The sequence below is a fragment of the Streptomyces sp. NPDC087420 genome (genome assembly GCF_044744165.1).
Lineage (GTDB): Bacteria > Actinomycetota > Actinomycetes > Streptomycetales > Streptomycetaceae > Streptomyces.
In genome coordinates this window covers 411,813-469,483 of the sequence record NZ_JBIUXU010000004.1, presented here as the reverse complement: position 1 = coordinate 469,483, position 57,671 = coordinate 411,813, and the positions used below count along the sequence as shown (strand labels likewise).

The window sequence follows — 57,671 nt, the reverse complement described above, 5'->3', positions numbered from 1 at the left end:
ACCGGCAAGAGCCAGACAATCACGAACATGATTGCCGGTCTGATGCACGCGGGCCGCAGCGTGCTGTTCGTCAGTGAGAAGGCGGCAGCCCTCGACGTCGTTCTCGACCGGCTGAAGTCGGTCGGACTCGACTCGTACGCCCTTGCCCTCCACAGTCACAACACCAGCCGCAAAGCGGTGGCGCAGGAGCTGGGTCGGGCTCTCGCGGAAGAGCCGCGCGCACCGCAACTGTCACAGCAGACCTTGGCCCAGGCGAGGGATCTGCGCCTCGCGCTCAGCGCCTACGCCGAGGCGATGAACGAGGTACGTGACCCGCTGGGACGGACCTTGCACGACGTGCTCGGCCGGGTCGGCCAACTGTCCGAGGCGCCGGTGGCCTATCTGAGCCACGGGGACACAACGCCCACGGGGGCAGGGGCGGCCTTTCGCGGCGAGACGCTCAGTGACGAGGACCTGCGCCTGATCGTAGAGGCGACGGAAGCCATCTCCGAGGCTTGGGAGGCGGTCGCCGATCCGTTGTTCCCTTGGCGTGGCCTGCGAGCTGGCCTGCCTCATCCACGTCCTGTGCTGGAGCAGGCGCAGGCGGCGCGGGACGCGCTGGCGACGGCGGTCGACCGGTATCAAGATCTCGCGCCCGGGGGAGTGCCTGTCACGGACCAGGGCGGAATCGACCGTCTGATCGCGCTTCTGGGGCTGCTCGACGTACGGAGTCCTGTGCCGGAAGCGTGGCTGACCACGGACGCCTTCGCCGACGAGGTGGACGACCGGGCCGAGGCCTTCCTGGCGGAACTGCGCAAGGTGCAGCGTACGAGCAGGGCCGTCCGCGCGACGGTGGGCGAGCGCTGGCAGGAGCTGTCCACCAGGCTGACGGCTGTACCGGGGGAAGCCGAGAAGGCGCTCTCGGCGATGGCTCCACGCGGTTTGGACCTCGCGCGACTCACGGAAGAGCGGGCGCGAGTGCTCGCCGGGGAGTTCGACGCGACGGCTGGTGTGCTGGAGCGGACCATGCAGAGCCTCACCGGCATCAGCCACCTCACGGGGCTCACGAATCCGAGCGGCCTCAAGGAAGCTCGTCATCTGTGTGACGTGCTCGCCGTAGCCGGTACCGAACACCGTCCTCTCGAGCAGTGGTTGGTCCCTGAAGGCTTCGCGCGGGCGGAAGAGGCGGCGGTCGAGGCCACCGCCGACGCACTGAGAAACTTCTTCGCGCGACGGGACCAGGTGGTCGCCGCCCAGGCTCTCGCCACGGACCACGCGGGCCCGGGGTGGGCCGAACTGCGTCGGGAAGTGAGTCCCGGGCGACCGCTCAACGAGCAGGCCCTCGGCGCGCTGGAACCGCCTGGCGCCGACATCGCGTCGCTGACCGGCCGCGGGGCCGCAGAGCTGGCCGAGCGGTTCGACCTGCTCGCCGACACGCTCGAGAGAGCCGCCCAGCACGCCGACACGGTGGCCAAGCGCCTCGGGTGTGACCGGCCGAAGGCGACATCCGAGGCGGAGGATTTGGCCGCGCTCCTGGAGCTGGCCACGGCCCCGGATCGCACGCTCGAAGCATGGCTCGATCCCCGGGCATTTCCCGGTGTCCAGGCAGCCGTCGCGGAGATCTCCGCTGCAGCTGAAGACCTGGCTGCGGCGGAGGAAGCGGCGCGCGACACGTTCCTGCCCCAAGTCGTCTCCACACCCGAACTGCCCGAGGTGGTCCGCCGGCTCACGCAGGGCCGCCAGGGACTCAGCGGCATGCTCTCCAGCGGTGTCCGGGCCGACCGGAAGGCCGTGGCCGGGTTGACGTACGGCGGCTCGTGGCGCGGGGAGCTCTACGACAAGCTTCCGGTCGCCGACGCCTGGTGGGCCGCGCACCGGAAGCTGCGGTCACTCGCCGAGACCCACGCCGAGTTGATCGGCCGGTATCGGGGCACGGCATTGCCCGACGTCACCGCACTGCGCCAGGCACTCGCGCATGCTGAAGCGGTCCACGCTCTCGCGCCGGAGACCGTAGCGGACCCCTACCGCCGGAGCCTGCTCACCACTCACCTGGCCGACGGCCGAGAGCCGCTACCCGCACTCGTCGAGCAGGGAACGATGCTGCGCGGCGATCTCGACACGTGGCGGAGGAATCTGGACAGCCCTGCGCTGGCGCCGCATGCGGCCGACCTGACCAAGCGGCCGCTCCACGACGCCGCCCGCTGGCTGCGCGCCCACCTCGCTCCTTTGCGACAGGCCGTCGCACTGTTGGACACCGTCGCCTCGGTCGGCCGGCGGGACGGTGGCCCCGGTTCCGAGCACACGCTCGCCTCGGCGCGCACAGCGGTCACGGCCGCGCACGCGGCACAGGAGGAGACCGCCGCGTTCGCCGCTCAGGCCGTACGCGACCGCAATCTTCTCGGCCCTTGGTACCGGGGCCTCGACACGCAGGCGGACGACCTGCACGACGCCGCGCCGCACGGGGTGACGGGCGACACGCCCATGGGGCAGCTCCTGCGCCGCGGCCTCGACCTGACACGACAGCAACCGGGTCCGTACGCCACCGAGCAACAGCGCGAGTTGCTGGGCCGGTACGCCCCGGCTGGAGATCCTCACTCCGAGGCCTTGCAGGCGGCGTTGGACTCCGCCCGGCTGATTGCCCTTCTGGCACCCGACACACTCGCGGAACCCATACGACGGACCAGCCTCGTCGAAGTACTGGCCGACGGCCGGTCCGAACCACGTGAACTCCTGGCGCAGACCGAGCAGATCCGCCACGACCTGGACCTGTGGCAGGAGTACACCGGACAGTCCCATGTCGCGGGCGTCGGCACAGCACTCGCCTCCCGCCCCCTTGAACGGGCGGCGAGTTGGCTTCGCGCACACGTGGAGCCCTTCGAGGACGCGGCCGACCTCATCCGTGCGACCGCCCGCGTCATGGACGAGGAAACGGGCCTCACCCTGTCACGGGCCAGGGAAGCGGTGTCCTCCGTCGTCTCCGCCCGTGCCGCCGCGTCCTCTTTCGCGGAGAACGACGCCACGTACCAAAGCCTTCTCGGTTCCCTCTACCAGGGCACCAAGACAGACCGCGATGCAGTTCTGGACGGCCTTGACTGGGCCCAGAAGGTCCGTCGAACCGCACATGGCGTTCACTCCGCGCCCCTGGCGCCAACGGCGGCCCGGCTGATGCTGGCCGCGCCGACCGATCCTTCCGTCGCGGCCCGAACCAGCGACTGGAGCCGTCAGCGCGAAGCGCTCGCCGCGCATTTCGATCCTGAACGGGCAGCAGAGCTGCGACACCAGCTCGCCGAATCCCTCACCGCCGCGCAGTCCATCCTCTCCCGCCTCGACCGCGACCCCTTCGGCCCGGAAGCATGGACGAGTTGCGCCGACGCACTGACCCTGCTGCGTCGCTACCACCTCGACGGGCTGCCGGAGCAGCTCGCTCGCCGCGAGGTTTCCGCCGACGGCTTTCCCGCCGCCATGGAACGCGCGGTGCTCACCGCTTGGGTCGAGCACCAGCTCGCGACCGACCACAGGCTGAAGCCAATGCGGGCCGTGGAACGTGACCAGTTGGTGGAGCGCTTCCGGAGGGCGGACCAGAACCTGGTGGCGGCGGCACACGCCGAGGTCATTGCCGCCTGCAACTCCCGCCGCCCTCGCAGGACATCGGTCGGCCAGGCCGCCGTGCTCCGCCGCGAGTCCGAGAAACAGCGCCGGCACATGCCCGTACGGCACCTGCTGCAGCAGACCCGCGACGTCGTACGGCTGGTCAAGCCCTGTTTCATGATGAGTCCACTGACGGTCAGCCAGTTCCTCCCACCCGACTTCGAGTTCGACGTCGTTGTCTTCGACGAGGCATCCCAGGTGCTGCCCCAGGACGCGGTGAACTCCGTCTACCGGGGCAAGGCACTCATCGTGGCGGGCGACCAGAAGCAGCTGCCGCCGACCTCGTTCTTCACCGCGACCGGCGACAGCGACGACGGGGACGAGTGGGACGAGGACGCCACCGACGGCTACGAGTCCATTCTCGACATGTGCAAAGCCAGCGGCGTGCTGCGTGGCCTCCCCCTGCGCTGGCACTACCGCAGCCGTCACGAGAACCTGATCGCTTTCAGCAACCACGAGTTCTACGACAACTCCATGGTCACGTTCCCGGGCGCCTTGGAACAGGGACCGGACATCGGCGTGGAGTTCATCAAGGCCGACGGCGTCTACGACCGAGGCGGAAGCAGCAACAACCCGCTCGAGGCCGCGAAGGTGGCCCAGCGTGTCATCCACCACTTCGACACCCGCCCCGAGCACACCCTCGGCGTGGTCGCGCTCTCCAAGGCGCAGGCGGAGGCGGTCGAGGAGGCCGTGCAGAAAGCGAGAGCAGCCCGCCCGGACCTTGACCACCACTTCACGGAGGGGCGTCTCGACGGGTTCTTCGTCAAGAACCTCGAAACCGTCCAGGGCGACGAGCGTGACGTCATCATCCTCTCCATCGGCTACGGTCCCGACCAGCGGGGCAAGCTGCTGTCGACCTTCGGGCCCATCAACAGGGAGGGCGGCTGGCGACGTCTCAACGTGGCCGTGACCCGAGCTCGGCGCCGCATGGAGGTCATCGCCTCCTTCCACGGAGGGGATCTCTCAGACAGCGCCAACAAGAGCGTGCAGCACCTCAAGCGGTACCTGCAGTACGCCCAGCACGGCCCCGGCGTCCTCCAGACGGAGGCCGCCGCAGATCCTGACGCGGCTCCGGAGAGCCCCTTCGAGGAGGAGGTCATCGACGTCCTGCGAGGCTGGGGATACGAGGTCCAGCCTCAGGTGGGGGTCGCTGGTTTCCGCATCGACATGGCGGTACGGCACCCGGGCGCGCCCGGCACGTACGCGCTGGGCATCGAGTGCGACGGCGCCATGTATCACTCCTCGAGGGCGGCTCGGGACCGCGACCGGCTCAGGGAGGCGGTTCTCCGCGACCTGGGTTGGCGGCTGCACCGAATCTGGGGCACGGACTGGTATCGGAACCGGCGAGACGCGATGGCGCGGCTGCGGGCCGCTGTGGAGGCGGTGTGCGCCGAAGATCCACATTCAGTACGAGTGGTGCCGCCCGTGGTGGCGGGTGGCGGCGACGGCAACCTCGGTGGCAGTACGGCAGAGATAGTGGACGGCCCGCCGAGCGCGGACGGCGGGGAGCCTGGGGAAGTGGTGGACGGCCTGGCAGTCCCGCGAGTGGAGTTTGTCACGGTCGACGTCGGCCCCGCGCCCTGGAGCCGTCCTTATCAGGAGGTCAACCCCGACCTGCTGGCAGAGGTACGCGACAGGTCGAGCAGCCGGCGAGGCATGGGGGGCGTGGAACTGCAGGATCCCGCTGCCCTCGACGTGGTGTCGGACGTGGCGCTGTGTGTGGTCGAGGTGGAAGGGCCCGTCGAGCGAGAGGTGATCTACACCCGGGTCCGTCTCGCGTGGGGCCTCGGACGAAGCGGCCCGGTGGTTCGTGACCGTATCGACCGAGCTCTTCGCCGCTTGCTCAAGCAGGGCAAGATCGTCCACGTCGGTACGGCCTATGACGGGCCCGGCCACGAGACGGAGTTCGCCCGCACGCCGACGGAGCGGTGCGCCCGACGAGTGGCGGAGGTCCCCGCGGCGGAGCGGCGGCTCGTACTCAGAAGCGTGGTCGACGAAGGACCGGGCGTGCATCGCGAGGATCTGCTGCGGGAGGCCGCTCGCTTCTTTGGCTGGACACGGCTCGGCCCCGATATCCGGGACGCGTTGACCGGTGACACCGACGCGTTGATCGCCGCAGGAGACTTGACAGAGTCGGAGAACGGCCTGATGCCCGCCGTGGATTCCTGATCCGTTGCGCTGGGCTCTCCCCGTGTTGTCGGAGGGCCGCAGAGTGGACCGGGCGAGGCCCCCGCCCGTCATCGGTGACCATCGGTACGACGGTGAGTACCGCCCGGTAGTCTCGGACACGTCATCAATGCGGCCCGACGGGCTTCCGCTCCACTCCGGTGGAGTCTCGAAGGACAGGCCCCCACCCGCACGAGTCTCTTCGTGCTGCCCGGGGGAAGTCCTTGTTGTTCCGCGCTTCCGCGACGACGGTCGCCGTCATGGCACTCGACGGTTCGTTGTTCCTGCACCTCACGGACCAGTTCGTCCACACGCACGGCTATGGGCCCGGGACGGCGGAGGTGCGGTCCTGGAAGCGCAGCATCCCTCTTCTGACCGCCGCGCTCACCGACGCCGGCCTGGGCGATGTCGAGGTCATGCTGGAGTACGCGCTACCGCTGAACAGCAAGCGTGCCGACGTCGTCCTCGCCGGACTGCACCCGGTCACGCGGGAGCCGTCCTACGTCGTCGTGGAGCTCAAGCAGTGGAGTCAGGCCGCTCCGCACGAGGACGACCCCACCCTGTGCGATGTCGACGCCTACGCACACCCGGTGCTCAATCCGGTCGAGCAGGTGCGGCGATACTGCGACTACCTGGTCAATTTCAACGGCGCGGTGGCCGGGCACGCCAAGCGGATTCACGGATTGGCTTTCCTGCACAACGCCACCGAGGCCGGGGTGGCGGGACTGCGGGAGATCGAGCGCGACGGGCAGGGGCTGCTCTTCACGGGGGAGCGCCGCGGTGCGTTCCTGGAGTATCTCCGGTCGAAGCTGAGCGACGAACATCCCGGTGCTCATGCGGCCGACGAACTGCTCGCGGGCGCCACCGTGCCGTCGAAGCAGTTGATCTCCGTGGCAGCCCAGGAAGTGAGGGAGCGACAGCAGTTCGTCCTCCTGGACGAGCAGCAGGTCGCCTACCGCATGGTGCTCAATGCGGTGGAGAGGGCGAAGGATGCCGACCACAAGGAAATTGTCATCGTCACCGGCGGCCCGGGTACCGGCAAGAGCGTGATCGCCCTCCAACTGCTCGGCGAGCTGTACCGGAGGGGTATTGCCGCGGTCCACGCGACCGGCTCGCAGTCGTTCACCAAGACGATGCGCAAGGTGGCCGGTTCCAGGAAGCGGGAAGTCCAGGATCTCTTCAAGTACTTCAACAGTTTCATGACCGCGGACAAGAACAGTCTGAAGGTTCTGATCTGTGACGAGGCACACCGTATCCGGGAAACCTCCGTCAACCGCTACACGCGCGCGGCACTGCGGAGCGCCAAGCCCCAGATCGATGAACTCATCGACGTCGCCAGCGTGCCGGTCTTCTTCCTCGACGAACACCAGGTGGTGCGTCCCGGTGAGATGGGCACCGTGGACGAGATCCGAGAAGCCGCGGCCAGACGGGATATCGAATGCCACGTCGTCCCTCTGGACAGCCAGTTCCGCTGCGGAGGCAGCGCCGCCTACCTGCGCTGGGTGGTCCGGCTTCTCGGGCTCGAGCCGGGTGGACCGGTCGTGTGGGAGCCTGACGACCGCATGCGCCTGCTCGTGGCCGACAGCCCCGAAGAGCTGGAAGCGTTCCTCGTCGCCCGCCGGGCCGAGGGGTACGGTGCCCGGATGTCCGCGGGCTATTGCTGGCGATGGTCCCCCGAGCCCAAGCCCGGCGAGCCGTTGGCTCTCGATGTCGTCATCGGGAGCTGGGCCCGGCCTTGGAACCTGCGGGGGGACCGGTCGGTCTCCGGCGCACCCCCGTCAGCGCTCTGGGCCACCGATCCCGCGGGCTTCGGGCAGATCGGCTGCGTCTACACCGCCCAGGGGTTCGAGTACGACTGGTCCGGCGTCATCGTCGGCCCGGACCTGGTCTGGCGGGGCAACCGCTGGATCACCGACCGCACCGCGTCCAAGGACCCGGTGTTCAACAAGTCCACTCCCGACAGCGACGTGGACCGTCTCATTCGGAATACGTACAAGGTGCTGCTGACGAGGGGCATGGTCGGCACGATCGTGTACTCGGCCGACGCGGAGACCCGCGAGAAGCTTCGGGAACTGGTACTCGGCCGACCGAAGTCACGGGCTTCCGCGGTCGAGGAGCCGCTTGTGGGGAGATGAGCCGGTGACGTCCGCCATGATGTCCGTGCTTCGAGCCGACCGATGCCTCACCCGTGTCAGGTGAGGCGAACACTTCATTTAGGATTCCAGACGTTATTGCGGCCCGACGGGCTTCCCTTTGTGGACACGCCCCCCATCCGCACGAGTCACTCGTGCCCTGGGGGATCCACCTCGTGTCCATGCTCCTGCTCAAACTCGCGGCGCGGGATCTGCTACACCTGAACTCAAGACGCCGTATGGTGCCCCACCTCGCCGCGAGGTGGAAGCACTTCCTCACCACGGACGCCTCGTTGACCGAACGTTCCGCCTGGGCGGAGAGCTTGGTACACCTCGCCGAGGATCTGGTCGCCGCCGGCCGAGGGAACGTCGAGATGGTCGTCGAGTGCGCGGCCACGCTCGACGAGAACGACCGCCCCGGGGACCCGCGGCTCATCGACGTCGTCCTTGTGGGCCAACATCCGGAAGAGAACGGGCTCTCCATTCAACTCGTCGAGTTGAAGCGATGGTCGACGGTGACCCGGGTGGAGCGGGCCACCGCAGAGCTGGTGCATGTCCCCGGTATGGGCGAGAAGAAGCATCCGGCGCTCCAACTGCACGAATATTACGAGGCGTTCACGAGCGACAGAGGTCCGCTGTACGGACTGGACTTCGAGTGTGGCGGCTTCGCCTATCTGCACAACGCCACCGACGCCTCGGTGCTCCCGCTGATCGGCGTGGACGCGCCGACCGGTTCCTACGCTCGCGTCTACACGAACGACCGCCGCGCCCAACTGCTGTCGGACCTGCGGAGCAGCTTCGCCGCCGACGGCGCCGACTCGGCGGCCGAGGTTCTGCTGCGGAGCATGGGTCTGCGCAACACCCCCCTGCTCGACGCGATGATCCGCTCCAGTGGCGAGGACACGGTCTTCACCCTGCGCGGCCGTCAGAAGAAGGTCGCGGACCAGATCCTCGACACGGCCGCCAAGGTGCTGCCCGATCCCCGTCAGCCCGCGCTCCTCCCCGACGAGCGACGGGTGGTGTTCCTGGTCACGGGGGGTGCCGGTACGGGCAAGAGTGCCATCGGCCTGCAGCTCAAGGCTGAACTGGAGGCGGAAGGCCGTACGGTCAAGTACGCGAGCGGCAGCAGGGCGTTCAACGGTGCCCTGCAGGAGCATGTCGGCTACGGCGACCGGGAGTTCAAGGAGTCTTTCACCTACTTCAGCAACTTCGTCACCCCGCCCGATCCACCACTGGACGTGCTGATCTGCGACGAGGCCCACCGTCTGCGCAACCGCTCCACCAACCGCTTCTGGAAGCCGGAGGACTGGGGCACCAAGCCTCAGGTGGACGAGCTTCTCGACGCCTCCCGGTTGACCGTGTTCTTTCTCGACGAGGGGCAGTCCGTACGCCCGCAGGAGGTCGGCACCACCGCTCTCGTGGAGGACGCGGCACGGCGCTACGACGCCAGCCTGGTCCGTTACCGCCTGCGCGAACAGTTCCGGTGCGGCGGCAGCGACGCCTACATCCGCTGGGTGAGGGGCGCGCTGGGGGTGTCCGGCACGGAGCCGGAGCTGTGGACCCCGGACGGACTGATGCACGTCGAGGTCGCGGACAGCCCGGAGGAACTCGAGCGGATCATCCATTCCGAAGCGCGGGCGGGCGCGTCCGCGCGCATGGTCGCCGGGTACTGCTGGCCCTGGACGAAGCCCCTGGGCAAGGAGAAGCGGCTCGAGCCGGACGTCCGGATCGGTGAGTGGCACCGGCCCTGGAACGCGGACAGTGAGTCTTTCTGCGAGAACAAGACCGTGCCGCCCTCCAAGATCTGGTCCGTACACAAGGACGGCCTCGGCCAGATCGGCTGTGTCTACACCGCGCAAGGTCTGGAGTGGGACTGGTGCGGCGTGATCATGGGCGAGGACATGGTGCGACGGGGCGACAGCTGGGTGTTCCGCCGGGGCAAGGAAAGGGTGGACGAGGAGACGGGCGTCAAGCGAGTGGGCCTTCCCGGGTCGTTCGATCCCAAGGTGAGGCCGAAGAGTGTGGACGACGAGGAGTTCGCCCGCCTTGTCCGCCATGCGTACCACGTGCTGATGACCCGGGCGAGCCGGGCGACCGTGCTCTATTCCACAGACGAGGAGACCCGGAATTACCTGAAGAGTCTCGTCGGCGGTGTCGAGATTCACGGGCTGCGCCCCACCTGGGAAAATCTGCCGGAGCAGGCACGACAACCGCATCTGCCCCGTCCGGGCCGAGGACGGCGTCGGCGCAGGAAGCGTCAGAGGAACGCGCCACCCGGAGAGATGCACCTCTTCTGAGGCGCTGGACCGCCAGGTGGAGTGGCGGGCAGGTGGAGCGGCGGGCTCCCGGGCCCGCCACCTGCCGGTCAGAAGACCAGGCGCGCTGCCGCGGTGAGAGCCGTCACCAGCAGACTGACGACGACCTGCACCGCGACGTCGACCAGAATCTGACGAATCCGGTCACGACGTGCAAGGTTGTACTCAACGGGGTTCATCGGTTTCCACTCCTGAGCGGTGAGCTGGGAATGGCAGGGATCGCCCTACCGGGCATCCGCAGTCACACCGCGCGAAACACACGGTGGAGACCATTCGTCGCTCAACGCCGGGAATCGGCACCTGGAACACCGCCGACGTACCCTCCGGGAAGGTGCGCAGCGGGTGACCACACTAGCGCAAGGGCCAGTTGGCAAAGATCAATTCCGGTGGTCGTGAGGCCCGCCCGGTGCAGGAGGCAGAGGCACCGGACAAGGACCGGCTTCAGGACACGACCAGCCACTAGGATCTGTGTCAGGGGATCGGGCTACGGGGAACGGTCGCCCTTGCGGGACACGAGGAGCGGGGAAGAGGCATGCGGGAAGGCCGGTGGGTCACGGTCACCGAGTCCGAGTTCGATCACGAACGCCGCGGCCTGGAGGCGATCCGGGAGAAGCTCCCGGACTCCGACCCATGGCGCGCCTGGTCGAACTTCACTTTCACCGCGAACACCGGCCACGTCCGTGAAGTAGACCTGCTGGTCGTCGCCCCCGGCGGCGTCTGCATGATCGAGCTGAAGGACTGGCACGGCTCGGTCACCTCTGAGAACGGCACTTGGGTGCAAACCACGCCCGGTGGCCGTCGTCGGACGCACGGCAATCCGCTGCACCTGGTCAACCGCAAGGCCAAGGAACTCGCCGGCCTGCTCGCGCTGTCCGGGGGCAGGCGGGTCTGGGTCGCGGAGGCCGTCTGCTTCACGGACAACAGCCTTCGGGTACGCCTGCCCGCCCACGACCAGAACGGCGTCCACACCGTCCACCAGCTGGTCGAGACGCTCAAGCAGCCCCCACGTGACGAGCGGCGCCGTATCACCGCGATCGGTTCGCGGGAGATCGAGGCGGCCCTCAAGACCATCGGCATCCGCAAGAGCGACGCGCAGTACAAAGTCGGTCCGTACGAGTTGGAGCGGAAGTCCTTCGACTCCGGTCCCACGTGGGCGGACTATCTCGCCCGTCACAGCGACCTCCCCGAGGCCGCCCGCGTCCGTATCTACCTGAGCGAGCGCGGCTCTGACGCCTCTCTGCGCCAGTCCGTCGAAAACGCCGCCCGGCGCGAAGCCGCGGTGCTGGGTCGTTTCAAGCACCCGGGTGTGGTCGAACTCAAGCAGTACTTCCCGTCCGGGCACGCGGCCGGCCCCGCCTTGATCTTCGATTACCACCCGGACACCCTGAAGCTGGACGAGTACCTGGTCCAGTACGGCGAGAAACTGGACATCCTCGGGCGGATGGCGCTGGTCCGCCAGCTTGCCGAGACCATGCGCTCCGCGCACTCCAGCCGCATCCACCACCGGGCGCTGGCAGCACGCTCCGTGCTGGTGGTCCCCCGCCCGCGCGGCCGGAAGGGCCGGGCTGTGGGGGAGGAAGCCGCTTGGCTCACCCCGCAACTCCATATCTCCGACTGGCAGATCGCCACTCAGCGCAGCGGCGACTCCTCCCAGGGCCAGGGCATGACCCGCTTCGCACCGACCGCGCTGTCCGCCCAGCACGTGGCGGATGACGCCGATGCCTACCTCGCCCCCGAACTCACCGCGCTCAATCCCGACCCGGTCCACCTCGACGTGTACGGTCTCGGCGTCCTCACCTACCTGCTGGTCACCGGAAAGGCCCCGGCGGCCAGCCAGGCCGAGCTGCTGGCCCGGCTGGAGGCGGGGGAGGGCCTGCGCCCCAGCTCCCTGGTGGACGGCCTGTCGGAGGACGTGGACGAACTGGTGCAGGCAGCCACCGCCTACCGGCCGGGTCAGCGACTCTCCAGCGTGGACGAGTTCCTGGAGCTGCTGGAGGTTGTCGAGGACTCCCTCACCGCTCCGGCCGCGGCAGCCACCACTACGGAGGGGCCGAACGACGAGGACGACCCGCTCGCAGCCGACAAGGATCCCCTGGAGGCCGTCGCCGGCGACACGTTCGCGGGCCGGTGGGAGATCCGCCGCCGCCTCGGCACCGGCTCGACCAGTCGCGCCTTCCTCGTCCGTGACCTTCAGGCCGAGGCCCGCAGGACCCGCCCGCTGGCCGTCCTGAAGGTCGCCCTCTCCGACAGCCGAAGCGAGATCCTCGCCCGCGAGGCCGAGGCCATGGGACGCCTGCGCCCTCACTCCGGCATCATCCGTCTCATCGAACCCGAGCCGTTGCACATCGGCGGCCGAACCGTTCTGGCACTGGAGTACGTCGGAGACGAGCGCGACGACAACGGACAGGGCACCGAGGGCGGCGGTCGCCCCCGCCGCCGCGAGGAGACCGTCGCCCGCCAACTGCGCGACAACGGCCGCCTCCAGGTCGATCAGCTGGAGGCGTACGGCGACTACCTCTTCGGAGCCGTCGACTTCCTGGAGGGCGAGGGCGTCTGGCACCGCGACATCAAGCCCGACAACATCGCTATCCGCATCCGCCCCAACCGCACTCGCGAACTCGTCCTCATCGACTTCTCCCTCGCCGGCTACCCGGCGAAGAGCACCAACGCGGGCACCGACGGCTACCTCGACCCCTTCGTCGACGTCATCACCCGAGGCTCGTACGACTCGCACGCCGAGCGGTACGCCGTCGCCGTCACCCTGCACCAGATGGCCTCCGGCGAGCTGCCCAAGTGGGGCGACGGCAGTGTCCTGCCACGTATGACCGACCCGAAGGAGTGGCCGTACCCGACCATCGCGGCCGAAGCTTTCGATCCGGCCGTCCGGGACGGTCTCGTCGCTTTCTTCCAGAAAGCCCTGCATCGCGACGCGGGCCGGCGGTTCCCCGAGCTGAAGCCGCTGCGGGACGCCTGGCGCAAGGTCTTCCTCGACGCCTCGCGGACCGTCCCGTCCAGCCACCGTTCCCGCCACCCGGCCGCCGCGACCACGGCCGAGGGGACGCTCGCCGAGGGTGCCGCCGCAGCGGTGATCGCCGCTGTTGAGCCGGAGACCACCGAGCAGCAACGCGACCGCCTGGCCGCCGAGGTCAATCGAGACACCCCGCTGACCGTCTCCGGCCTCACGCCCGCCGCCCAGTCCTTTCTGTACGGCCTGGGCATCACGACGGTCGGCGAACTGCTCGACTACAGCCGCCGCAAGCTTGTCAACGCCCCCGGCCTGGGAGCGAAGACCCGCAACGAGGTCCAGCAGCGTCAGCGAGAATGGGGCGAGCGGCTGCGCGAACTCCCCGTCTCGCCGCTCACGCCTCAGGGCCGCGCGGAGGCCAAGGAGGAGCTGGAGCAGCTCACCGCTGTCGAGTCAGCTCTCGTCGGTGAACTCGCCACGGGGGCCTCGGCGGGAGCGCTGTCCCCTCGCATGCTGCGCTCCGTCAGCCTGGACACGCTCGCCACCGTCTTTGTGCCCGCCGTCAACAACAACGGCTCCAACCGCAACAAGGCGGAGATGGTACGGCTGTTGCTGCGCCTGCCTGACGAGCACGGTGTGCTGCCCGACATCGGGGTCTGGCCGAAGCAGAAGGACGTCGCGGACGCCCTCGCGCTGAGCCACGGCCGTATCCCTCAGATGCTCAAGGACGAGCGCAAGCGCTGGAAGGCGGAGCCCGCAGTCCAGGCACTGCGCGAGGAGATTATTGATCTGCTGGTCGGTATGGGGCGCGTGGCTTCGGCGGTGGAGATCGCGGACGCCCTGGCGGTCCGGCGCGGCACGCATCTTGCGGGGCGCGAGCAGCGGCGGGCAATGGCGCTGGCCGCTGTACGGGCCGTGGTCGAGGTGGAACAACTGGCGCCGCAAGAGGCCGAGTTCCAGCACCAGCCGAACCGCAAGGCGACGGACGAGTCCCTGGGCGCCGGTCTGCTGGCCCTCGACGTACGGGAGAACGACGGCCCGGACACCCCGACCGCCCCCGGCCTGCTGGAGTACGCGACCCGTCTCGGCAAGACGGCCGACCGGCTCGCAAGGCTGGACACCCTGCCGACGGCAGCGACCGTTCTGGCCGAGCTGGGAGCCCTGACGGTGCCACCAGGCACTGTGGACTGGGACGAGCGGCGCATGGTGGAGCTGGCGGCTGCGGCATCCGTGAACGCCGCTGCCACCCCGCGTCTGGAGATCTACCCGCGGGACTTGCCCCTGGTCAGGGCGTTGCGCCTCACGCAGGCGGGGCTCACCCGCTGGATTCCGGGTATGCCGGAGGGGCAGCAGCCGGGCTTGACCGGCGAGGCCGTGCACGAGAGGGTCCGTGCGCGCTTCCCGGAGATGGTCGTTCCTGACGGGCGTGGCGGCACGCACCACGAACTGCCGACGGGCGGCCCACTCACCAAGGCGTTGCGCGAGGCCGGCTTCGAACTGTCGCTGAACATGCACGAACGCGAAGGCGTACTGCGCTACCTGCCGACGCGGGTGGACGACGTGTCGAGCTACCTCACGACAGGTGCGTGGCGACAGTCGACGCGGCTGGGTGTGGTGACGCGGTACGCCGACGACCCGCAGCTCGCGGGCGCGGTGCGCGCGGAGGAACGGCTCCTCGCGTCGGCCCGCCGGGATGGGTACCGGGTGCTGACCGTACGGCAGCAGCTGGTGCGGGACGCGGTGCGGGAACTGGGCGCCGGGCGCCTGGGCACGGATGCGGTCTCGGTGACCGAGCTGTTCCTGGAGGCCCTGCACGCGCAGGTCACGCCGGGCACCAAGCCCACCTGGGAGACCCTGCTGAAGGCGGACGTTGCCGAGCCGGGCTCGAAGGGGGCGGTGCGGTTCGCGGAGTACGCGCGGACGGCATGGGGCGCGGTGGAGCCCCGGATCGCAGAGCTGCTGGGTACTGGTGGCGCCGGCGGGGCAGGTCCTGTCGGCCCTGTCCTACTGACCGAGGCCGGGGTGTTCGCGCGCTACGACGCGATGGGCGTCCTGGACCGGCTGGCTTCGGTGGCCAGGCACGGCGGCCGGGGGCTGTGGCTCCTGGTCCCGCAGGCCGACCCCTCGCGCGAGCCCCGGCTCGGGCAGGTGGCCGTGCCGTACCAGGCCGGCCTGGGGGAGTGGATTCAGCTTCCGGACACGTGGGTGGGCAACGCCCATCGCGGGTCCGGCGAGGTTGCGGCGACTGCCGCTGCCGCTGTCGAGGGAGACACGAAGTGATCGACCGCAAGGCTCTGTTGAACGACCTGAAGCAGCAGGTCAAGGCGGTCGAGACCGACCTTGGTCGACAGGTGAAGGCGCTGGGGGATGTCGGCGCGCGCCTGAGGGCCGAGTACGACCAGGCGCGCAAACTCGGCCGTACGGCGGCGACGTGGACCTCGTGGCTGGACGAACGGGTCACGCAGGTCGCGGTGGCGTGGGTGCTGGGGACTGTGTTCGTACGGTTCTGCGAGGATAACCGGTTGATCCCGGAGCCGTATCTGGCGGGGGCGGACGGGGACCGGCGGGAGCTGGCGGAGGCGCGGTACGACGCGTACGTGGAGTCGGACGATGACCCGACGTACCGGGGGTGGCTGGAAAAGGCGTTCGAGGAACTGGGCCAGGGCCAGGCGGGCCGCCTTCTCTTCGACAAGCGGCACAACCCGCTGTATCAGGTCCCGATCTCGCATGACGGTGCGCGGGACTTGGTCGAGTTCTGGCGCGGGAGGGATGAGGCGGGCGTGCTCGTCCACGACTTCACCGACCCGCTGAACGAGGATGGTACGGAGGGCTGGGACACCAGGTTCCTTGGTGACCTGTACCAGGACCTGAGCGAGCTGGCGCGGAAGACGTATGCGCTGCTGCAGACGCCGGAGTTCGTGGAGGAGTTCATCCTCGACCGGACGATGAACCCGGCGGTGCGGGAGTTCGGGTACGAGGGCCTGAAGATGATCGACCCTACGTGCGGGTCGGGGCACTTTGTGCTGGGGGCGTTCCGGCGGTTGGTGCGGTTGTGGGGGGAGGGGCAGCCGGGGCGGGATGTTCATGAGCGGGTAGCGGCAGCGCTGAAGTCGGTGCACGGCGTGGACGTCAATCCGTTCGCGGTGGCTATTGCACGCTTCCGGTTGCTGGTTGCTGCGATGGCTGCGGGGGGTGTGAGGACGCTGGCGGAGGCGGCGAAGTACGAGTGGCCGCTACACCTGGCGGTTGGGGACTCGTTGATCAAGGCGCGTCGTATTCAGCAAGAGAACCTGTTCGGCGAGCTGGACACCGGTCTCGTGGACGAGTTGGCCGAGTTCAAGTACGCCACGGAAGACATCCACGAATACCAGGAAATTTTGCGGCCCGGTCGATATCACGTGGTGGTGGGGAACCCGCCGTACATCACGGTGAAGGATAAGACGCTCAATTCGCTTTACCGGGAACTTTATCCGGCGTGCGCCGGAAAGTATGCGCTATCGGTGCCGTTTGCCCAACGGTTCTTCGAGCTGGCCAAGCGGGGGGATGCTGAGGGGCGTGGCTACGGCATGGTCGGCCAGATCACCGCGAACTCATTTATGAAGCGGGAGTTCGGGACTCAGCTCATCGAAGGCTACTTCGGGCACGCCGTGGAGTTGACCGAGGTTATTGACACTTCGGGCGCCTACATTCCAGGGCACGGGACACCAACGGTCATTCTCGTGGGCAGGCAGCGAGGAGGCGATGGGCGATCGCCCCTCATTCGGACTGTTCGCAGTGTGCAGGGTGAGCCATCTGCGCCGGACGACCCCGCGAAGGGCGTGGTCTGGCAGGCAATCGTCGAGCAGATCGACAAGCCTGGCTCGGTGAGCCAGTGGGTGTCTGTGGGCGATCTTTCGCGTTACGAGTACTTTAGCTCGCAGCCGTGGATTCTTACTGACGGCGGCCTGGAGATGGTAGACAGAATCGCCGTTTCTGCATCCAAGACTTTGTCAGATTTCGTTTCCGTCATCGGCATGACGGTGCTGACTTTGGAAGACGATGCTTATCTGGCACCTTATTCGTTTATGTCACGCAAGAACTTGACGGAATGCTCGGTCACCTTCGTGACGGGTGATGAGGTGCGTGACTACTCCATCTCATCCCGGGATCTGGTTCTGATGCCTAGCTCATGGGACGGGAGTCGCCGCGAGCTCGGCGCTGAGGCGATGAATCATTTCTGGGTGTACCGGACCCGTCTGCGAAAGAGGCTCTATTTCGGCCGAGTGCCGGAAGACCGTGGGTTGCGCTGGTTCGACCTCGGCATGCTATTTGCTGAGCGGCATCGTTCGTCGCTCTCCATCACGTTTCCGGCGGTGGCCACTCATGCGCACTTCGTTCTTGATCGGGGCGGGAAAGCCTTCAACCGCCATGCGCCAGTGATCAAGTTGCGAGAGGGGGCGAGCGAGGAGGAATATCTGCGGTTGCTAGGGTTGCTCAACAGCTCTACGGCCTGTTTCTGGCTTCAGCAGGTGTCTCATAACAAGGGTGAGGGCGGCGGTGCTCGTGTCGACGCCGGATACTCAGCCATGGGGAGTGAGGCATGGAAGAACTCGTTCGAGTTCACTGGAACTAAGCTCCAGGAGTTTCCTCTCCCAGATAACTATCCCACGGTGCTCAGTGCCAACCTCGATGCCGCTGCCCAACAGCTCGCCGCCACTTCCCCTTTGGCGCTCGTCAAGGGAGAAATTCCCACTGCTTCCGTCCTCCGGGAGGCGAAGACTCGCTGGACGGCCCTCCGCGGCCGGATGATTGCCTTGCAGGAGGAGCTGGATTGGCAGGTCTATTATCTGTACTCCCTGAATGGCGAGGATCTTTGCGCCCCTGAGGAGTCCGTGCCCGAACTCTCCCTTGGGGAGCGGGCCTTCGAGATCGTGCTTGCTCGGTCTGTGGAACGCGGTGAGGTGCGGACAGAGTGGTTTGAGCGTCACGGCTCAACCCCGATCACGGAAATCCCGGCTCACTGGCCTGAGCCTTACAAGGAAGTCGTAGGCAGGCGGATTGCTGCCATGGAGAAGTCCCGGGCGATCCGGACGTTGGAGCGGCCGGAGAACAAGCGCCGCTGGAAGACGGAGGGGTGGGACGTGCTCCAGGAGAAGGCCCTGCGCTCCTGGTTGCTTGAACGGATGGAGAACCGGGACCACTGGTTCGACGAGAATGACCAGCCGACTGTTCTCACCCTTGCTCGTCTCACCGACGCACTCTCCCGTGACGAGGACTTCGTCTCCGTTGCCAAGCTCTACGCGCCCCGCGAGGAACTCGCGAAGGTCGTCGCCGAGCTGGTCACCAACGAGCATGTGCCATTCCTTTCCGCCCTGCGCTACAAGCCTGCCGGGCTGAAGAAGCGGGCCGACTGGGAAGAGGTGTGGGACCTTCAGCGCAAGGAGGACGCCGAGCCCGACGAGCCCGCCAAGCGGAAGATCCGGGACTCCATCCCAGTACCGCCGAAGTACACCTCGGCCGACTTCCTTCGTGTCTCCTACTGGAAGGCGCGCGGCAAGCTTGACGTGCCCAAGGAGCGGTTCATCTCCTACGGGCAGACCAACGCCGCCACCCCCGAGCTGTTCGGGTGGGCCGGCTGGGATCAGCGGGAGCAGGCGCAGGCCCTTGCCACTTACTTCACCAACACCGCTCTTTCCGCCGAGGAGATCACGCCGTTCCTCGCTGGCCTGCTCGAACTCCAGCCGTGGTTGTCCCAGTGGCACAACGAGTTCGACATGCTCTACAGCGGCTCCCCGGCGGACTTCTTCGCCGGTTACCGCCAGCAGAAACAGGGCGAGCACGGACTCACCGATGACGACCTCCGTGCCTGGCGTCCGGCAGCCGCGACCCGAGGTCGTCGCGCAGCAATGAAGCAGTAGCCAGGAGTAGATCCAGGTCTGTCGGTTCAGAGGCCACCCGGTTCGTGAGTGGGTGGCCCTGCGTCGGCACGCGCAGCTCTGCCCATACCGTCTTGCCTGGCGCGGCCCGGCGGGGGCTGACGCCCCAGTTGTCCGCGAGGGCGGCGACGAGGAGCAGGCCGCGGCCGGACTCGGATGTGGCCTCGGGGGCCGGGGGAGTGGACGGCGGTTGCTTCTCGGTACGGGTGTCCGTCACCTCGATGCGGAGGGTGTTCCCGGCCAGGGTGAGGTGGAGGTGGAAGTCCCTGCCAGGAACATGGCCGTGGCGCACGGCGTTTGCCGTGAGTTCGGCCGTGATGAGAGTGAGCGTCTCGTTCGGCGGGGTGGTGTACGGGTGGCCCCAGTCGTCCAACCGGTGCGAGACGAGTCGACGGGCGAGGCGGGCACCGCGTGGTGTCGAGGTGAAGCGCATGGTGAACTCGCATTCTGGCGCCGGGTGCTGTGGCATATGCCCGTTCGAGGGAGTTGTCGACTTCATGCGGTCAACAGTTCCGGACTGTGCGTAGCGTTGAACAGGAGTGACGTGCTGACGGGTGCGGGTTGTATGCGCGGGCGGTGCGGTTGTGTGCGGTGTCGGGCGTGACCGCCTTCAGAGCTGCGCGTTGGGCGGGCGGGGTCGGGTGGCTGTGATGGTTTTACGGGAGGCGCTGCGGCATGGACGACGAGGTTCAGCAGGCGGACGATGAGTTTGGGACGGGCATTCTTTGCCTGTTTGGGCGGCAGTTGAAGTTGTTACGGGAGCGCGCGGGGATGGACCGCGCGGGGCTCGGATCGTTGACCGGGTACTCGGCCTCGACGATCGCGGCGTTCGAGCAGGGGAGACGCATTCCGCCGCCGAAGTTCATCGACCGCGTCGATGAAGTGCTGGAGGCGGGTGGAGTGTTGAGTGCGAGCAAGGAGGAGGTGGCTCGGGCTCAGTACCCGGCGTTCTTCCGCGACGCGGCGCGGTTGGAGGCCAAGGCGGTGGCCCTGCATGTGTATGCGACCAAGGCAGTGCCAGGACTCTTGCAGACGGAAGGGTACGCGCGAGCAGTGTTCTCGATGTGGCGTCCCCTCCTGGACGGGGAGACCATCAACCAGCGGGTAGCGGCTCGCCTGGCACGCCAGGAAGTTTTCTCCCGGACTCAGTTGCCGACCATCAGCTTCGTCATTGAGGAGTTCGTTCTGCGGCGACCACTCGGTGGATGGGCGACGATGCAGGGCCAGTTGGAGGAGATTCTGTTGCACGGGCACCGGCGCAACGTGGAAATCCAGGTGATGCCGATCGAGCGCGACGAGCATGCTGGGTTGGAAGGCCCCTTCACCTTGATCGAGACGCACGAAGGGCAGAGGATCGCTTACGTGGAGTCGTACAAGGACAGCCGTCTCTACACGGAGCGGAGGCAGGTGCGGGAGATCGAAGAGCAGTACGGCATCCTTCGGGCCCAGGCCCTCACTCCGCGTGAGTCGCTGGCCCTCATCGAGAAGTTGCTTGGAGAGAGATGAACGCCCAACAGCGCATAGAGCTGGTACCTGAGTCGGCCTGGTTCAAGAGCAGTTACAGCACAGGCTCGGGTGGCGAATGCGTCGAGGTCGCGGTCCGCCCTGCCAGGGTCCAGGTCCGCGACTCGAAGGACAAAACCCGTACCGCACTGGCCGTACAACCCGTGGCGTGGACCACATTTGTCAAGTTTGCAGCGCTTTGACAGGAGCAGGCGTTTTCGTTCCGGTCGCAATGCTGCGACGGGCCGACGCCGCTCCGAGGCCGGAGCGGCGCCTGCGCCCGTAAGCCCTCGGGCCCGTCAGGGCACTCGGCGCCGGCGGTCGCAGCGACGGTCAGCCTCGTGACTCCTCGAACGTGGGCGACGTGTCGCCCGCCACCCCTGGCCACGACGTCGGCGCCGGGCCGAACGCGCGACGCCCGGCGCGTACCGCCAGAGCGGCGAGCGCGGCGTTGGCGCCGCCGCCGATCACCGCGCCGATCCCGAACGGTGCCACGCGGCCGAGCACGATGATTCCCTGCTTGGTCCCGTACTTCGTGATGAAGTTCTTCCCCAGGATCTTGTTGATCTGGCGCAACGTCTCGACCGGCACCTTGGCGACCACCTGGCGTCCCCAGTGCTGTCCCGTGCGCTCGGCGACCTTGGTGATGGTAGCGGAGCCGGACCCGCCGAGCATGATTCCCATCACGATCGTCCTGCGGCGCTCGACCTCGTCGATGGGGATCGCGTGGACTTCGGCGACCGAAAGCGCGAAGAGGGCGCTCAACTCAAGAGACGAGAGGGTCTCACCCGCCGACAGCGCCAGTGCGACTCCCGTGCCGACGCCGGGCGCGGCGGCCGTCGCTCCCACCGCGGCGCCTGTGCCGCTCAGGGCGCTGACGTACATCCGCTCCAGGTTGCGGATCACGTGTGCTGGTGTCGCCTCCGGGTTGCGCTGGCGGGCCCGGGCGATGTTCTTGCGTACCAACGGAGTCTGGAGGTCGATGGCTTTGTCCAGGAGGTCCAGGACTCGCTGTCCACGTCCGGATGCTTCCGGATCCGGTCCGTCGTGGGCATCTGTCGCCATGCCGTGGCCCCCCAGGTCGTCACGTGCCAACTGAAGGTGCCACTCAATCAGCCGAGCGGACCTCGCGTCAGCCGAACCAACGCAACTCGAGGAGGCATGTACGACGGATGCAGACGGTCTCCGCGCGATGCGGCAAGAACGGTCGTCCGGCGATCGTCGGCCCTCGAGCATCCCTAGGATTGGCACCTTGGTGGGTGTCGTCGCCTACCCCTATTTCCGGATTCACCCCTACGATCTGGACCGGCGGCGCAGGCGACGGATCGGACCGCCGCTCCAGGTCGCGACGTTCGGTCTCGACCTCGGCCGGGACGATCTCGGTGAGCTGCTCGGGAAGCGACACATTGCACTTCTGGGTTGTCATACCGTCGACCATGTCGAGCGGTGGATCGGCCGGCCGGCGAACGACAGACATCCCACATGATCGAGTACGAGCGGCGGCGGGAGCCGCCAGATGGAGAGCGTGACCGGTAATGGTCCAGCAGCAGCCCCTCCTCCGCGATGTCATCGACATCAAGGAGAACATCTCCACCTCGGACTTCGTCCTGTCCCTGGCCGAGGCGACGACACCCGAGGGCGCGCAGAACGCGCTCAAGAACTACGTCGTCACCGAGCGGCTGCTGGAGAACTTCGACGAGGCGCTGGCGCTGATCAAATCCTCGCTCGACGGGCATCGCTCCAAGGCGGCCTACCTGCACGGCTCGTTCGGTTCCGGTAAGTCCCATTTCATGGCGGTGCTGTACGCGCTGCTCAGCGGCGACCCGGCTGCTCGTGCCCGCACCGAGTTCGACCCCGTGCTGACCAAGCACGAGTGGCTGACCACGGACGGCAAGAAGTTCCTGCTCGTGCCGTACCACATGCTCGGCGCGAAGGCGCTGGAACAGCGGGTGCTCGGCGGGTACGTCACGCACGTCAAGAAGTTGCACCCGGACGCCCCGACCCCGCAGGTGTACCGGACTGACTCCCTCTTCGCCGACATCCGTGCCAACCGTGCCACCTACGGTGACGAGGCGGTCATCCGTGGCCTGGGCGGCGGCGACGGAGAGACGGACGAGTGGGGCGAGGGGTTCGCCTGGACCCCACAGCTCCTCGACACCGCCCTCGCCGCCGAGGAGAACCATGAAGGGGGCACACCCCTCGACCTCCTCAACCCCTCCACCCCGGTCGAACTGCGCGCCAAGCTGGTCAACGACGCCGGCACCAACCTTTTCCCCGGCTTCGCCAGGAACGCCGCCGAGAACGAGCACGGCTTCATCTCCCTGGACGCCGGCCTTTCCGTCATCGCCGAGCACGCCAAATCGCTCGGCTACGACGGACTGATCCTGTTCCTGGACGAGCTGATCCTCTGGCTCGCCACCCTCATCCACGAGCAGAAGTTCGTCGCCCGCGAGGCCAGCAAGATCACGAACTTCGTGGAGGGCGGGGACGCCCGGCGTGCCATCCCCGTCGTGTCGTTCATCGCCCGCCAGCGCGATCTGCGCGAACTGGTCGGCGAGGAGGTGTCCGGCGCGGCGGAAGCCTCCATCCAGGACACCTTGAACCTCGCCTCCGGCCGGTTCGACAAGATCACCCTGGAGGACCGCAACCTCCCGCAGATCGCTCACGCGCGCATCCTCAAACCGAAGGACGCCGAGGCGGAACGGCTCGTCGAGGCGGCCTTCGAGCAGACCAAGCGGGTCGGCACCCAGGTCTGGGACACGCTCCTCGGCTCGGAGAAGGGTACGACCGGAGCGGACGCGGAGTCGTTCCGGCTGACGTACCCGTTCTCGCCGGCGTTCATGGACACCCTTGTCCACATCTCGTCCGCGTTGCAGCGTTCCCGTACCGGTCTGAAGCTGATGGGCGAACTTCTCGCCGCCCATCGCAACGAGATCCGCCTCGGTCAGCTCGTCCCGGTCGGCGACCTCTACCCGGTGATCGCGAAGGGTGGCGACAAGCCGTTCACCGACAGCCTCAAGGTGGTCTTCGAGGCCGCCGACAAGCTGTACAAGACCAAGCTCCGGCCCTACCTCCTCAGCTCGTACGACATCACCGAGGACGACGTCGAGCAGTACGTCAACCGGCCCGAGGCCGTCACCGACCCGCAGCGTGCCAACCGCTGCCGCATGTTCATCGGCGACAACCGGCTCGTGTGCACCTTGCTGCTGTCCGCGCTCGCGCCCAGCGTGCCCTCCCTCGCGGAGCTGACCATCCGGCGGCTCGGCGCCCTCAACCACGGGTCGGTCCTCGCGCCCATCCCGGGGGCCGAGGTCGGCATCATCAAGAACAAAGTGGCGGAGTGGGCCGCCAGGTTTCCCGAGATCAAGGAGACCGGTACCGACGCCAACCCCGGCGTACGGCTGGAGCTGTCCGGCGTCGACGTGGACTCCGTCATCGCCAACGCCCAGGTCAACGACAACCCCGGCAACCGGGTCGCCCTCGCCCGGCGTCTGCTCTCGGAGGAACTCGGCGTCGAACAAGGACAGTTGAGCGATCAGCTCGGCTTCGTGTGGCGCGGTACCTCCCGCACCGCCGAGATCGTGTTCGGGAACGTCGTCGACGAGGACGAGCTGCCCGACCACGACTTGATGCCGCAAGAGGAGGGCCGCTGGCGTATCGCGATAGACCTTCCTTTCGACGAAGGCGAGTGGGGCCCGGTCGACGACGCCAACCGCATCCGGCGGCTGCGCGAGCGCCAGCAGGGCGAGCGGTCCCGTGTCGTCGCCTGGCTGCCCGCCCATCTGTCCGCACAGCGCTTCGCCGACTTCCGGCGTCTTGTTGTCATTGACAAGGCGCTCGCCGACGAGCACCGCTTCGACACCCAGTACGCGGGCCACCTCAACGCCGACAACCGCAGCCGCGCCAAGGGCCTTCTCGCCACCCAGCGCGAGGCGCTGCTCAAGCAGGTCAAGGGCGCTTTCAAACAGGCTTACGGGCTCGCCCAGAAGCAGACCGCCGATGTTGTGCCCGACTTCGACGACCACTTGGTCCCGCTGCCCGATGTTGACGGCCTCACCCTGTCGTTCGGGCAGAGCCTGTACGACGGCATCCGGCACGTTGCGGGCAAGCTGCTCGCCCACCAGTACCCGGCTCACCCCGACCTCGACCCCGATGCCACCGGCACCGCCGTCAAATCCGCCGACACCCGCAAGGTGTTCACCCACCTGCGTGCCGCCGCCGAAGCGCGGGACGGGCGGGTGGAGATCCCGGCTGCCGACCGTAAGCTGATGCAGCGGATCGCCGGGCCCCTGCGTCTCGGGCAGCAGAAAGAGGCGTACTTCGAACTGTCCCGCTACTGGGCCGACCACTTCCGCCAGCTCGCCAGCGCCCAGGGCGTCGCCGGGGATCTGTCCCTGATCACCCTGACCGACTGGACGGACAAGCCCGACCCTCGAGGCTTGCCCGACTTTCTCACCCGGCTCGTCGTTGCCGCGTTCGCCGAGATGGACGACCGGGTGTGGGTGCGCGGCGGCGCCGTACTCGATCCCGCGCCCGAACTGTCCGCGATCAAGGACCATGACGCGCTGCGCAGTCAGCCGCTTCCCGCTGAATCCGACTGGGACAGCGCGCGGCAGCGCTTCGAGACGATCTTCGGACAGAAGGCTCCTGGCCTGCGGCGCGGCCGGATGGTCAACCAGTTCGCCCGCCAGATCATCGAGGCCGCACGTGCCCACCGGGACTACGCGGCCGACCTGGTGCACCAGTTGGAGGCCCGCGCGTCCTTCCTCGGCCTGAACCAGACCGCCGACACGGGACGGCTCGCGCTCGCCCGCCGCTCCCTGCAACTGCTGGACGCGCTCACTGCGGAGGCAGGCAAGGGCGCGGCCGGAGCGAAGAAAACCGTGGAGGCACTCGCCTCCTTCGATCTCGGCGAGACCAGTGCGGACCGGTACGGTACCTCCATCAAGCAGGCCCGCGGCGTCGCGGAGGCGGTCGCGTCCGCGCCCTGGAGCACCCTCGAACTCGCCGCCGGGCTCGGCCCCGAGGGTGCGGCACTGCTCGACTCGCTGCGGAACGTGGCCCGCGACGACCAGCGCACCGCGGACCTGCGCGACGCCCTGACCCGTACCCAACGCGAGGTCGTCGCCCTGGTGAAGCGCAGCCAGGCCGCCACCATCTCGCCGCCCGCGCCCGCGCCCGTGGCTCCGCAGCCGACGGCCGACGACCTGTCCCTGAACACACCGACCAGCGACCCGCGCATCGCTTACACCCCGCCGGCGACACCCACGCCGATCGCCCCCGGAAGCGGCTCCGCGCGAACGGCTGGTGGCCGCCGTACGACCGTGGCACGCGCCGCCGCCGATCTCCAGGCCGAACTGTCCGAACTGGCCTCCCGCCATCCCGACGCGACGATCGAGATCACCTGGAAGGTCGTCGAATGACGGAGACCGTCGCAGTCGCCCCGGGCGCCGTACGGCTGAACACCGCGACCGTCACCCAGTACCTGTCCTCGCAGTCCTCCCTCGCCGCGTCACTGACCGGAGACGGCGGGGGCAGGCGCCGGGTCGTGCTGCTGCGGTCCGCGCCCCAGTGGGACGGACCCGCCGAACCCGCGTGGGACGAGGATCGGACGGCCGGCGTCGCGGTGGCTCCCTCACCGCTCGCCGTCCACGAACTCGTCCTGGATCACCTGGCGGGCCGACGCCCCGGCCCCGCCGTACTGGTAGTCCTCACCGATCGTGAGCAGAACGAACTCGACCCCGCGATCACGGCCCGCGTCCACAAGAAACACGTGGACATGGTCGACAGCTGGGACGTCGTGCGGGAGGCATTCGGCGCCCGGCAGATCGACCCGCGTCTGAAGAACGTCAACTGGGCCGCCGAAGCCCTGCTCGACGCCACCCCACCCGGTGGCTGGCCGCCTGTGCCCGGCGGCTGGCTGTCCAGGCAGTACGCTCTCGGCTCGCTTGCTCAGCGCCGCCTGCGGCTCGGCCGGTACGACACCGAGGCCGACATGCGACGCCCTGACGACGACCGGCTCGATGCGCAGACTCTGCTGCACTGGTCGACCCGGCCCGGCGCTCCCGAGCGGCTGCTGGGCCTGCGGGGACCGGAGCGTGCCGGGCTGATGGCCTTTCTCGGCGAGGAGGACCAGGCAGGTCTCGCCGGGCGCGCCCTGCTCGCTCTCGTGGACGCCGAGCGCGGCTCGGACGCCGCAGCCTTCGGCATCGTCTGTGCGGCTCTGTGGCAGCACGCTGAACTTGCCCCGGAGACTTATCAGTCCCGGGGCCGCGCCGAACGCTACTTCGGTGACCAGCCTCCAGCTGTCGGGGAACAGCTCGATGCTCTGGTAGGGACCTTGGGACGATTCGCCGAGGAGTACGTGAGCACGCTGCTCACGGCCGGACACCGGCGTGGTGGCGCCGACGCGGACCAGGCCCGTGAGGCGCGCCGTACCAGCGGAATCGTGCTCGACCGGGCCGCGGTGCTGGGCCGCCAGTTCGGCGCGGACGCGGCCGTCGCGGCGAGCCCCCTCCTGCGTGGCGGACTGGAAGCCCGGTTTACCGCCGTCGGCCGGGCCCTTGCGGCGGGCAACACGGCCGCGGTCGCGGAGGCCGTACGACGCCTCGCGGACCACGGGCTCGCCACTGATCCGGACGAGTCCGCACGCATCGAACGGGCCCGCATGGGGCAGCGCGTCGCTCTCTGGCTGGGCACCGACCCGTCCGTCGATGCCGACAACGTCGGCGAAGCCATACAACGGCACATCACCGAAACCGGCTGGGCCGACCTCGCGCTGGAGCACATCGAAGCCGGCGGCGACCCGGACCCCGTTCTCAAGGCCGCCTACGACACCCTGGGCAAGCGCGCCAGGGACCGACGGCGCCAGATCGACGCGTCCTTCGCGCGCTTGCTGGCCGGCTGGACACAGGACGGTGCCCCGGGCGGAATGCTCACCGTCGAGACATTTCTCGACCGCGTGGTCGGGCCCGTCGTCCGGCGCGGAGAGGAGCGGCGGGTGCTGCTGCTCGTGCTCGACGGCATGAGTGCGGCCATAGCCAGCGAACTCGGCGAAGAACTACGCCGCTCCTGGGCGGAGTTCGACCCGCTGGGTGTCGACAGGCCGTGTCGGCGGGCGATGGCCGCAGCCCTCCCTACGGTGACTGCCGTGTCCCGGACGTCGCTCTTCGCCGGCACCCTGATGAAGGGCACCCAGGCCGACGAGAAGAGGCTCTTCCCTGCACTGAAGCTGTGGAGCGGGGTACCGGCCGCCGTCTTCCACAAGGACGACCTGCGTACCGAGGAAGCGGGTGACACCTTCGGTCCGGCCCTCACCGAAGCGCTCACCGACGGCCGGACTCATGTCGCCGTCGTCCTCAACGCCATCGATGACCGCCTCGCCAAGGAACAGAAACTCGGTGACGGTACCTGGCGGGTCGATGACGTACCCGGCCTGCGTGACCTGCTCCGGGTCGCGGCGGCTCAGGGCATGGCGGTCATCGTCACCAGCGACCACGGCCACGTCGTCGACCGGCACGGGACGAGGGCCGACGCGGCCACCGAGCCCGCCTCCGCGCGGCACCGCTTGCCCGGTGGCGGCCCGATCGGCGAACGCGAGATCCTCCTTTCCGGGCCGCGCGTGGTCTGGCCCGAGCCCGGCGCGTCCATCGTCGCGCTCTGGGACGCGGACTCCCGCTACACCGCGCTCAAGGCCGGCTACCACGGCGGGGCCTCCCTCGCCGAGTTCACCATTCCGGTGCTCGCGTTCCTGCCGTTCGGGGCGGAACCGCCTCAAGGGTGGCGGGAGTTGGGAGACCAGCGGCCGTCCTGGTGGGTTCCGGAGGAGGCGGGGAGATCGGCATCGGACGAGCGTTCGGCTCAACCCGCCCGAGTGGCTCCGAAGAAGGGGACGGCAAAGCCCCGGAAGAAGCAAACAGAGCTCGCGGCGCTGCCCGACGCGCTCTTCGACGTGGCCCTGACCGCCGGAGGAGACGACGCCTTGCTCACGCCCGTCGTTGTTTCCCGGACCGAGGTGCTCGTGACGGCGCTGCTCGACTCGGAGACGTATCAGGCACAGCTCGAGGGTCTGGCGCGCAAACCGCAACAGGAACAGGTCCACAAGGCCCTCGCCGCCCTGCTCGACGCGGGTGGCACCCTGCCCGTGACCGCGCTCGCCCAGCGCGCGGGCATGCCCACCACGCGGGCTGACGGCTTCGCCGCGGTGCTCCGGCAGCTCCTCAACTACGACGGCGTACAGGTGCTGGAGACCTTGCCGGACGGGCGCACCCTACGGGTCCATGAGGCATTGCTGCGCGAGCAGTTCGCCCTCCGAGCGGGCTGACAGCGCTCGGGGTGCCTCTGACGTTCGCACCGAGGCACCCCGAGCTGCAACTGGTGGCGTGGTGCCCGCCCCGCCGCCTCAGGCCACGAACGCCCGCAGCAGCTTCGCGAACGTCGTCAGCTCGTCGAGCAGCTCCTGCGGAAGCGGCTTCTCGTCGAAGTGGGCGATCCGGTTGCGGATGTCCTTCACTCGCTTCAGGCGGCCGATGAACTGTTCCCTGGGCATGTTGGGCCACTTCAGGGCTTTCCAGTTGGCGTCGGCTGCCTCGGCCAGCGACGTCTTCGTCTGGTCGCCGTCAAGAAGCTTCAGGTAGTCACCGAACATGAGGTCGGAGACCTGGCCGGTACGGTGCTCGGGCTTCTTGTTCGTCTGGACCGCCTTGACCGTCTCCTCGTCCAGTGCCGCGCCCAGGCAGCGCCGTAGCAGGGACTCAATCTCCCCGACGATGAAGAAGGGCCGTGCCGCGCCCTCGAATCGGTCCGTGACGTCCGCGGCGGTCACGATGCCCGAGAGGCAGCCGTCGTCGCCGCGGACCAGGAGATACCCGTGTTCGCGCACGATCGACAGTGCCGAGAAGAACTCCTGGCGGGCGTCGGCGACCGGTAGGGAATCCTTCTCCATGGCGTTGTCCAGCGTCGGCTGCTTGCCCGCCTCGTACATCTTGGCGACGGATCCCCAGGTGACCACCCCGTGGATCTGTGCCAGGCCAGTGGTCACCGGGACCTGCGCGACGCCCTTCGTGCGCATCAGGAACGTGGTCTGCGGCAGGGGCGTGCCAGGACCGACGGATACCAGGCCGCGCCGCGCCGACGGGATGTCCCCGAGCAGCAGACGCTGCGGAAGGGCGGCAGAGGGCAGGGCCTCGTCCGTCTCGTCCTCCTCCGCGTTGGTAGGGGCGGCCTGCGCCGGGATGGACGCCACCGGCACCACGTCGACGTTGCTGCGCGGGCCGCAGACGGCGAAGTCCGGCAGCGTCGTCAGTCCGGCGTCTGTAAGCGCTTGTGAGATACGGTGCACCGTCCGGTGGTCGCGCACTCTGACCTGGAACAGGTCGAGGATGTCCTGCACGGGGACGGTCCTGCCCTTGAGCGCGGCGAGGTCCTGCCCGCCCGGTGTGGCCGTCATCGGGCGTCGCCCTCCGCGAGGTCACGGAGCATGGTCCTCTTGCCCATCGCGGAGTGCACGAGATCCTGCAACTGCTTGGAACGGTCGCTGTAGAACCGTTCGTAGTCGTTGTCGCGCAGCGCTTCCGGATCGATGAGGTGGGTGGTGAGTACGTCGTCGAACCACTCGGGGCGCATGTCGGAGGCCGCGACCATGGTGGACAGATAGGACGCGGGCGCCCCAGTCATGTCCATCGCCGCGCGGTAGGACAGCGGGGTCTTGTTCACGATGGAGTTCGTGGGCAGGCCCTCACTGTTGCCCCGCCGGAACCAGGTCTTGGGGAAGATCTGCCGGACGTTTACGCTGTACTCGTCCAGCCTGCCTGGTTTGAGCGGGCTGTCCGTGTAGTGCCAGTCCACCGCCCCCTGCTTGATCAAGAGGGCGTAGATGCCCTTGTAGGCGGCGCTGTTGCGGGTGGTGAGGCTGTCGAGGCGGTCGGCGAAGAAGAAGGCGTCCGTGACGGTGTCGGGCGCCCGGTCGTCCTGCGCGATCCATGGGACGAGTTGTTCGACGTCACGGGTGAACCGGGTCTCGGTGGAGCCGCCGTACATTTCGCCGAGGACCCCGCACCAGTACCACTGCTCGGTCTTCTCCTCCGCTCCCAGACCGTCCAGCGCCGTGTCGAGGATGGCGCGGACAGCCGCAAGCGGGACGAGCTGTGTTTTGTACGGCAGATCGCTCGGGCGGACGATGCACTGCCGTTCGAGGAAGTCGCCCACCCAGGCGAAGGCTTCGGCGAGGTTCGGCGCCAGGCGTACGAAGTCCTCCAGCGGGAGGTCCAGCAAGTCCCGCCGCTTGCACGACACCGTCGCTCCGGTGCCCGCCTGCTTCCGCTCCCAGGTGCGTACCAGGGCGATGGCCTGGAGGAAGTCGATGCTGCTCAGCCCGTTCTCGATGCCGCCGTCCAGACGGCCGAAGACCGGGTACTTGGCCGCCAGTCCGTGCTTGATTTCCCGCCACACCTGGGGGAGTTGGTAGTAGTCCCCGGTCTGGTCCACGTACTCGCGGTCCCCGGCGTAGGTCGCGGTGAGCAGTTCGAAGACGTTCAGGGGCACACCGCCGGTGTTGACCCGCTCGAACACGGCACAGACGGCGTCCATCGAGGTGGTGGCGGCCAACCGGATCATCGGTACCTGGAAGGCACGGACCTGTTGGAGGACCAACTCGTCGAACTGGCCCCACAGATTCCAGTTCCGGTCCTCGTCCGCCTTGATGTACGACATCATCCACTGGTTCACACGCTGGGCATCGAAGACGAGATGCAGAGGGAAGAGACCAGCCGCGCACTCGTCCTCCGTGGTGCTCAGATCCAGCACCACCGTGCGGTTGAAGTCGGTGCGGAGCACCTTGTCCGCCGGGACGGACAAGATGGCCTCATCCCGGTCCGCGGACGGGCCGACGGCCTTCGCGATGTCAACGTAGTACCACCGCTCGATGGGCTTGCCGCGGGCGTCCGCGGTCTCCACGGGGGCGTCCAGCCACAGGGCCTGGAAGAGGGACGTGAGGCGCTGCTGTCCGTCCAGCAGGAGGAGGTCCGCAGCGGGATCCCCGTCCGGGCGCGCTCCGGTGAGCGTCCGGGAGCGGAACCGGGTGGCGCCGCCGGTCTGCAGTGTCATCACCACACCGAGCGGGTAGTCCAGCGTCACTGTCGCGATGATCGCGCGGATCCGGTCGTCGTCCCACTTCCAGTTCCGCTGGAAATCGGGCAACTGCAAGGAGCCCGACGCCACATCCGCGAGTACGTCCTTCAGCTTCACATTGTCCAGTGCCGCCACGTTCGTCCTACTCCCACCCTCGCGTATGTACGGAGAGTGATTCCAGCAGCGTCTCCGGGTGACGTCAACCGATTCAACGAAGTGGGCGCCTCCCCAGGCTGCGACGGGAAGCGCGGGCCGACGGCTGTCTCCCGGTCTCGGTAGGGGCGTGTGCCCCGAAATGGAAGACTGGCTCTGTGAGCACCACCGGATCCCATCGCCCCGTACAGGTGAGCGCCGCCCGCCGCCGTACCGTCATCGACGCTCTGCGGCGCGGTGCCGTACCCGACAGCGGACTCGACCTGCTGGCCACCGGACTCGACCGGTTCGAAACGGCCCTGGACGCGGAACTGGACGCCGTGGCGTCCGGCGGCTCTGTGTTCAAGGCCGTGCGGGGTGAGTACGGGTCCGGCAAGACGTTCTTCACCCGCTGGCTGGGGGAACGGGCCAAGCGCCGCAACTTCGCCGTGGCCGAGATCCAGGTCTCGGAGAACGAGACCCCTCTGCACCGGCTCGAGACCGTCTACCGGCGGCTCACCGAGCGGCTGACCACCTCCAGCTTCCCGCCCAGCGCGCTGCGGCCCGTGGTCGACGCCTGGTTCTACGCCTTGGAAGAGGACGCTCTCGCGGCCGGCGCGACCGAGGAGGCGCTACCGGACGAGGTGGAGAGGCTGCTCGTCGCGCGGCTCGCCGAGGTCTCCCGGCACGCCCCGTCGTTCGCCGCCGCTCTGCGCGGCTACCGGGCCGCCCTCGCGGACGCCGACGAGGCGACCGCTGCGGCCGTCCTGGCGTGGCTGGGCGGCCAGCCGCACGTCGCGGCGTCCGCCCGCCGGGCCGCGGGGGTACGCGGCGACCTCGACCACTTCGGTGCGCTCGGGTTCCTGCAGGGGCTCCTCACCGTGCTGCGCGACTCCGGGCACACCGGGCTGTTCGTGGTCCTCGACGAGGTGGAAACGCTGCAGCGAGTCCGGTCGGACGCTCGTGACAAGGCACTCAACGCGCTGCGGCAGCTCATCGACGAGGTGCACTCGGGCCGCTTCCCCGGCCTTTACCTGGTCATCACGGGCACTCCGGCCTTCTACGAAGGCCAGCAGGGCGTGCAACGTCTCGCCCCCCTCGCTCAGCGGCTGGCCACCGACTTCACGACCGACCCGCGCTTCGACAACCCTCGTGCCGTGCAGATCAGGCTTCCCGGCTTCAACCAGGAGTCCTTGATCGGACTCGGCCTCACCATCCGTGATCTGTACGCCGATGCCGCGGAAGCGCCCGAACGTGTACGGAAGGTCGTCGACGACGCCTACGTCGCCGACCTCGCGGAGGCCGTCGGCGGGGCGTTGGGCGGGAAGGTCGGCGTCGCTCCCCGGCTGTTCCTGAAGAAACTCGTCGGGGACGTACTCGATCGCGTTGACCAGTTCGACGACTTCGACCCCCGGCAGCACTACCGGCTCACCGTCGCCGGCAGCGAACTCACCGATGTCGAGCGGAACCTGGCCGCCACGGTCTCCGGAGACACCGCGTCGGCCGATGACATCGACCTGGAGCTGTGATGGCGGACGCGTCGGACGCCAGTTTCCCCGCCTGGAAAGCACCGGGTGACGAGGAGGCCGATGTCCTGGACCGACTCGACCCCGTCGTCCTGCATCACATCGTCAACACCCTCGGATGGCCCGACCTGCGCCCCCTGCAACGGGCGGCGATCACTCCGCTCATGGGGGGGCAGGACACCGTACTGCTGGCTCCGACGGCTGGGGGCAAGACCGAGGCGGCCTGCTTCCCCCTGCTGTCGGCGATGACCGAGCAGAAGTGGACCGGCACATCTGTGCTGTACCTCTGCCCGCTCAAGGCACTCCTCAACAATCTGGTCGGCCGCGTCGACACGTACGCCCAGTGGCTGGGGCGCCGGGCCGCACTCTGGCACGGCGATACCAAGGAATCGAGTCGGCAGCGCATACGGGCCGAGGCGCCCGACATCCTGCTGACCACCCCCGAGTCGCTCGAAGCGATGCTGATCGGCGTCAAGACCGACCACGCCCGCCTGTTGGGAAACGTGAGGGCCGTCGTCGTCGACGAGGTGCACGCGTTCGCAGGGGACGACCGGGGATGGCACCTGCTCGCCGTGCTCGAACGGTTGGAGCGGGTCGCCGGACGGCCCATCCAGCGCGTGGGGCTTTCGGCGACCGTCGGCAATCCGACCGAGCTGCTGCACTGGCTGCAAGGCGCGGGCGTTGGCCGCCGCACGGGTCAGGTGGTCGGCCCCGGGGTAAGCCTGCCGGCCACCTACGTCAGCGGACACGGTGACCAAACGCGTCCTGAGCCGTTCAGCAGGCCTCCGGGTGAAGTGGAACTCGACTACGTCGGTTCCCTCGACAACGCGGCCAAACTCATCGCGGCGCTGCACAGGGGGGAGAAGCGGCTCGTCTTCTGCGACTCCCGCCGCCAGGTCGAGGAGTTGGGGGCCGCTCTCCGCGCGCGCGAGGTGACTGTCTTCCTGTCCCATGCCTCGCTCTCCGTCGATGAACGGTCGCGCTCCGAGCAGGCGTTTGCCGAGGCGCGCGACTGCGTCATCGTCTCCACGTCCACCCTCGAACTCGGCATTGACGTCGGTGATCTCGACCGCGTTGTTCAGATCGACTCGCCCACCACGGTCGCCTCATTCCTGCAACGCATTGGACGCACTGGGCGGCGGTCCGGCACGGTACGGAACTGCCTGTTCCTGACCACGCGCGAGGAGACCCTGCTCCAGGCGGCGGGCGTGCTGCTGATGTGGTCGCGGGGCTGGGTGGAACCTGTCGTCCCTCCGCCCGAGCCGCGCCACCTGGTAGCCCAGCAACTGCTTGCCGTCACCCTGCAACAGCGCAAGCTCGGGGACCAGTTGTGGGACCAGCAGTGGAACGGCCTCGCCCCCTTCGACAAGTCGGCCACCCCCATCCTGCGCTTTCTTACCGAGGAGGGCTTTCTCGAGAGCGACGGTGGAATGCTGTTCGTCGGCCCGGAGGCGGAACGCCGCTTTGGCAAACGGCACTTCATCGAGCTCACCGCCTCCTTCACCGCACCTCCGCAGTTCACCGTCCTGTCGGGACGCACGGAGATCGGCCGCGCCGACCCGAGCGTGCTCACGGAGGAACGCCCCGGTCCCAGGCGGTTGCTGCTCGGTGGACGCAGTTGGCAGGTCACGTACATCGACTGGCTGCGCAAACGCGTCTTCGTCGAGCCGGCCGACGGCGGCGGAATCGCCAAGTGGATGAACGGCGGCGTGGCCGGACTGTCGTATGCCCTGACGCGTGCCATGCGTGAGGTGCTGCTGGGCGCGACCCCGCCGGTCTCCCTCACCCGGCGTGCGGAGGCGTGCCTGCTCGAACAGCGTGAAACCGACGCGCCTGACACCGTCCACCCGGGTGGCACCTTGATCACGCGCGTCGGCTCCGACGTCCGTTGGTGGACCTGGGCCGGTTACCGCGCCAACGCCACCCTGGCCGCCACCCTCCAATCGGTCACCGACCCCTTGCAACGGCCCACCGACAGCTGGCTGCGCTTGCGCGAGGACCTCACCCCGGCCGCCTGGCGTGTGGCCCGCGAGAACGTCGGCGAGAACCTCGTCCTGCCCGACGTGGACCGCCGGGCCGTACGCGGGCTGAAGTTCTCCGCCGCACTTCCGGAACGCCTCGCCGTGGCCACGGTGGCGGCCCGATTGGCCGACTTCGAGAGTGCCCGCTCGGTGCTCGGTGAGTCGGCGCGCTTTCACTACGACGGCTGAATCGTAAAAACCGCCGAGGTCGCTTCAGACGGACACCAGGTGTTTGCGCCCACCCCAACTGTTCCGTCTGCATCGAACAGGCCGTCTGAATCCAGTTGTCCACGGATGCGGCCGGTCCGGCGGAAAATTCGAGCGGGGCACTTTCAATACCTGGTCGCCAACCACGTTGCAGTGCTGTGATGCCTCCTTGTCCCAGGGCGTGTCGGTCGAAATTGCCTACCGCGGTAGGCCGCAAGGGCGGAGACTCGTGTCGTGGCTGACATGGGGGTGTTCCGGGACGCGGTTCTCGTGTGGGCGGCGGGTGGTTCTGGGGAGCTTGCGCGGGAGTTGGCCGGGCGGGTGGGTGTTCGGGTTGTCGTTTTGCTGGAAGGGCCCAGCGACGCCGCCGCGGTGAGTGCGCTGGCCGCGCGGCGCGGGAGGGATCTGGCCGCCGAAGGCGTCTGTGTGCTGGCCATGGGTGGGGCGATGAGTGTGGGGCGGTTTGTTCAGCTTCTTGGGCCGCCCGGTCTCGGGCTGCGGCTCGTGGGGCTGTGTGACGAGGCGGAGTTCTCTTTCTATGCCCGTGGGCTGGAGCGGGCCGGTGCGGCGCGGGAAGGGTTTTTTGTCTGCGTGGCCGATCTGGAGGATGAATTGATCCGTGCCCTGGGTACGGACCGGGTGGCGGAACTGGTCGAGGCCGAGGGCGATCTGCGTGCCCTCCAGACCTTCCTGCGCCAGCCCGCGCAGCAGAGCCGTACCTCACAGCAGCAGTTGCGGCGCTTCCTCGGTACGAAGAAGGGGCGCAAGATTCACTACGGTCGGGTCCTTGTCGAGGCCCTGGAGGCCGACCATGTACCCGGCCCGCTCGATGACCTGCTCGCCGTCCTCCGACCGCCGGGCGGCCTTTGGCCCGGCTGAGCAGTTCATGCTCGCCGCCGCCCTCAATGGGCCCACGGTGGTGCGATCGTGCTGCCGTCCGCCAGCCTGGCCGTGAGGCCGGCGCGGGTGGTGACCCACATGTGGGCCGGGCGGTCCGTGGTGTTGGCGACCGCCACCTCGGAGCCGGCCGGGGCCACCGCCGCGTCGCCGGGATCGAGTTCGGCCGTTTCGCCGTCGATGGTGAGGCGGAGGCGGCCGGACAGGACGTAGAACGTCTCCTCCTCGCTGATCACGTGGGCCGGCGCCACCGTTCCCGCCGGGACCTCGCCGCGCCAGGCCGCGAGGTCGCGACTGCCCGTGCCGGGACGGACGTACGAAACGAACCGGGTGCCGTGGATCTCGTGCACGACGGCCTCGTCGCTACGGATGAAGGACATGCGGGTAGCCTCCTCATGGGCAAGCAGCTTGTCCATATAGACAAGCTGCTTGACGAGTTATAGTCAAGCCCATGGATGACGCCCTGGCCTTCTCCGCCCTCGTACTGGCCCTCTCCGGACAGCTCGTGCGAGACATCCACGCGCGCGTGTCCCAGCAGGGATTCGAGGATCTGCGGCCGGCGCACGGCTTCGCCTTCGTCCGCATCTCCTGGGGCGGCGCCACCACTGCCGACCTCGCCGAGCACCTCGGGGTGACCAAGCAGGCCGCCGCCCAGTCCGTCGAGGAACTGGTCCGCAAGGGGTACGTGGTGCGGCGCCCCCACCCCCACGACGCCCGCGCCCGCCTCCTGGAGCTGACCGAGACCGGCTGGGCCGCCACCCGCGCCGCCGATCAGGCCGCCCGGGACGCCGTCGCGCCCTGGCGGGAGGTGCTGGGCGAGGCGCGCTTCAGCGAGCTGGTCACCGACCTGGTCCGGATCGCCCCACCGGGACCGATCCGCCCCACCTGACCGCCCTCGCGGACCATCTGCCGTCCTCGTGCCGGACGTTGATCGGGTGGTGGAAGGCCGCCGAGACGTTCTCCGTCGTCACGACCTTCTCCACCGCGCCGGAGGCGACCACCCGCCCGTCGTCGATGAGCAGCGCGTGGGTGGTCGAGGTCGGCAGTTCTTCGAGGTGGTGCGTGACCAGGATCGACGCGAGGGCGGGATGGGTGGTGTCGAGCAGGTCGATCGTTTCGAGCAGCTGTTCGCGGGCCGCCACGTCCAGGCCCGTCGACGGTTCGTCCAGGAGGAGCAGGCGCGGGTCGCACACGAGGGCGCGGGCGATCAGGACCCGGCCGCGTTCCCCCTGCGACAGGGTCGGCCACTTCGCGTCCGTCTTTCCCGCCAGGCCCAGGGTGTCGATGAGGGAGTCGGCCGCGGCGAGGTCGCCGGGGCCCGGCTGCCACCTCGGCGGGCTCGCGATCGAGCCCGTGAGACCCGTCAGGACCACCTCGCGGACGGTCAGCGGCGACCGCAGCGGGTGGCGCGGGTTCACATGGCCGATCGCACGGCGGAGCGCCTGCAGCTCGACCCGGCCCAGCCGCCCGCCCAGGACGTGGACCGTTCCCGACGTCGGGTGCGTGACCGCGCCGCAGAAGCCGAGCACGGTGCTCTTTCCGGCGCCGTTCGGGCCGAGGAGCGCCCAGTGCTCCCCCTCCCGCACGGCGAAGCTGACGCCGTGCAGGATCTCCTTGCCCTCGCGACGGAACGTCACGTCGTCCAGCTCCACCACCGGGAGATGCCCGGGCCTCGCCGCCGTCACAGGAACGCCTCCTTCAGAGCCGTCAGATGCGAGCGGCTCGACTCCATGGCCGCCCCTGGGTCGCGGTCCACGACGGCTCGTACCAGCGCCTCGTGCACCGCGTGATCGGCCTCGCCGGAGACGAGGGGTCGCAGCCTGAGCATGTCGATCATCGCGGGGCGTACGCGCGGGACGAACCCGTCGAACAGTTCCGTGAGTACGTCGTTGTGGGCCGCCCGCACCACCGTGCGGTGGAAGGCCATGTCGGCATCGACATGGGCGTCGATGGTGCCGATGTTGTCGATGCTGTCGATGGTCCGTCCGTCCGTACGGCGTTCCCGCAGCGCCCGCCGTATCGCGCGCAGGTCGGCCGGGGTGCGCCGCACCGCGGCGAGCCCGGCGGCCTCGGCCTCGATCGCGATCCTGGCCTCGATCACCGACACGATCGACGCGTGCCGCAGGACGGTCTCGCGGTCCCCGGGCGCGTCGAGCGCGGTGACGAACACCCCGGCGCCCTGGCGGGAGTCGAGCACCCCCTTTCCGGACAGCTCGCGGATCGCCTCGCGCAGGGTCGAGCGCCCGACGCCGAGCTGGGCCGCGAGGGTCGTCTCGCCGGGCAGCCTGTGCCCGAGCGGCCACTCGCCCGCCTGGAGACGCTCCAGCAGGACATCGGCGACCTGGGCCGCCAGGGGGTGGCGGCGGATGGGTGACGGCATCGACAGCTCCTCCGCTTGTCTGAGGAGTTATACCATTCCGGTCCATCATTCCGGTCCCCTCGTACCCTCCGTACGACCGGAGCGATCCACGCCCTCCTGGGGGAATAATGGACCGCGTTCGATCGCCCCTCGGCGAGCCTTCCCCGAAGCGGGGTTGAGCCGTGAGCGGTGAGGCGGAGGCGGGGGAAGTGACGGGTGAACGAAAAGGGCGCGGATCACGTGTGTCCGGCAGGCGGTACGACTCCGCGCGGGCCGGGCCGAACCGGCCCCGGCGGCCCGCCGCGCGCGAGCGCTGACATGCCCTCAGGACCGGCTGGGCAGCGGGCTATGCTGCCGACTGGCCGAAGGCCCTGGCGCCTGCGCTGAACAGGGGCGACTCGGCTCCGAAGCGGAAACGGATCATGCGGGGGGACCTGGCCGGCCCGGTACGCGACGCCCCGCCCGGCGCCTCGGCGACGACCGGCACGCATCGATCTCAGCGGTTCATCCCATCGACCTCAGCGGTTCCACGATCTCTCTTCACGATCCCTCTTCACAACCCCTCTCTACGAACCATGGAAAGGAGTGACCTGTGCCACCTGAAATAGTTGGGCGCGAGGGTGCTCTTGCCGGACGACGCTTTCCGATCGGCGAACAGCCGGTCACCTTCGGGCGCAAGGGCGACAACAGCGTGGTCATCACGGGTGGCAGCGCCTCGCGCTTCCACGCCGAAGTGATCCGCGAGGCCGACGGCTACGTCCTGCACGACCGGGGGAGCAGCAACGGCACGCTGGTCAACGGGAAGCGCGTGACCTCCCAGGTGCTGCGGCCCGGCGACCTGATCAAGATCGGCGACGAGACGTTCTGTTTCGAGGTGGCCGACGCCATGGAGACGATCATGGATCTCTCCTTGATCGAGTCGCTCATCGCCTCCACGCCGGCCGTCGAACCGGGCCCCGTCCTCAAGGTCACGATCGCGGGAGGCGGCCCGGTCGGACTGAGCCTCGCCCTGCTGCTGGAGCACTTCCTCGGCCCCCAGGTGGCCATCACCGTGTACGACGGCCGCTGGGTCCAGGAGGACGCGCGGATCGTATGGAAGAACCAGGGCCAGGGGAACGTACGGCGGCAGCAGGTCGTCACGGTCCAGAGCCGCCAGTACCTGAATCTCCCCGAAGAGATCCAGGCCCGCCTTTTCACCCCCGAGGCGTATTCCGAGATGTGGCCCGCGGGCCCGGACTCGATTCGCGGATTCAATCCCCGGAACATCCGGATCGCGCACGTCGAGGACAAACTGCTCGAAATCGCGAACGAGAAATCCGAGCGCATCACCCTCGTCCCGGCCAAATTCGATCCGACCGAGCAGCACGACACCCTGGTCAAGGACCATGTGCTCGCGATCTGCGAGGGCGGCAGGTCCCGTACGCGTGAGCACTTCACGTCCAAGTTCGGCAACGCCGACAAATCGATCTATTCGCTGGACGGCCACCACGTACAGGATGTCGTGCTGGGCCTGCGGGTGAAGTCCGACCTGACGGACCCCATGACCGTCCTGCTGACCGTCGCCCAGAACCGCTTCCTCCTGAACGCCCTGCGCGGCGAGGGCTTCCTGAACATGCGGCTCACCGACGCGGAGGCCAAGGAAGTGGTCGGCATCGACCCCGTCCGGCACGTCTTCGAGGACTGCATCGCCTCGCGCCCCTGTGTGATGGGCCGCGACGAGGACGGCGACTTCCACTGCTCCACCCACGGCACGCTGTTCCTGCCCGCCCTGGTCAGGGGCTCGGCGCTGTGGAAGCGGGTGACGGAGGGGCTGGCGTTCTTCGGCATCTCCGAGGGGAACCTCAGCGCCGTCACCGCGTTCCGGCTGGACATGGTGCAGCGCCCGCGCTTCACCGCCCACCTGTACTCGGCGACGTCGACCACTCCGGGAACGTACGGATTCCTCCTCGGCGACGCGGCCAACGCGATCCACTTCTGGCCGGGGCGCGGGCTCAACAGCGGTCTGGCGTCGGCCATTTCGCTCGCGCGCTCACTCAAGGGCAGCTGGAAGGGGAGGCCCTTCCGTGACGCCGACTTCGTCCGCCACGAAGCGGCGATGTCGATGCTCCAGTACCGGCACAAGAGCCGTGCCTGGAAGGCGATGGTGACCACCGACGAGGACGGGATCACCTCCGCGATCAAGGACAAGATCGCGCAGAGCATCGCGGCGGCGGAAGCGGCGGACGACCTGGACAGGGAAGCCGACATCGACGCGCTGATGGACCAACTGCGCGCGATCCGCGACCGCTTGGCGCCGCGCATTCCCGGCATGCCCGACGACACGGTGCTGAAGGACCATCTGAGCACGATGAAGAGCGCGACGCTGCGGACCCTGCTGGAGAGCGGGGCCTGGGACACGATGATCGTCGGAGGCGAAGAGGTCGACATCGACATCTTCTACCGGGAGGACTCCCCGGTCGCGGCCAAGAAGACCCTGCCGTAGAGGACGGAAGTAAGGGACGGACGCACGTGGCCCGGTTCCCCCCGCCGGGCCCGGCGCGCGGCGCGGGCATTCCGCGCTCCCGCTTCCCCCTGAGCGGGCATCCTGCGCTCCCGCTTCCCCCTGACGGGCTCCGACGGCCCGTACGAGGGGGCCCGGGGCGGCGTGTCAGCCGTCTCAGGTGGTGGGGGAGGGCGCGGACCCGCGAGAATGGGGGGTACGGCATCGGCCCGCTCCCGCGGGCTGCCGTTCACGCCGGGCCGGGGTCTTTTCCGCCCCACGTTGCTTGAGCGATTTAGGAGTGATCATGGCTGGACAGTTCGAGGCGACCACGGAGATCGACCGCCCCATCGAGGAGGTCTTCGCGTTCCTTGCCGACGGAACGAACGACCCCAAGTTCAGCCCCCGGGTGCAGCAGATCGTGAAGTCCCCGGAGGGCGTCACCGGGGTCGACACCGTCTTCCTCAGCACGGTCAAGGACGCCGGGATGACGACGAAGCGGGAATTCCGCATCAGTGAGCTGGAAGCACCCACCCGGATCCGCTGGACCGAGACGTCCAAGAACTCCGTCACGGCCACCGAGGGCGGCTACGACCTGGAGTCCATCGACGGCGGCAGGACGCGGGTGCGGATCTACAACGTCCTGGAGGGCCACGGCATCGGCAAGCTCCTCGTCGGCGTCGCGCTGAGCGCGGCCCGCAAGGACGCGCCGGCCTTCGCGCAGCGGATCAAGGTGGCGGTCGAGGGGGCCTGACCGTGGCGGCGGCGCGTGGCGTCCGGCACGAGGCGTGCCGCGCCCCCGGACGCCTCGCGCCGCGGGCCCTCGGCTTCGTGTGTGCTCCAACTCGTACGCTTCCCGCATGGAAGCGACAGCGATACAGACCAGGCCGCTCGGACGCGGCGGGATCACCGTCAGCGCGCTCGGTTTCGGCTGCTGGGCCATCGGCGGCGAGTGGCAGGACGCCCAGGGCAACCCCCTCGGCTGGGGCAAGGTGGACGACAACGAGTCCGTCGCCGCGATCCACCGGGCGCTCGACCTCGGCATCACCTTCTTCGACACCGCGGACGTGTACGGCGCCGGGCACAGCGAGCGTGTCCTCGGCCGGGCGCTGGGGAGCCGGCGCGACGAGGTCGTGATCGCGACCAAGTGGGGCAACGTCTTCGACGAGTCCGCCAAGTCCGTGACCGGCAAGGACACTTCGCCCGCCTTCGCGCGCCGGTCGCTGACCGCGTCGCTGCGGCGGCTCGGCACCGATCACGTCGACCTGTTCCAACTGCACCTGTCGGACGCGCCGTTGGAGGAGGCGGCCGAACTGCGAGACGCCTGCGAGGAGTTCGTACGGGAAGGGCTGATCCGCGCGTACGCGTGGAGCACCGACGACCCTGAGCGCGCCGCGCTCTTCGCGGACGGGCCGCACTGCGCGGCCGTGCAGCACGCGTGCAATGTCCTCCTGGACGCGCCCGCGATGCTCGCCCTCTGCGAGGAGCGCGACCTCGCGAGCGTCAACCGCAGCCCCCTCGCGATGGGGCTGCTCACCGAGAAGTACCGCACTGGCGGCCGGGGCGCGGCCGGTGACATCCGCGCCGTGCCGCCGGCGTGGCTCCAGTGGTTCAGTGCGGGCGGGGTCCCGGTGCCGGAGTGGGCCGCGCGGGTGGAGGCCGTACGGGAGATCCTCACCAGCGAGGGCCGCACGCTCGCGCAGGGCGCGCTGGCCTGGCTCTGGGCGCGCAGCCCCCGCACCGTACCGATACCGGGCTTCCGGTCGGTCGCCCAGGCGGAGGAGAACGCGGGGGCGCTTGCGTATGGGCCGCTGGGGGAGGGGCAGTTGGCGGAGATCACGCGGCTCTTGGCGGTGTCGGCGGAGTAGGCGGAGTAGTCGCCGTGGGCGCCGTGGGCGGCTACCGCGCGCCTGTGCTCGTGTTTCCGGCCCCGGCCCCGGTCTCGTCGGGGATATGGGCGCCCGCGCCGCCCACCCGTACGCGCGCGTCGCCCGCCCGCAGTTCCACCGTCAGCACGCCGGGGCGGCCCATGTCGGCGCCCTGGTGCAGGGTGAGCGTCGCCGCGTCCGGTACGACGCCCAACTCCCGGGCGTACGCGCCGAACGCGGCGGCCGCGGCGCCCGTCGCCGGGTCCTCGACAACGCCGCCGACCGGGAACGGGTCCCTCACGTGGAACACGTCCGCCGACTCGCGCCAGACCAGCTGGAGGGTCGTCAGGTCCAGCCGCCGCATCAGCGTTTCGAGGCGGTCGAAGTCGTACGCCAGGTCCGCGAGGCGGGCGCGGGTCGCGGCGGCGAGCACGAGGTGGCGGGCGCCGGCGAACGCGATACGGGGCGGCAGGGCGGGGTCGAGGTCGGCCGCCGGCCAGTCGAGTGCGGCGAGGGCTTCCTTGACGTCGGCGTCCGACACGTCCGTGACGTGGGGCTCGACGCTGGTCAGGGTGGCGTGCAAGGTCCCGTCCGGGGTGCGGGTGACTGTGACCGGCACGGTGCCGGCGCGGGTCGCGAACACGAGGTCGCCGGGTTCGTTGCCGTCGGGGCCGGCGTGGTTGGGTCCGTTGCCGCCGGGTCCGATGCGGTCGGGTCCGATGCCGTCGGCGAGGGCCACGGCGGTGGCGACGGTGGCGTGGCCGCAGAAGGGGACTTCGGCGCGGGGGCTGAAGTAGCGGACGGTGTAGGTGCGTCCGGGCTCGCCGAGGCCGTCGGGCGGGGCGGTCAGGAACGCGGTTTCGCTGTAGCCGAGGTCTTGCGCGATGGCGAGCATGTCGCTGTCGGTGAGGTGGGTGGCGTCGAGGACGACACCGGCGGGGTTGCCTCCGGCGGGGTCGGTGGAGAAGGCGGTGTATCGGAGCGTGGTGGCGTTGTGGTCGGGCATGTCGCGTTAACGCGGGGGCGACGTTTGGGCATTCCGGGTGGTCTGGGTTGTGACCGGGTTGCGGTTCGTGTTGTCCTCAATCGCCGGACGGGCGGTCTGGGGCCGGTGGGCCGCGCGTTCTCGGTGACCGGGTTGCGGTTCGTGTTGTCCTCAATCGCCGGACGGGCTTGGTTGTGCCCGCTGCGGGCCGGGTTTTCGGGTGCGGGTTGTTGCCGGGGGCCGGGCAGGGGTCGTGTCCTGCACTGCATGTTTTACGTCGCGTTCAGCCGGTCGTCTTAGCAACGATCGCCACGCGACACAAAACACGCTTTACGTTCCGGACACGACCCCTGCCCGTCCCCCTTCCAGGCCCGCGTTACTACCTGGCCCGCTCCGGGGCGGGCGGGGTCGTTCACTTCACCCCCGGCGTGAGGGGGGTGGGGTCGGAGGAGGTGCGTGTGTCCGGACGTAGAGCGTGTTTTGTGTCGCATGGCGATCGTCAATCAATTGGACCGGTTGAACGCGACGTAAAACATGCAGTCCGGACATACGTGCCTCCGGAGGCCCCGCCCCCCGTCACCACGACAAACCAAGCCCGTCCGGCGATTGAGGACATCAGTAAGCCGCGCCAAACGCACCGGGGCGCAACCTCAACCCCGCCCAATCAACGGCATCGCCGTTGCCATCACCGTTGCGAACTGGACGTTCGCCGACAGAGGCAGCCCCGCCATGTACACCACCAGGTCCGCCACATCCGCCACGTCCATCACCGGCTCCACCGCCACCTCCCCGTTCGCCTGCGGGACGCCCCGCCGCATGCGTTCCGTCATGTCCGTCGCCGCGTTGCCGATGTCGATCTGACCGCACGCGATCCCGTACGCGCGGCCGTCCAGCGACAGCGACTTCGTCAGGCCCGTCACGCCGTGCTTCGTGGCGGTGTACGCGATCGAGTCCGGGCGGGGCGCGTGGGCCGAGACCGAGCCGTTGTTGATGATCCGGCCGCCCCGCGGATCCTGCGCCTTCATCTGGCGGAACGCCGCCTGCGCGCACAGGAAGCTGCCGGTCAGGTTCGTGTCCACGACCTTCCGCCACGCCGAGAACGGCAGCTCGTCCACGGGCAGGCCGCCGGGCCCGAACGTACCCGCGTTGTTGAAGAGCAGGTCCAGCCGCCCGTACCGTTCCCGCGCCGCCGCGAAGAGCGCGTCCACCTCCTCCGGGACGGTGACGTCCGTGGGGACGGCCAGCACGTCGCCGCCCCCCGCGCCGCCCCCCGCGCCGCCCCCCGCGCCGGCGACCGCGCCGGCGACGGCCTCCGCCGTCTCCGCCAGCCGCGAGGGCGTACGGCCCGCCAGCACCAGCGACCAGCCCGCACGGCCCAGCGCGACCGAGACCGTCCGTCCGATGCCCGAACCCGCGCCCGTCACTAGTGCGATCTTGTGCTTGGAGTTGATCTCCCGCATGGCGTTCATGGGCCCGCAGCGTAGTTGAGGTACAGATAGGCGAGGCACGGACCGTCGCCGGGGGAGCCGTCAGGGGAGGGGCACATGACCGCCGCACACCGCCACGCACCTGAACTCAGGGCCGCCGCGAAACGCCTCACGGCCCCGGCGCAGACCGGAAGCCTCCCTCGTCGCCGCCTCCTCACCGGCGCGAGCGCCGGCGCCGCCGCGCTCGCGTTCGCCGTCAACCTCCCCCTCGCCGGTGTCGCGGGCGCCGCCGAGCTGGACGCCAGGAAGGTCGCGGCGGACCCGTTCACCCTCGGGGTGGCCTCCGGCGACCCCCGCCCCGACGGCGTCCTGCTCTGGACGAGGCTCGCGCCCGACCCGTACGTGCCCGACAGCGGCCTGCCCCGCGAGCGCGTCGCCGTCGGCTGGGAGGTCGCCGGGGACGCCGGCTTCGCCAGGATCGTGGCGCGGGGCGAGGCGACCGCGCATCCCGAGTTCCACCACAGCGTGCACGTCGACGTGCGGGGCCTCGACCCGGACCGCGTGTACTGGTTCCGCTTCCGTACCGGTACGTGGATCAGTCCGGCGGGACGGACCCGTACCGCCCCCGCGCCCGGCGCGCTGGTGAGCCGCCTCCGGTTCGCCGCCGTCTCCTGCCAGGCGTACCACGACGGGTACTTCACCGCGTTCAGGCATCTCGCCGAGGAGGACCTGGACGTCGTCTTCCACCTGGGCGACTACCTGTACGAGTACGCCGTGTCGTCCGTCGGCGGCGCCCGCAACTACACCGACCGCACCCTGCCCGCCGTCTTCAACCGGGAAACGGTCACGCTGGACGACTACCGGCTGCGGTACGCGCTCTTCAAGTCGGACCCCGACCTGCTGGCCGCGCACGCCGCGCACCCGTTCGTCGTCACGTGGGACGACCACGAGACCGAGAACAACTACGCCGGTGACATCCCGGAGAACTCCGTGTCCCCGGAGGAGTTCCTGCTGCGCAGGGCCGCCGCCTACCGCGCGTACTGGGAGAACCAGCCGCTGGCCCCCCTCCTGGCGCCCACCGGCCCGGACATGCGGCTCTACCGGCGGCTCCAGTACGGCGGGCTCGCGCAGTTCGACGTCCTGGACACCCGGCAGTACCGCTCCGACCAGGCGTACGGCGACGGCTGGCAGGTGCCGGGCCCGAAGTCGGAGGACCCCTCGCGCACCCTGACCGGCGAGACCCAGGAGCGCTGGCTGCTGGACGGCTGGAAGAGTTCGACGGCGACCTGGAACGTCGTACCGCAGCAGATCACCTTCGCCCGGCGCCGTACCGCCCCGACCGCCGACTACAAACTGTCGATGGACTCCTGGGACGGCTACCCGGCGTCCAGGCAGCGGCTCATGGACGGGGCCGAGGCGGCCGGTCTCGCGAACCTCATGGTGCTGTCGGGGGACGTGCACACGGGGCACGCGTACGACATCAAGAAGGACTGGGACGACCCGGACTCCCGCACGCTGGGCACGGAGATCGTGGCGACGTCCGTCACCAGCGGGAGGAACGGGCGGGACCGGCCCGCCGACTGGGACACCTTCATGGCGGCCAATCCGCACATGAAGTTCTACAGCGGGCGGCGCGGCTATGTGACCGTCGAGCTGGGCCTCACGCGCGCCAGGGCGGACTTCCGTACGGTCGACGTCGTCACGGAGCCGGGGAGTCCGGTCAGGACGGCGGCGTCCTTCGTGACGGAGGCGGGCAGCCCGGGCCTGAGCCCGGCCTGACCCCAAGCCCGTCCGGCGATTGAGGACATCGGTAAGCCGCGTCCACCACCGGGCCGCAGACGCCCGTCCGGCATGAGAACACCACGCACCCCCGCGGGCTACGCCCGCCCCGCGTCAGCCGGAAAGCGCACCCCGATCAGCGAACGCACCGCGTCCAGCGTCCGCATCACCGCCACCGTGCCCGCCAGCGGTACGAGCGGGGACTCCGTCTCGCCCGCCCGCAGGCACCGCATCACCTCGACCGCCTCGTGCTGCATCCCCCACAGGCCGCCCGCGCCCGTGAGCCCCTCCGCCGTGATCTCCTCCGGCTCCGCGCCCGAACGGCGCAGGACGAGGCGGTCCGGGGCGAAGAAGCCCGCCGGGATCTCGATCCGGCCCTTGGTGCCGGTGACAGTGGCGGTACGGGGTGTCTCGGCCGTCACCGAGCAGGTGAGGAGCGCCGTCGCGCCCGAGTCCCAGCCCAGCAGGATCCCCGTGTTGAGGTCGGCGCCCTCGGGGGAGAGCAGCGCGTCGGCCTGGACCCGGTCCGGTTCGCCCAGCAGCAGGTGGGCGAACGACACGGGGTAGACCCCGAGGTCGAGCAGCGCGCCGCCGCCGAGCGCCGGGTCGCGCAGCCGGTGTTCGGGCGGGAACGGGCCCTCCAGGCCGAAGTCCGCCTGGACGGTACGGATCTCGCCGATCGCCCCGTCCCGTACGAGTTCCACCAGGTGCCGGATCACGGGGTTGCAGTACATCCACATGGCCTCCATCAGGAAGAGCCCCCGCTCCCCGGCCAGCGCCACCAGCTCGCCCGCCTCCCGGGCGTCGAGCGTGAACGCCTTCTCGCAGAGCACCGGCTTCCCGGCGTCGAGGGCCAGCCCGGCGGCGGCCCGGTGCCCGGAGTGCGGGGTGGCCACGTACACGACATCGACGTCCTCGTCGGCGACCAGCCCGGCCCAGCTGCCGTACGCACGCGGGATCCCGAGCCTTCCGGCGAACTCCTTCGCCGAGGCGTCACGGCGCGAGCCGACGGCGACGATCTCGGCGTCCGGCAGTTCACCGACCTCGGTGACGAACCGCTCGGCGATCCCGCCCGTCGCCAGGACACCCCAACGCACCGCACGGCCGGCCGCCACCGGTGCCGCCTGAACCGCGGGTATCGCCCGTGTCGGCTGTTCCGCTTCCGCTGTCATGTGTCGCCTGCCTCATTTGTTGTCGGTCGGGTCCGCACGGATCCCGGATAAATAGGTCCTGACCACTCCGCCTGAGCTGAGAGCATAGGTAAGGATTCAACGACATGGAGATGCGGATGCCTGACGGCGGGCGGACCACCGAGGGACGAGAAGGTCACACAGGGCCGGGGCAACTCCTGCCGGACGTGGCCAAGAGGCCGCCGGAGGAGGCGGCTTCACGCCCGCCGGGGACGGCGGAGAAGGTGCCGGCCCAGCGCCGGGCACCTGCCCGGGAAGACCGGCGGCTCACGGAAAACCCCACCGCCCGCCGGGCCGGGCTCCTCGTCACCCTCGTCCTGGGCGGGCTGACGGCCCTTCCCCCGCTCTCCATGGACATGTACCTCCCGGCGCTCCCGGACGTCACCGGCTCGCTCGCCGCGCCCGCCGCCACCGTCCAGATCACCCTCACCGCCTGCCTCATGGGCATGGCGCTCGGCCAGATCGTCGTCGGGCCCATGAGCGACCGGTGGGGGAGACGCAGACCGCTGCTCCTCGGCATGGTCGTCTACGTCCTCGCCACCGCCCTCTGCGCCGTCGCCCCCAACGTCGAACTCCTCATCGGTGTCCGCCTCCTCCAAGGACTGGCGGGCTCGGCGGGCATAGTGATCGCCCGTGCCGTGGTGCGTGATCTGTACGACGGGGTGGAGATGGCGCGGTTCTTCTCCACGCTGATGCTGATCTCCGGTGTCGCGCCGATCATCGCGCCGGTGATCGGCGGTCAGGTGCTGCGGCTCACCGAGTGGCGGGGCATCTTCGTCGTGCTCACCGTGATCGGCGCGCTGCTCACGTTCGTGGTGTGGAAGTGGCTGCACGAGACCCTGCCCGAGGAGAGGCGGCACAGCGGGGGTGTCGGTGAGGCGCTGCGTACGATGCGCGGGCTGCTCGCCGACCGGGTGTTCACCGGCTACATGCTGGCGGGCGGTCTCGCCTTCGCCGCGCTGTTCGCGTACATCGCGGCCTCGCCCTTTGTCGTCCAGGAGATCTACGGCGCCTCGCCGCAGATGTTCAGCCTGCTCTTCGGCGTCAACTCCGTGGGGCTGATCGCGGTCGGCCAGATCAACGGCAAGCTGCTCGTCGGCCGGGTGAGCCTGGACCGGGTGCTCGGCTTCGGGCTCGCGGTCATCCTGCTCGCCGGGGTCGCGCTGCTGCTGATGACCACCGGGGTGTTCGGGACGGTGGGGCTCTTCCCGGTCGCGGCGGGCCTGTTCGTCCTGATGTCGGCGATGGGCCTGGCGATGCCCAACACCAACGCGCAGGCGCTGATGCGCACCCCGCACGCCGCCGGGTCGGCTTCGGCGCTCATCGGTACGTCGTCGTTCCTGATCGGGGCCGTGGCCTCGCCGCTCGTCGGGATCGGCGGCGAGGGGACGGCGGCGCCGATGGCCCTGGTCCAGGTGGTCAGCGCGGCCGGTGCGATCGGCTGCTTCCTGGGGCTCGTACGGCCCTGGCAGCGGCGGCGGCCGACCGCCTAGAGGCCGGCGTGTTTCAGGGGCGCGGCGCGTACGCCGTCAGGTGCGGCCGGTCCCGGGCGTCCGTCCAGGGGAAGAGACCCATGCCCGCCGTGCTTCCGGCCGGCAGCCGTACGTTGGGGGCCAGCGCCACCGCCTCGGGCTTCCCGGCCGTCAGGTCCACCGCGACGGGGCTGCCGCCGCCCGCCAGCGCGTCCGTCACCGAGCGGGCCAGGGCCGCGCCGTACGCCGTGCCCTCGTCCGTCACGGCCGTCAGGGTCAGCGGACCGGTGCCGTCCGCCTCCTCGAAGCAGTGGCCCTTCCCCGTCGCCAGGTCGAAGGCGAGGCGGCCGGCGATCAGGTAGCGGCCGGTGGGGGAGAGGGCGGGCTGCGGCGCGTCGACGGGCGCGAGCGCGGGCCTGCGGCAGTGTGTGCGGGCCAGCGTCTTGCCGGTGGTCATGTCGTGCACCGCCCAGGTCTCGTGCGTGGCGGTGTCCTTGGCGCCCTTCTTGCCCTGCCACCGGGCGAGGATCCGGCCCGGTGCCACGGAGGACAGCACTCCGGAGGCGGGTGCGGTGCCCGTGGGGGCGACGGTACGGCTGAACCAGCCGCCGCGCACCCAGAATTCGGCCGCGCCGCCCACCAGCACGCCCTGTTCGGTGACCGCGCGCAGTTCGGTCAGCCGGCCGCAGTCCCGGCAGCCCTTCGGCCGGCCGAGCGCGCCGGGCTCCACCCGGGACACCCCGCCGGTCGCCGGGTCGACCACGGCGCCGGTGGCCTTCCCGTCGCTGATCAGCACGCGGGAGCCGGCGGCGGTCACGACGGGCGCGGCGGGCCAGGGCACCTCGACGCGGCGGCGGTCGCCGGTGACCGCGTCGTACACGTCGAGGGAGACGATCGTGTCGGAGGAGGCGGGGGCGGGGGCGGTCGCGTCGAGCTTTCCGTACGACCAGGTGACGAAGTACGCGCGGCCGTCGGCGGCGGTGACGTCCAGCAGGCGCGGGGGCAGGCCGGGGGCGAACAGCGCGCGGGTGGGCGTGCCTTCCCAGGCGCGTTCGCCGGACGACGGGTCGAGCGTCCGCAGCCGGAAGCGGTTGTTTGTGGCGCTCTCCAGGTGGGCGAGGCGGGTCGCGGTACCGGCCCCGGCGAGCGCGTACGCGGGCGAGGCGCCGGTGATCTCCCAGCCGCGCGCGGTGTCGTAGGCGGGCGGGACGGTGAGCCGGGCCGGTGGTGCGACGCTCCCGGCGGCCGGCTTCCCGGCCCCCCGGGCGCCCTTCGCTTCGACGCCGTCCTCCTCGGCGCCGTCGCCGTAGGCGGCGAGGAGGACGAAGAACGCCACCACGATGGCGCCGGCCAGCAAGGAGAGGCGTAAGGCCCGCTGTCTCATGGTCCCCCCGGAGTTGAGATCGCCCGCCGGACCACGGGAGCGGCCAGGGGCGGCGTTCGCCAGCGTAGGCGGCGTCTGCGGTTTGCGGGGGCGCGGCTTACTGATTGTCCTCAATCGCCGGACGGGCTTGGTTTTGCCCGCTGCGGGCCGGTGGTCCTGGTGCGGGTCGGTTGCCGGGGGCCGGGCAGGGGTCGTGTCCTGCACTGCATGTTTTACGTCGCGTTCAGCCGGTCGTATTGGGTAACGGTCGCCATGCGACACAAAACACGCTCTACGTTCCGGACACGACCCCTGCCCGTCCCCCTTCCAGGCCCGCGCCAAAACCCGGCCCGCTCCGGTGCGGGGGGAGGTCGTCTCCGCTTCCGGGTCCGCGTTGAGGCGTTGGCCCACCCGGGCGGGCGGGGTCGTTCAGTCTCCCCGGCGGCGTGAGGGGGGCGGGGTCGGAGGAGGTGCGTGTGTCCGGACGTAAAGCGTCGCAGCTCGCGCGAAGCGCGGTGAGGATAGCAGTCCGGACACACGTACCTCCGGAGGCCCCGCCCCCCGTCACCACGGCACACCCAAGCCCGTCCGGCGATTGAGGACATCAGTGAGCGCAACCAAACGCCGGGCAGAGGTGCGTACGATTCGGCGGTGAACGCCGACACCCTCCCCACCACGGACGCCCTGCGCACCGCACTCGCCGGACTGCTCGACGGGCTGCCGCCCAAGCAGGCCGCGCAGGCCGTCGAGCGGCTGATCGCGAACTACCGGGGGACCACCCCGACCGGCACGCCCCTGCTGCGCGACCGGTCGGACGTCGCCGCCTACGCGGCGTACCGGATGCCCGCGACGTTCGAGGCGGTACGGGCCGCGCTGGACGCGCTCGCGGACGCCGCGCCCGGCTGGGCGCCCGCCAGCCACCTCGACGTGGGCGGTGGCACCGGCGCGGCGGTCTGGGCGGCGGACGCCACGTGGGCGGAGCCCCGTACCACCACCGTCCTCGACTGGGCGGAGCCCGCCCTCGCACTCGGCCGGGAGCTGGCCGAACGCTCCGGCCTTCCCGCGCTGCGTACGGTCGACTGGCGGCGCGCCAGGATCGGCACCCCCCTCGCCCTCCCCGACACCGACCTGATCACGGTCTCGTACGTCCTGAACGAGCTGACCGAGCGGGACCGGGGCGCGCTCGTCACCGACGTGGCGCGGGCCGCGCGCGCCGTGGTGATCGTGGAACCGGGCACGCCCGACGGCTACTTGAGGATCATCGAGGCCCGGCGGCAGCTCATCGGCGCGGGGCTGCGCGTCGCGGCGCCCTGCCCGCACGACGGCGCCTGCCCGATCGAACCGGGCACGGACTGGTGCCACTTCGCCGCCCGGGTCGCCCGCTCCTCCCTGCACCGGCAGGTGAAGGGTGGCTCGCTGCCGTACGAGGACGAGAAGTTCAGCTATGTGGCGGCAGTTCGCTTCGAACCGCGGCCTGTGCGGAACCGGGTCATCCGCAAGCCGCAGATCCGCAAGGGCCAGGTGTTGCTGGAGCTGTGCACCCCGTCGGACGGACTGCGCGGCGAGACGGTCACCAAGCGGCACGGCGAGCTGTACCGCGCGGCGCGGGACACGGCCTGGGGCGACCCGTGGCCCCCGCCCGACACCGTGTGATCCGTTCGGGTGATTCCCGCGCCCGTCCTGCCGGTCCCTTCGCCAGCAATCGAGACGATACGTCTCGCCTCTGCCCGTTGGTAGATTGACGCCATGGCCGACAGCAGGGCACCCGACTCCACCCGCCGCAGCGACCGGTCGCGCCGGGCGATCTATGACGCCGCGCTCGCCCTGGTCACCGAGGTCGGCTACGCGAAGACGACCGTCGAGGGCATCGCGGCCCGGGCCGGGGTGGGCAAGCAGACGATCTACCGGTGGTGGCCCTCGAAGGGTGCCGTCCTCCTCGAAGCCTTCCTCGATCTCACCGAGCAGGCCGCGCGCGCCGCCGCCGACGGGGCGGGGCCGTATGAGATCCCCGACACGGGTGACCTGGCCGCGGACCTCAAACTGGTGCTGCGCGCCACGGTCGACGAGATGAACGATCCGACGTACGACCTCCCCTCACGCGCGCTCGCCGCCGAGGGGATCGTCGACGCCGAACTGGGCGCCGAGTTCGCCCGCAAGCTCCTCGAACCGCAGCTCCAGCTCTACGTGAAGCGGCTGCGTGCCGGTCAGGACGCCGGTGACGTACGGCAGGATCTCGACCTCCGGATCGCCCTGGAACTCCTCGCGGGGCCCCTCGCGCACCGCTGGCTGCTCCGTACCCTCCCGCTCACCCACGCCTACGCGGACGCCGTCGCCGACTACGCCCTGTACGGTCTCGCCCCACGCGGCTGACCGGCGGACGACCGGCGGACGACCGGCGGCTCCCATGTGGCCGACCCCCGGCTGGGGAGGGCGGCCACCCGGGAGGCAGGATGGTGCGACCATGGAAGAGGCCGCAGGGGCCGGCGTGAGGTGTGTGAGGGGATAGATGGGCGACGACTTCGGCCGCTACCGCGGCACGGACAGCAGGATTCCCCAGTGGTTGCGCAGGCGTGCCAAGAAGAGCGCCGAGGCGCTCGACGGGGCGGCGGCGAACCGTGAGGCTCTGTTGCTCGCCGTGGCGGACGCCGGTATGCCCGTCTCGCCCGCGGCCCATCCCGTCGGCTACCGCTGTTCCTGTGAGCGGATCGGCTGTCCGACCCCGGCCAGGCACCCCATCTCCTTCGCCTGGCAGACCCAGTCCACCACCGACCGCGCCCAGATCGAGCGGTGGGCGCGCAATCAGCCCCAGGCCAACTTCATCACGGCGACCGGCATGATCCACGACGTGCTGGACGTGCCGCTGGAAGCGGGCAGCCGGGCGCTGGAGCGGCTGCTGGAACGGTCCGTGGACGTGGGCCCCGTGGCCGACTCCGGCGGCGACCGCATGCTCTTCTTCACCGCCACCCGGGGCACCCCCGAGGACGAGGACGAGTGGTGGCCCTGCGAACTCGACTGCCACCCCGAGACGATGGACGAGCACCCGGGGCTGCGCTGGCACTGCCGGGGCAGTTACGTCCTCGTACCGCCCGCGCGGCTCCCCGGCGACCTGGCGGTGCGCTGGATCCGCGGCCCCGAGCACCCGCTGCCCGATCCCCTGACGCTGCTGGAGACCCTGACGGACGCGTGCGCGCGGTACGCGGGCGAGAACGGCGAACTGGACCCGCACGCGGTGGCCTGGCCCCTGGGCCGCTGAGTCACTGGGTCGCTGAGCCGTCCGGACAGCAACTCGGTTGTTTTCCGGAGCGGTTACGAGCCCACGGCCCCCGTCACACCCTGCAAGCGGCCTATGACGTCGACCTGCGCGGAGCCCGCCCCGGCGCGCGGGACGATCACCGCCTGGTTCGACATCCATTCCTTCGTCACGGTGTTGGTCACCGTGCCGGTCATGAGCGCCTTGACGTCCGTGCTCACCTGCGGCCGCAGCCCCTTCGCCGCCGTCTGCCGCTCGAAGAAACGCGTGGCGAAGAAGACGAACGCGCCGCCGTCCTTCGTCGCAAGACCGACCGGGGCGAAGTCCCCGCCGTTCACGGCCTGGTCGACGTACTGCCGGGTGTACCCCGGTGTCCGCGCCCGCTTCTGACGGTCCGTCCGCCACTCGGTGGTGTGCGGCCCCGGCGCGAAGTGCGCGGGCTCACCGGTCCGCAGGTACGAGGTGTACTCGTCGCTCAGCGCCTTCGGCGCCACCGCCAGGCCCGTGTCGTCCGGCGATATCGCCTCGCCCCAGCCGTCCTTGCCGGTCTTGAAGGCCGGCACCGCGCTCGTCGCCAGGATCGTCAGGTACGCCACCTCCCACGCGCGGTCGGGGCCGTTCCGTACGAACACCAGCACCCAGCGGTTGTCCTGCGCCCCGCCGTCGACGTCCCGGTTGCTGTCGGTGTCCGCGACGAAGAACCGCGGCCAGCCCGCCTTCTCGGGGATGGTGAACTTCGCGTCGGTCAGTTCCAGCGGTACGTGCCGGGAGTTGCCGCCCGGGTCCGTGACACTCCGCGACTTCAGCCCGGCCTGGTTGATCGCGCCGAGCGCGCCCGTGACCTGCCCCGCGTCCAGCGCCGGATCGTACGCCAGGTCCGAGGCGTTGTACGCGTCGGTGAAGACCTTCAGCGCCCGCGCGGCCTCACTCCGCTTCGCCGACGGTACGACCGCCAGCTCCCCGTGCACCGTCACGCACCCGCTCGCCGTCAGTGACAGCGACGCGACCGCCGCCAGCCCCACCACTGCCCGCATCGGCCTCATCATCGGTCGCCTTCTGCTCCTCGGCCCCGCCCCCGCCTCCAACTGACCGTCCGAACCATACCGGGGCCAGGAACAGCGCGAGTGTCGGGACCAGGTAGAGCAGCCACACGATCAGCTGGACCACGGTGGGATCCGGCTGGAAGTTGAAGACGCCCTTGAGGAGCGTGCCGTACCAACTGTCCGGCGGGATCGTGGAGCTGATGTCGAAGGCCTTGTCCGACAGGCCGCCGATGTGGTCGGCCTCCTGGAGGTCGTGCACCCCGTACGCGAGCACACCCGCCGCGACGACGACCAGCATCCCGCCGGTCCAGGTGAAGAACTTCGCCAGGTTGATCCTGAGCGCGCCCCGGTAGAAGAGCCAGCCGAGCACGACGGCGGTGGCGAGCCCCAACAGCACACCGGTCAGCGGCTCGTACGTGCCGTCCTGCGACGCGCGCACCGACGCCCAGACGAACAGCGCCGTCTCCAGGCCCTCGCGGCCCACCGCGAGGAACGCCGTCGCGACCAGCGCGCCCGTGCCCATCGCCAGCGCCGCGTCGAGCTTGGCACCCAGGTCCGCCTTGAGGTGGCGGGCCGTGCGCCGCATCCAGAAGACCATCCAGGTCACCAGGCACACCGCGACGATCGACAGCGAACCGCCGAGCGTCTCCTGCGCCTCGAACGTCAGCTCCTGCGAGCCGTATTCGAGCCCGAAGCCGAAGGCGAGCGCCAGCACGATCGCGACCGAGATCCCGATCCAGATGGGCCGCAGCGCGTCGCGCCGGCCCGTCTTCACCAGGTACGCGACGAGGATGCAGACGACGAGACTGGCCTCCAGGCCCTCTCGCAGACCGATCAGGTAATTGCCGAACACGGCGGGTCCCTTCTGCTCTCTCTGCTCAGGAGACCAGCGTCCGGCCCCACCAGTCGTCCTTGTCCCGGACGCCCGGCGGGATCGCGAAGACCGCTGAACCCACGTGCTGGATGTACTCGTTGAGCGCGTCGGATCGCGCCAGGGACTGCTGTACGGGGATGAACGCGTCCCGCACGTCCCGCTGGTAGGCCAGGAAGAACAGGCCCGCGTCGAGCCGGCCGAGCCCGTCCGTGCCGTCGGTGAAGGAGTAGCCGCGCCGCAGCATCCGTACCCCGTGATGGGAGTCCGGGTGCGCGAGGCGCACATGCGCCGTCGGCAGCATCGCCTTGAGGTTGGGCTTGTCGTGCTCGTGCGCCTTGCCGACCGCCGCGCCCTCGCCCTTGTCCCGGCCGAAGATGTCCTCCTGCTCCTGGAGGGAGGTGCGGTCCCAGCTCTCGATCCGCATCGAGATCCGGCGCGCGACCAGGTAGGAGCCGCCGGCCAGCCAGCCGGCCCCGTCCTTCTGCGACACCCACACGTGCCGGTCGAGCGCGGCGGCGTCCGTCCCGTCGATGTTGCTGGTGCCGTCCTTGAACCCGAAGAGGTTACGGGGGGTCTGGGCGCCCGGCGTCGTGGACGACGTCTTGCCGAAGCCCAGTTGGGACCAGCGCACCGCGACCTTGCCGAAGCCGATGCGGGCGAGGTTGCGGATGGCGTGCACGGCGACCTGCGGATCGTCCGCGCACGCCTGCACGCACAGATCGCCGCCGGTGCGCGCCGCGTCCAGGTTGTCGCCGGGGAACGCGGGCAGGTCCACCAGCGCGTCGGGCCGCCGGTCCTCCAGGCCGAACCGGCCCTTGGCGAAGAGCGAGGGGCCGAAGCCGACGGTCAGGGAGAGCCGGGACGGCTTGAGCCCCAGCGCCTCGCCCGTGTCGTCGGGCGGCGCCTCGGCGAGCCCGCCGTACGCGCCGTCGCCGACCGCCTGGCCCGCGGTCATCCGCTCGGCGGCCCGCGTCCAGTCCTTGAGGAGCTGGGCCAGCTCGGCGCGGTCCTTCGTCGTCACGTCGAACGAGGCGAAGTGCAGGCGGTCC

General features: G+C 69.5%; 37 protein-coding genes (2 of these 37 cut by a window edge). 21 read left to right on the top strand and 16 right to left on the bottom strand.

The features are described from left to right. The 3 genes from ACIO1C_RS10590 to ACIO1C_RS10580 form a co-directional block, all read left to right on the top strand. A protein-coding gene (locus ACIO1C_RS10590; protein ID WP_401860798.1) for a DUF3320 domain-containing protein crosses the window boundary here: on the top strand, positions 1-5,796 show its 3' portion. It extends 969 nt beyond the left edge of the window; only the last 5,796 of its 6,765 coding nucleotides appear in the window; the start codon falls outside the window, past its left edge; it ends in the stop codon at positions 5,794-5,796. A gap of 221 nt (positions 5,797-6,017) precedes the next feature. Next, positions 6,018-7,928, top strand: coding sequence for a DNA/RNA helicase domain-containing protein (locus tag ACIO1C_RS10585; protein WP_401860795.1), 1,911 nt, complete (start codon positions 6,018-6,020; stop codon positions 7,926-7,928). Between the two features lie 179 nt (positions 7,929-8,107). Further along, positions 8,108-10,222 carry a DUF2075 domain-containing protein gene (locus ACIO1C_RS10580; RefSeq protein WP_401861037.1) on the top strand — a complete coding sequence of 705 codons (2,115 nt, stop codon included), beginning with the start codon at positions 8,108-8,110 and terminating at the stop codon, positions 10,220-10,222. 68 nt (positions 10,223-10,290) lie between these two features. Here ACIO1C_RS10580 and ACIO1C_RS10575 read toward each other — a convergent pair whose 3' ends face one another. Beyond that, complete coding sequence (locus tag ACIO1C_RS10575; RefSeq protein ID WP_401860792.1) at positions 10,291-10,419, bottom strand: DUF6408 family protein; 129 nt, start codon at positions 10,417-10,419, stop codon at positions 10,291-10,293. Between the two features lie 353 nt (positions 10,420-10,772). Between ACIO1C_RS10575 and pglW the strand changes: the two genes are divergently transcribed. Next, positions 10,773-15,485, top strand: coding sequence for a BREX system serine/threonine kinase PglW (gene pglW / locus ACIO1C_RS10570; RefSeq protein WP_401860789.1), 4,713 nt, complete (start codon positions 10,773-10,775; stop codon positions 15,483-15,485). Next, positions 15,482-19,102 carry a BREX-2 system adenine-specific DNA-methyltransferase PglX gene (gene pglX / locus ACIO1C_RS10565; RefSeq protein WP_401860787.1) on the top strand — a complete coding sequence of 1,207 codons (3,621 nt, stop codon included), beginning with the start codon at positions 15,482-15,484 and terminating at the stop codon, positions 19,100-19,102. The genes pglW and pglX overlap by 4 nt, the downstream gene beginning before the upstream one ends. On the opposite strand, the gene ACIO1C_RS10560 is transcribed toward pglX, so the two are convergent. Continuing rightward, positions 19,029-19,553 (bottom strand): ATP-binding protein, encoded by a 525-nt coding sequence (locus tag ACIO1C_RS10560; RefSeq protein ID WP_401860784.1) that lies wholly within the window; start codon positions 19,551-19,553, stop codon positions 19,029-19,031. The genes pglX and ACIO1C_RS10560 overlap by 74 nt on opposite strands. Before the next feature lie 242 nt (positions 19,554-19,795). Between ACIO1C_RS10560 and ACIO1C_RS10555 the strand changes: the two genes are divergently transcribed. Then, on the top strand, positions 19,796-20,626 hold the full coding sequence (locus ACIO1C_RS10555) for a helix-turn-helix domain-containing protein (RefSeq protein WP_401860782.1): 831 nt from the start codon (positions 19,796-19,798) through the stop codon (positions 20,624-20,626). Continuing rightward, positions 20,623-20,826, top strand: coding sequence for a DUF397 domain-containing protein (locus tag ACIO1C_RS10550; protein WP_401860779.1), 204 nt, complete (start codon positions 20,623-20,625; stop codon positions 20,824-20,826). The genes ACIO1C_RS10555 and ACIO1C_RS10550 overlap by 4 nt, the downstream gene beginning before the upstream one ends. 130 nt (positions 20,827-20,956) lie before the next feature. Here the strand turns inward: ACIO1C_RS10550 and ACIO1C_RS10545 are convergent, their stop codons facing one another. Further along, a complete protein-coding gene (locus tag ACIO1C_RS10545) occupies positions 20,957-21,688 on the bottom strand; it encodes a hypothetical protein (RefSeq protein ID WP_401860776.1) in 732 nt (243 codons plus the stop codon). Positions 21,689-21,755: 67 nt separating this feature from the next. Then, complete coding sequence (locus ACIO1C_RS10540; protein ID WP_401860774.1) at positions 21,756-22,049, bottom strand: hypothetical protein; 294 nt, start codon at positions 22,047-22,049, stop codon at positions 21,756-21,758. Between the two features lie 109 nt (positions 22,050-22,158). On the opposite strand from ACIO1C_RS10540, the gene ACIO1C_RS10535 reads away from it, so the two are divergent. Then, complete coding sequence (locus ACIO1C_RS10535; protein WP_401860772.1) at positions 22,159-26,046, top strand: phage resistance protein; 3,888 nt, start codon at positions 22,159-22,161, stop codon at positions 26,044-26,046. Then, positions 26,043-28,946, top strand: coding sequence for a BREX-2 system phosphatase PglZ (gene pglZ, locus ACIO1C_RS10530; RefSeq protein ID WP_401860769.1), 2,904 nt, complete (start codon positions 26,043-26,045; stop codon positions 28,944-28,946). The genes ACIO1C_RS10535 and pglZ overlap by 4 nt, the downstream gene beginning before the upstream one ends. A 78-nt stretch (positions 28,947-29,024) precedes the next feature. On the opposite strand, the gene ACIO1C_RS10525 is transcribed toward pglZ, so the two are convergent. Together ACIO1C_RS10525 and ACIO1C_RS10520 are read right to left on the bottom strand one after the other, a co-directional pair. Next, positions 29,025-30,071 carry a CBS domain-containing protein gene (locus ACIO1C_RS10525; RefSeq protein WP_401860767.1) on the bottom strand — a complete coding sequence of 349 codons (1,047 nt, stop codon included), beginning with the start codon at positions 30,069-30,071 and terminating at the stop codon, positions 29,025-29,027. After that, on the bottom strand, positions 30,068-31,885 hold the full coding sequence (locus ACIO1C_RS10520; RefSeq protein ID WP_401860765.1) for a DUF262 domain-containing protein: 1,818 nt from the start codon (positions 31,883-31,885) through the stop codon (positions 30,068-30,070). The genes ACIO1C_RS10525 and ACIO1C_RS10520 overlap by 4 nt, the downstream gene beginning before the upstream one ends. Positions 31,886-32,061: 176 nt before the next feature. Between ACIO1C_RS10520 and brxD the strand changes: the two genes are divergently transcribed. The 3 genes from brxD (at position 32,062) to ACIO1C_RS10505 (ending at position 36,515) form a co-directional block, all read left to right on the top strand. Continuing rightward, the gene (gene brxD / locus ACIO1C_RS10515; protein ID WP_401860762.1) at positions 32,062-33,411 is read left to right on the top strand and encodes a BREX system ATP-binding protein BrxD; all 1,350 of its coding nucleotides are present in this window, start codon (positions 32,062-32,064) and stop codon (positions 33,409-33,411) included. Next, a complete protein-coding gene (locus ACIO1C_RS10510; protein WP_401860760.1) occupies positions 33,411-35,618 on the top strand; it encodes a DEAD/DEAH box helicase in 2,208 nt (735 codons plus the stop codon). The genes brxD and ACIO1C_RS10510 overlap by 1 nt, the downstream gene beginning before the upstream one ends. Before the next feature lie 252 nt (positions 35,619-35,870). Beyond that, positions 35,871-36,515 (top strand): TOPRIM nucleotidyl transferase/hydrolase domain-containing protein, encoded by a 645-nt coding sequence (locus ACIO1C_RS10505; RefSeq protein WP_401860757.1) that lies wholly within the window; start codon positions 35,871-35,873, stop codon positions 36,513-36,515. A gap of 23 nt (positions 36,516-36,538) precedes the next feature. Here ACIO1C_RS10505 and ACIO1C_RS10500 read toward each other — a convergent pair whose 3' ends face one another. Further along, on the bottom strand, positions 36,539-36,913 hold the full coding sequence (locus ACIO1C_RS10500; protein ID WP_401860754.1) for a cupin domain-containing protein: 375 nt from the start codon (positions 36,911-36,913) through the stop codon (positions 36,539-36,541). A 71-nt stretch (positions 36,914-36,984) separates the two neighbouring features. Between ACIO1C_RS10500 and ACIO1C_RS10495 the strand changes: the two genes are divergently transcribed. After that, a complete protein-coding gene (locus ACIO1C_RS10495; RefSeq protein WP_401860752.1) occupies positions 36,985-37,422 on the top strand; it encodes a MarR family winged helix-turn-helix transcriptional regulator in 438 nt (145 codons plus the stop codon). On the opposite strand, the gene ACIO1C_RS10490 is transcribed toward ACIO1C_RS10495, so the two are convergent. Together ACIO1C_RS10490 and ACIO1C_RS10485 are read right to left on the bottom strand one after the other, a co-directional pair. Next, positions 37,373-38,218, bottom strand: coding sequence for an ABC transporter ATP-binding protein (locus ACIO1C_RS10490; RefSeq protein WP_401860749.1), 846 nt, complete (start codon positions 38,216-38,218; stop codon positions 37,373-37,375). The genes ACIO1C_RS10495 and ACIO1C_RS10490 overlap by 50 nt on opposite strands. Beyond that, complete coding sequence (locus ACIO1C_RS10485; RefSeq protein WP_401860746.1) at positions 38,215-38,913, bottom strand: FadR/GntR family transcriptional regulator; 699 nt, start codon at positions 38,911-38,913, stop codon at positions 38,215-38,217. Before ACIO1C_RS10485 ends, ACIO1C_RS10490 begins: the two co-directional genes overlap by 4 nt. Before the next feature lie 571 nt (positions 38,914-39,484). On the opposite strand from ACIO1C_RS10485, the gene ACIO1C_RS10480 reads away from it, so the two are divergent. The 3 genes from ACIO1C_RS10480 to ACIO1C_RS10470 all read left to right on the top strand — a co-directional run bounded on the left by ACIO1C_RS10480 (position 39,485) and on the right by ACIO1C_RS10470 (position 43,239). Beyond that, positions 39,485-41,374, top strand: a complete 1,890-nt coding sequence (locus tag ACIO1C_RS10480) for an FHA domain-containing protein (RefSeq protein WP_401860744.1) — start codon at positions 39,485-39,487, stop codon at positions 41,372-41,374. 304 nt (positions 41,375-41,678) lie between these two features. Then, positions 41,679-42,125: an SRPBCC family protein gene (locus ACIO1C_RS10475; protein WP_401860742.1), complete on the top strand. Its 447-nt coding sequence runs from the start codon at positions 41,679-41,681 to the stop codon at positions 42,123-42,125. Between the two features lie 106 nt (positions 42,126-42,231). Next, the gene (locus tag ACIO1C_RS10470) at positions 42,232-43,239 is read left to right on the top strand and encodes an aldo/keto reductase (RefSeq protein WP_401860739.1); all 1,008 of its coding nucleotides are present in this window, start codon (positions 42,232-42,234) and stop codon (positions 43,237-43,239) included. Positions 43,240-43,270: 31 nt separating this feature from the next. On the opposite strand, the gene ACIO1C_RS10465 is transcribed toward ACIO1C_RS10470, so the two are convergent. After that, a complete protein-coding gene (locus tag ACIO1C_RS10465; protein ID WP_401860738.1) occupies positions 43,271-44,245 on the bottom strand; it encodes a PhzF family phenazine biosynthesis protein in 975 nt (324 codons plus the stop codon). Positions 44,246-44,874: 629 nt separating this feature from the next. Next, positions 44,875-45,693 (bottom strand): SDR family oxidoreductase, encoded by an 819-nt coding sequence (locus ACIO1C_RS10460; protein WP_401860735.1) that lies wholly within the window; start codon positions 45,691-45,693, stop codon positions 44,875-44,877. 75 nt (positions 45,694-45,768) lie between these two features. Between ACIO1C_RS10460 and ACIO1C_RS10455 the strand changes: the two genes are divergently transcribed. After that, on the top strand, positions 45,769-47,430 hold the full coding sequence (locus ACIO1C_RS10455) for an alkaline phosphatase D family protein (protein ID WP_401860733.1): 1,662 nt from the start codon (positions 45,769-45,771) through the stop codon (positions 47,428-47,430). Between the two features lie 98 nt (positions 47,431-47,528). Here the strand turns inward: ACIO1C_RS10455 and ACIO1C_RS10450 are convergent, their stop codons facing one another. Beyond that, on the bottom strand, positions 47,529-48,602 hold the full coding sequence (locus tag ACIO1C_RS10450; protein WP_401860730.1) for a Gfo/Idh/MocA family protein: 1,074 nt from the start codon (positions 48,600-48,602) through the stop codon (positions 47,529-47,531). A 104-nt stretch (positions 48,603-48,706) separates the two neighbouring features. On the opposite strand from ACIO1C_RS10450, the gene ACIO1C_RS10445 reads away from it, so the two are divergent. Then, a complete protein-coding gene (locus tag ACIO1C_RS10445) occupies positions 48,707-50,113 on the top strand; it encodes a multidrug effflux MFS transporter (protein WP_401860728.1) in 1,407 nt (468 codons plus the stop codon). Positions 50,114-50,126: 13 nt separating this feature from the next. Here ACIO1C_RS10445 and ACIO1C_RS10440 read toward each other — a convergent pair whose 3' ends face one another. After that, on the bottom strand, positions 50,127-51,476 hold the full coding sequence (locus tag ACIO1C_RS10440) for a hypothetical protein (protein ID WP_401860726.1): 1,350 nt from the start codon (positions 51,474-51,476) through the stop codon (positions 50,127-50,129). 630 nt (positions 51,477-52,106) lie between these two features. On the opposite strand from ACIO1C_RS10440, the gene ACIO1C_RS10435 reads away from it, so the two are divergent. From ACIO1C_RS10435 to ACIO1C_RS10425, 3 genes are all read left to right on the top strand, one after another. Continuing rightward, positions 52,107-53,108: a small ribosomal subunit Rsm22 family protein gene (locus tag ACIO1C_RS10435; RefSeq protein ID WP_401860723.1), complete on the top strand. Its 1,002-nt coding sequence runs from the start codon at positions 52,107-52,109 to the stop codon at positions 53,106-53,108. A 93-nt stretch (positions 53,109-53,201) separates the two neighbouring features. Next, a complete protein-coding gene (locus tag ACIO1C_RS10430; RefSeq protein WP_401860721.1) occupies positions 53,202-53,825 on the top strand; it encodes a TetR/AcrR family transcriptional regulator in 624 nt (207 codons plus the stop codon). 136 nt (positions 53,826-53,961) lie between these two features. Then, the gene (locus ACIO1C_RS10425) at positions 53,962-54,708 is read left to right on the top strand and encodes a bifunctional DNA primase/polymerase (protein ID WP_401860719.1); all 747 of its coding nucleotides are present in this window, start codon (positions 53,962-53,964) and stop codon (positions 54,706-54,708) included. Between the two features lie 53 nt (positions 54,709-54,761). Here ACIO1C_RS10425 and ACIO1C_RS10420 read toward each other — a convergent pair whose 3' ends face one another. The 3 genes in view from ACIO1C_RS10420 to efeB are tightly spaced (at most 25 nt apart) and all read right to left on the bottom strand, a layout consistent with a single transcriptional unit that may run on beyond the window. Continuing rightward, entirely contained in the window at positions 54,762-55,739 is a 978-nt protein-coding gene (locus tag ACIO1C_RS10420; protein ID WP_401860717.1) for a hypothetical protein, read from the bottom strand. Beyond that, the gene (efeU, locus tag ACIO1C_RS10415; protein ID WP_401860714.1) at positions 55,630-56,601 is read right to left on the bottom strand and encodes an iron uptake transporter permease EfeU; all 972 of its coding nucleotides are present in this window, start codon (positions 56,599-56,601) and stop codon (positions 55,630-55,632) included. The genes ACIO1C_RS10420 and efeU overlap by 110 nt, the downstream gene beginning before the upstream one ends. A 25-nt stretch (positions 56,602-56,626) precedes the next feature. Next, positions 56,627-57,671, bottom strand: partial view of an iron uptake transporter deferrochelatase/peroxidase subunit gene (gene efeB / locus ACIO1C_RS10410; protein ID WP_401860711.1) — the 3' portion only. Its footprint extends 227 nt past the window's final position; the window shows 1,045 of its 1,272 coding nt (coding positions 228-1,272); the start codon falls outside the window, past its right edge; the stop codon is at positions 56,627-56,629.

Coding starts and splice junctions, on each gene's coding strand:
- ACIO1C_RS10555 (WP_401860782.1), top strand. CDS start 19,796: ATGGACGACGAGGTTCAGCAGGCGGACGATGAGTTTGGGACGGGCATT.
- ACIO1C_RS10445 (WP_401860728.1), top strand. CDS start 48,707: ATGGAGATGCGGATGCCTGACGGCGGGCGGACCACCGAGGGACGAGAA.
- pglZ (WP_401860769.1), top strand. CDS start 26,043: ATGACGGAGACCGTCGCAGTCGCCCCGGGCGCCGTACGGCTGAACACC.
- ACIO1C_RS10460 (WP_401860735.1), bottom strand. CDS start 45,693: ATGAACGCCATGCGGGAGATCAACTCCAAGCACAAGATCGCACTAGTG.
- ACIO1C_RS10465 (WP_401860738.1), bottom strand. CDS start 44,245: ATGCCCGACCACAACGCCACCACGCTCCGATACACCGCCTTCTCCACC.
- pglW (WP_401860789.1), top strand. CDS start 10,773: ATGCGGGAAGGCCGGTGGGTCACGGTCACCGAGTCCGAGTTCGATCAC.
- ACIO1C_RS10495 (WP_401860752.1), top strand. CDS start 36,985: ATGGATGACGCCCTGGCCTTCTCCGCCCTCGTACTGGCCCTCTCCGGA.
- ACIO1C_RS10525 (WP_401860767.1), bottom strand. CDS start 30,071: ATGACGGCCACACCGGGCGGGCAGGACCTCGCCGCGCTCAAGGGCAGG.
- ACIO1C_RS10575 (WP_401860792.1), bottom strand. CDS start 10,419: ATGAACCCCGTTGAGTACAACCTTGCACGTCGTGACCGGATTCGTCAG.
- ACIO1C_RS10430 (WP_401860721.1), top strand. CDS start 53,202: ATGGCCGACAGCAGGGCACCCGACTCCACCCGCCGCAGCGACCGGTCG.
- ACIO1C_RS10550 (WP_401860779.1), top strand. CDS start 20,623: ATGAACGCCCAACAGCGCATAGAGCTGGTACCTGAGTCGGCCTGGTTC.
- ACIO1C_RS10540 (WP_401860774.1), bottom strand. CDS start 22,049: ATGACAACCCAGAAGTGCAATGTGTCGCTTCCCGAGCAGCTCACCGAG.
- ACIO1C_RS10535 (WP_401860772.1), top strand. CDS start 22,159: ATGGTCCAGCAGCAGCCCCTCCTCCGCGATGTCATCGACATCAAGGAG.
- ACIO1C_RS10560 (WP_401860784.1), bottom strand. CDS start 19,553: ATGCGCTTCACCTCGACACCACGCGGTGCCCGCCTCGCCCGTCGACTC.
- ACIO1C_RS10580 (WP_401861037.1), top strand. CDS start 8,108: ATGCTCCTGCTCAAACTCGCGGCGCGGGATCTGCTACACCTGAACTCA.
- ACIO1C_RS10545 (WP_401860776.1), bottom strand. CDS start 21,688: ATGGCGACAGATGCCCACGACGGACCGGATCCGGAAGCATCCGGACGT.
- ACIO1C_RS10500 (WP_401860754.1), bottom strand. CDS start 36,913: ATGTCCTTCATCCGTAGCGACGAGGCCGTCGTGCACGAGATCCACGGC.
- ACIO1C_RS10510 (WP_401860760.1), top strand. CDS start 33,411: ATGGCGGACGCGTCGGACGCCAGTTTCCCCGCCTGGAAAGCACCGGGT.
- ACIO1C_RS10450 (WP_401860730.1), bottom strand. CDS start 48,602: ATGACAGCGGAAGCGGAACAGCCGACACGGGCGATACCCGCGGTTCAG.
- ACIO1C_RS10420 (WP_401860717.1), bottom strand. CDS start 55,739: ATGCGGGCAGTGGTGGGGCTGGCGGCGGTCGCGTCGCTGTCACTGACG.
- ACIO1C_RS10425 (WP_401860719.1), top strand. CDS start 53,962: ATGGGCGACGACTTCGGCCGCTACCGCGGCACGGACAGCAGGATTCCC.
- ACIO1C_RS10440 (WP_401860726.1), bottom strand. CDS start 51,476: ATGAGACAGCGGGCCTTACGCCTCTCCTTGCTGGCCGGCGCCATCGTG.
- ACIO1C_RS10485 (WP_401860746.1), bottom strand. CDS start 38,913: ATGCCGTCACCCATCCGCCGCCACCCCCTGGCGGCCCAGGTCGCCGAT.
- ACIO1C_RS10470 (WP_401860739.1), top strand. CDS start 42,232: ATGGAAGCGACAGCGATACAGACCAGGCCGCTCGGACGCGGCGGGATC.
- ACIO1C_RS10455 (WP_401860733.1), top strand. CDS start 45,769: ATGACCGCCGCACACCGCCACGCACCTGAACTCAGGGCCGCCGCGAAA.
- ACIO1C_RS10475 (WP_401860742.1), top strand. CDS start 41,679: ATGGCTGGACAGTTCGAGGCGACCACGGAGATCGACCGCCCCATCGAG.